Source organism: Chryseobacterium sp. FR048 (genome assembly GCF_056844665.1).
Window position 1 is genome coordinate 346,030 of sequence record NZ_JBXDSE010000007.1, and the last position, 43,413, is coordinate 389,442.

Annotated in this window: 42 protein-coding genes and 1 pseudogene (1 of these 43 only partly in view); 19 read left to right on the plus strand and 24 right to left on the minus strand. The window is 37.6% G+C overall.

What is annotated here, in order from left to right:
• Window positions 1-282, plus strand: the 3' end of a protein-coding gene (locus tag AC106K_RS20275) for a DUF6759 domain-containing protein (RefSeq protein ID WP_482447254.1). 411 nt of this gene lie to the left of the window's left edge; the window shows 282 of its 693 coding nt (coding positions 412-693); the start codon falls outside the window, past its left edge; its stop codon occupies window positions 280-282.
• 2 nt (window positions 283-284) lie between these two features.
• Entirely contained in the window at window positions 285-719 is a 435-nt protein-coding gene (locus AC106K_RS20280) for a DUF6759 domain-containing protein (RefSeq protein ID WP_482447255.1), read from the plus strand.
• 82 nt (window positions 720-801) lie between these two features.
• Here AC106K_RS20280 and rpsB read toward each other — a convergent pair whose 3' ends face one another.
• The 3 genes from rpsB to rplM all read right to left on the minus strand — a co-directional run bounded on the left by rpsB (window position 802) and on the right by rplM (window position 2,597).
• Complete coding sequence (gene rpsB, locus AC106K_RS20285) at window positions 802-1,563, minus strand: 30S ribosomal protein S2 (protein ID WP_027375421.1); 762 nt, start codon at window positions 1,561-1,563, stop codon at window positions 802-804.
• Window positions 1,564-1,748: 185 nt separating this feature from the next.
• Window positions 1,749-2,135: a 30S ribosomal protein S9 gene (gene rpsI, locus AC106K_RS20290; RefSeq protein WP_002976218.1), complete on the minus strand. Its 387-nt coding sequence runs from the start codon at window positions 2,133-2,135 to the stop codon at window positions 1,749-1,751.
• Window positions 2,136-2,141: 6 nt separating this feature from the next.
• Window positions 2,142-2,597: a 50S ribosomal protein L13 gene (gene rplM, locus AC106K_RS20295; RefSeq protein WP_027375420.1), complete on the minus strand. Its 456-nt coding sequence runs from the start codon at window positions 2,595-2,597 to the stop codon at window positions 2,142-2,144.
• 346 nt (window positions 2,598-2,943) lie between these two features.
• Between rplM and AC106K_RS20300 the strand changes: the two genes are divergently transcribed.
• Window positions 2,944-4,050: a DUF3667 domain-containing protein gene (locus AC106K_RS20300; protein ID WP_482447256.1), complete on the plus strand. Its 1,107-nt coding sequence runs from the start codon at window positions 2,944-2,946 to the stop codon at window positions 4,048-4,050.
• Window positions 4,051-4,163: 113 nt separating this feature from the next.
• Here the strand turns inward: AC106K_RS20300 and AC106K_RS20305 are convergent, their stop codons facing one another.
• Window positions 4,164-4,496 carry a hypothetical protein gene (locus AC106K_RS20305; RefSeq protein WP_482447257.1) on the minus strand — a complete coding sequence of 111 codons (333 nt, stop codon included), beginning with the start codon at window positions 4,494-4,496 and terminating at the stop codon, window positions 4,164-4,166.
• A 256-nt stretch (window positions 4,497-4,752) separates the two neighbouring features.
• Between AC106K_RS20305 and AC106K_RS20310 the strand changes: the two genes are divergently transcribed.
• Complete coding sequence (locus tag AC106K_RS20310; RefSeq protein ID WP_482447258.1) at window positions 4,753-8,100, plus strand: methylmalonyl-CoA mutase family protein; 3,348 nt, start codon at window positions 4,753-4,755, stop codon at window positions 8,098-8,100.
• An 85-nt stretch (window positions 8,101-8,185) separates the two neighbouring features.
• Window positions 8,186-8,896, plus strand: coding sequence for a Dph6-related ATP pyrophosphatase (locus AC106K_RS20315; RefSeq protein ID WP_482447259.1), 711 nt, complete (start codon window positions 8,186-8,188; stop codon window positions 8,894-8,896).
• Between the two features lie 35 nt (window positions 8,897-8,931).
• Here AC106K_RS20315 and AC106K_RS20320 read toward each other — a convergent pair whose 3' ends face one another.
• The gene (locus AC106K_RS20320) at window positions 8,932-10,341 is read right to left on the minus strand and encodes a pyridoxal phosphate-dependent decarboxylase family protein (protein WP_482447260.1); all 1,410 of its coding nucleotides are present in this window, start codon (window positions 10,339-10,341) and stop codon (window positions 8,932-8,934) included.
• 162 nt (window positions 10,342-10,503) lie between these two features.
• Here AC106K_RS20320 and AC106K_RS20325 point away from each other — a divergent pair, with 162 nt between their 5' ends.
• A complete protein-coding gene (locus tag AC106K_RS20325) occupies window positions 10,504-11,610 on the plus strand; it encodes a serine hydrolase domain-containing protein (protein ID WP_482447261.1) in 1,107 nt (368 codons plus the stop codon).
• Here the strand turns inward: AC106K_RS20325 and AC106K_RS20330 are convergent.
• Genes AC106K_RS20330 through AC106K_RS20340 form a run of 3 tightly spaced genes read right to left on the minus strand, consistent with a single transcriptional unit; the run spans window position 11,594 to window position 13,297 of the window.
• Complete coding sequence (locus tag AC106K_RS20330; RefSeq protein WP_482447262.1) at window positions 11,594-12,211, minus strand: hypothetical protein; 618 nt, start codon at window positions 12,209-12,211, stop codon at window positions 11,594-11,596. The two genes, AC106K_RS20325 and AC106K_RS20330, sit on opposite strands and share 17 nt — an antisense overlap.
• 40 nt (window positions 12,212-12,251) lie before the next feature.
• The gene (locus AC106K_RS20335) at window positions 12,252-12,977 is read right to left on the minus strand and encodes a hypothetical protein (RefSeq protein ID WP_482447263.1); all 726 of its coding nucleotides are present in this window, start codon (window positions 12,975-12,977) and stop codon (window positions 12,252-12,254) included.
• Window positions 12,974-13,297, minus strand: coding sequence for a PadR family transcriptional regulator (locus tag AC106K_RS20340; protein ID WP_185288474.1), 324 nt, complete (start codon window positions 13,295-13,297; stop codon window positions 12,974-12,976). Before AC106K_RS20340 ends, AC106K_RS20335 begins: the two co-directional genes overlap by 4 nt.
• A 79-nt stretch (window positions 13,298-13,376) precedes the next feature.
• Between AC106K_RS20340 and AC106K_RS20345 the strand changes: the two genes are divergently transcribed.
• Complete coding sequence (locus AC106K_RS20345; protein WP_482447264.1) at window positions 13,377-13,904, plus strand: 2'-5' RNA ligase family protein; 528 nt, start codon at window positions 13,377-13,379, stop codon at window positions 13,902-13,904.
• Between the two features lie 37 nt (window positions 13,905-13,941).
• Here AC106K_RS20345 and AC106K_RS20350 read toward each other — a convergent pair whose 3' ends face one another.
• Together AC106K_RS20350 and AC106K_RS20355 are read right to left on the minus strand one after the other, a co-directional pair.
• Window positions 13,942-15,303 (minus strand): T9SS type A sorting domain-containing protein, encoded by a 1,362-nt coding sequence (locus tag AC106K_RS20350; RefSeq protein ID WP_482447265.1) that lies wholly within the window; start codon window positions 15,301-15,303, stop codon window positions 13,942-13,944.
• Between the two features lie 2 nt (window positions 15,304-15,305).
• Window positions 15,306-15,797 carry a hypothetical protein gene (locus AC106K_RS20355; RefSeq protein WP_482447267.1) on the minus strand — a complete coding sequence of 164 codons (492 nt, stop codon included), beginning with the start codon at window positions 15,795-15,797 and terminating at the stop codon, window positions 15,306-15,308.
• A gap of 287 nt (window positions 15,798-16,084) precedes the next feature.
• Here AC106K_RS20355 and ruvC point away from each other — a divergent pair, with 287 nt between their 5' ends.
• Entirely contained in the window at window positions 16,085-16,639 is a 555-nt protein-coding gene (gene ruvC, locus AC106K_RS20360; protein ID WP_047098744.1) for a crossover junction endodeoxyribonuclease RuvC, read from the plus strand.
• A gap of 55 nt (window positions 16,640-16,694) precedes the next feature.
• Here the strand turns inward: ruvC and AC106K_RS20365 are convergent, their stop codons facing one another.
• Window positions 16,695-18,593, minus strand: a complete 1,899-nt coding sequence (locus AC106K_RS20365; protein ID WP_482447268.1) for a GEVED domain-containing protein — start codon at window positions 18,591-18,593, stop codon at window positions 16,695-16,697.
• 222 nt (window positions 18,594-18,815) lie between these two features.
• Here AC106K_RS20365 and AC106K_RS20370 point away from each other — a divergent pair, with 222 nt between their 5' ends.
• The 4 genes from AC106K_RS20370 (at window position 18,816) to AC106K_RS20385 (ending at window position 21,914) form a co-directional block, all read left to right on the plus strand.
• Entirely contained in the window at window positions 18,816-19,886 is a 1,071-nt protein-coding gene (locus tag AC106K_RS20370; protein ID WP_482447269.1) for a DUF4407 domain-containing protein, read from the plus strand.
• A gap of 224 nt (window positions 19,887-20,110) precedes the next feature.
• Window positions 20,111-20,287, plus strand: a complete 177-nt coding sequence (locus AC106K_RS20375; RefSeq protein ID WP_156173009.1) for a bacteriocin-like protein — start codon at window positions 20,111-20,113, stop codon at window positions 20,285-20,287.
• Between the two features lie 344 nt (window positions 20,288-20,631).
• Window positions 20,632-21,225 carry a phage tail protein gene (locus AC106K_RS20380; protein ID WP_482447271.1) on the plus strand — a complete coding sequence of 198 codons (594 nt, stop codon included), beginning with the start codon at window positions 20,632-20,634 and terminating at the stop codon, window positions 21,223-21,225.
• 5 nt (window positions 21,226-21,230) lie between these two features.
• Window positions 21,231-21,914, plus strand: a complete 684-nt coding sequence (locus AC106K_RS20385) for a T9SS type A sorting domain-containing protein (protein WP_482447272.1) — start codon at window positions 21,231-21,233, stop codon at window positions 21,912-21,914.
• A gap of 161 nt (window positions 21,915-22,075) precedes the next feature.
• On the opposite strand, the gene guaB is transcribed toward AC106K_RS20385, so the two are convergent.
• The 7 genes from guaB to AC106K_RS20420 all read right to left on the minus strand — a co-directional run bounded on the left by guaB (window position 22,076) and on the right by AC106K_RS20420 (window position 28,517).
• A complete protein-coding gene (gene guaB, locus AC106K_RS20390) occupies window positions 22,076-23,536 on the minus strand; it encodes an IMP dehydrogenase (protein WP_482447273.1) in 1,461 nt (486 codons plus the stop codon).
• 193 nt (window positions 23,537-23,729) lie between these two features.
• A complete protein-coding gene (locus AC106K_RS20395) occupies window positions 23,730-24,233 on the minus strand; it encodes a DUF4252 domain-containing protein (RefSeq protein WP_482447274.1) in 504 nt (167 codons plus the stop codon).
• 12 nt (window positions 24,234-24,245) lie between these two features.
• Window positions 24,246-25,535 carry a DUF4252 domain-containing protein gene (locus tag AC106K_RS20400; RefSeq protein ID WP_482447276.1) on the minus strand — a complete coding sequence of 430 codons (1,290 nt, stop codon included), beginning with the start codon at window positions 25,533-25,535 and terminating at the stop codon, window positions 24,246-24,248.
• Window positions 25,536-25,550: 15 nt separating this feature from the next.
• Complete coding sequence (locus AC106K_RS20405; RefSeq protein ID WP_482447277.1) at window positions 25,551-26,234, minus strand: hypothetical protein; 684 nt, start codon at window positions 26,232-26,234, stop codon at window positions 25,551-25,553.
• A complete protein-coding gene (locus AC106K_RS20410) occupies window positions 26,209-26,718 on the minus strand; it encodes a sigma-70 family RNA polymerase sigma factor (RefSeq protein ID WP_047098842.1) in 510 nt (169 codons plus the stop codon). The genes AC106K_RS20405 and AC106K_RS20410 overlap by 26 nt, the downstream gene beginning before the upstream one ends.
• A gap of 99 nt (window positions 26,719-26,817) precedes the next feature.
• Window positions 26,818-27,978 (minus strand): GlmU family protein, encoded by a 1,161-nt coding sequence (locus AC106K_RS20415; RefSeq protein WP_482447279.1) that lies wholly within the window; start codon window positions 27,976-27,978, stop codon window positions 26,818-26,820.
• Between the two features lie 287 nt (window positions 27,979-28,265).
• Window positions 28,266-28,517 carry a type B 50S ribosomal protein L31 gene (locus tag AC106K_RS20420; RefSeq protein WP_027375398.1) on the minus strand — a complete coding sequence of 84 codons (252 nt, stop codon included), beginning with the start codon at window positions 28,515-28,517 and terminating at the stop codon, window positions 28,266-28,268.
• Window positions 28,518-28,702: 185 nt separating this feature from the next.
• Between AC106K_RS20420 and AC106K_RS20425 the strand changes: the two genes are divergently transcribed.
• From AC106K_RS20425 to AC106K_RS20455, 7 genes are all read left to right on the plus strand, one after another.
• Window positions 28,703-30,112, plus strand: a complete 1,410-nt coding sequence (locus tag AC106K_RS20425; protein WP_482447281.1) for a hypothetical protein — start codon at window positions 28,703-28,705, stop codon at window positions 30,110-30,112.
• Window positions 30,112-30,438 (plus strand): nucleotide pyrophosphohydrolase, encoded by a 327-nt coding sequence (locus AC106K_RS20430; RefSeq protein WP_047385875.1) that lies wholly within the window; start codon window positions 30,112-30,114, stop codon window positions 30,436-30,438. Before AC106K_RS20425 ends, AC106K_RS20430 begins: the two co-directional genes overlap by 1 nt.
• A 2-nt stretch (window positions 30,439-30,440) precedes the next feature.
• Entirely contained in the window at window positions 30,441-30,725 is a 285-nt protein-coding gene (locus AC106K_RS20435; RefSeq protein ID WP_482447283.1) for a hypothetical protein, read from the plus strand.
• Window positions 30,726-30,894: 169 nt separating this feature from the next.
• The gene (locus AC106K_RS20440; RefSeq protein WP_482447285.1) at window positions 30,895-32,118 is read left to right on the plus strand and encodes a 3-phosphoshikimate 1-carboxyvinyltransferase; all 1,224 of its coding nucleotides are present in this window, start codon (window positions 30,895-30,897) and stop codon (window positions 32,116-32,118) included.
• Window positions 32,119-32,203: 85 nt separating this feature from the next.
• The gene (locus AC106K_RS20445) at window positions 32,204-32,692 is read left to right on the plus strand and encodes a hypothetical protein (protein ID WP_482447286.1); all 489 of its coding nucleotides are present in this window, start codon (window positions 32,204-32,206) and stop codon (window positions 32,690-32,692) included.
• Between the two features lie 18 nt (window positions 32,693-32,710).
• Window positions 32,711-33,391, plus strand: a complete 681-nt coding sequence (locus AC106K_RS20450; RefSeq protein ID WP_482447287.1) for a hypothetical protein — start codon at window positions 32,711-32,713, stop codon at window positions 33,389-33,391.
• Between the two features lie 108 nt (window positions 33,392-33,499).
• Window positions 33,500-34,501: a phosphatidylinositol-specific phospholipase C gene (locus tag AC106K_RS20455; RefSeq protein ID WP_482447289.1), complete on the plus strand. Its 1,002-nt coding sequence runs from the start codon at window positions 33,500-33,502 to the stop codon at window positions 34,499-34,501.
• Window positions 34,502-34,627: 126 nt separating this feature from the next.
• Here the strand turns inward: AC106K_RS20455 and AC106K_RS20460 are convergent, their stop codons facing one another.
• From AC106K_RS20460 to AC106K_RS20485, 6 genes and pseudogenes are all read right to left on the minus strand, one after another.
• Window positions 34,628-36,451: an alkaline phosphatase gene (locus tag AC106K_RS20460; RefSeq protein WP_482447291.1), complete on the minus strand. Its 1,824-nt coding sequence runs from the start codon at window positions 36,449-36,451 to the stop codon at window positions 34,628-34,630.
• A gap of 148 nt (window positions 36,452-36,599) precedes the next feature.
• Entirely contained in the window at window positions 36,600-38,111 is a 1,512-nt protein-coding gene (locus tag AC106K_RS20465) for a RagB/SusD family nutrient uptake outer membrane protein (protein WP_482447293.1), read from the minus strand.
• A gap of 22 nt (window positions 38,112-38,133) precedes the next feature.
• Window positions 38,134-41,022, minus strand: a complete 2,889-nt coding sequence (locus tag AC106K_RS20470) for a SusC/RagA family TonB-linked outer membrane protein (protein ID WP_482447295.1) — start codon at window positions 41,020-41,022, stop codon at window positions 38,134-38,136.
• Window positions 41,023-41,363: 341 nt separating this feature from the next.
• Complete coding sequence (locus AC106K_RS20475) at window positions 41,364-41,822, minus strand: hypothetical protein (RefSeq protein WP_482447297.1); 459 nt, start codon at window positions 41,820-41,822, stop codon at window positions 41,364-41,366.
• Window positions 41,819-42,226, minus strand: a complete 408-nt coding sequence (locus tag AC106K_RS20480; RefSeq protein WP_482447298.1) for a hypothetical protein — start codon at window positions 42,224-42,226, stop codon at window positions 41,819-41,821. The genes AC106K_RS20475 and AC106K_RS20480 overlap by 4 nt, the downstream gene beginning before the upstream one ends.
• A 7-nt stretch (window positions 42,227-42,233) precedes the next feature.
• A pseudogene (locus AC106K_RS20485) lies at window positions 42,234-43,413 on the minus strand (hypothetical protein); the annotation flags it as partial.

A 43,413-nucleotide genomic window follows, 5' to 3' on the forward strand; every position in this document is an offset into this window, starting at 1 on the left:
AAAAATAATTCAGACTGTAACATTGTACTCCGGATTGAAGGAAAGGATTATTATAACCTTGCAGTTCCTGCTCACGGAGAAAATTTTGTTGTGCTCAATAAAGGTCTATATTCTATCAACAGCAATGTTTGCGATATGAAATATACCTCTCAGAAGGATATAAAAAAAAGTATCTTTGTGACGATTGATAATCCTAAGCAACCGGGAACGGAGCGCAAGCCCAATCAAGAAGACGTTGCGAAGAAAAAAGTTCTAAAAAAGAAAAGTAAAAAAATAAAATAGGTATGAAAAAGCTATTAGTTTTTGCCGGGGTTTCATTAATTTTTGCCAGTTGTAATGTCAACTATGGCGGCTATCCGATAAGAAATCCCTACCCTACCAATAATTCCGGTAGTGCAGCTAATACGGCAAGAGAATATGAAGAACTGATAAAGACCTATAAACCTGAAACAGCTGAAGTTCTAAGCGATCTTTTGAATAATGATGATCCATCCAATCCTAAGACATCCATTTCTATAAGCAATAAATCTTCCTGTAACATGGTCCTTACCATAAGTGGAAACAATTTCTTTAAAAAAATCCCCATTGGGGCAGGAAAAATAGGCTATACCATGGTTCCTAAAAACCAGAACTACAGATTATCCGGCATGGTATGCAATTCTTCTTACCAGTCTACCAAATTTGTAACGACGTCTTATTCTATAAGTCTTTCACAATAAAAAACAAAAATTATAAATAAGAATAAAAAAACCACTGAATAAAATTCAGTGGTTTTCTAATATATAAAGCGTAAATCTTTACTTATTCTGCATCGAAATCAGCATCTGTATCAGCAGATACTTTTTCTCCTTCTTCTTTAGATTTTTCTTTATCAGCTTTTCTTTGAGACTGACCTTCTTTGATAGACTCAGAAACTACGCTAAGGATCATATCAATAGACTTAGAAGCATCATCGTTTCCTGGGATAACGAAGTCAACTTTTCTAGGGTCAGAGTTTGTATCAACGATACCGAAAACTGGAATACCAAGTTTCTTAGCTTCAGTTACCGCGATGTGCTCTCTTAAGATGTCAACTACAAATACAGCAGAAGGAAGTCTCACCATGTCAGCGATAGAACCTAAGTTCTTCTCAAGGTTAGCTCTTTGTCTGTCAACTTGTAATCTTTCTTTTTTAGATAAAGTTTCGAACGTACCGTCTTTTTTCATTTTGTCGATAGAGTTCATCTTCTTTACCGCCTTTCTGATAGTAACGAAGTTCGTTAACATACCTCCAGGCCATCTTTCTGTAATATAAGGCATATTAAGTTCAGAAGCGTGTTTTGCAACCACTTCTTTCGCTTGCTTCTTAGTCGCTACGAAAAGAACTTTTTTACCTGCAGAAGTTAATTTTTCTAAAGCGTTGCAAGCTTCATCCAATTTAACTGCTGTTTTATGTAAGTCTACAATGTGAATACCGTTTTTCTCCATAAAAATGTATGGAGCCATATTTGGGTTCCACTTTCTAGTCATGTGACCGAAGTGTACGCCAGCCTCTAAAAGGTCTTTTACATTTGCTTTTGCCATGTTTTCTGTTTTTGTTAGTTTACTTTCCGTCTTTTAAACAATCAACAACTTCTTTAGATGGGAGAAGCGTTTGGATGCTAAACGTAACGGGCAATTTTAAATTTAGATTAATAGATTTCAGATATAAGATACCAGACAAAAAAAGTCTGAAATCTGACATCTCCAATCTGATGTCTGAAAAAAAATTAACGTTTTGAGAATTGGAATCTCTTTCTTGCTTTTTTCTGACCTGGCTTCTTTCTTTCCACCATTCTTGCGTCTCTTGTAAGTAAACCAGCAGGCTTTAATGCTAATCTGAACTCAGCGTTGATTTCGCATAAAGCTCTTGAAATACCTAATCTGATAGCTTCTGCCTGACCTGTATTTCCACCACCGAATACGTTTACGGTAACATCGTACTGACCAACAGTCTCAGAAAGGATGAACGGTTGGTTTAATTTGTAAACCATCACGTCTGTAGAGAAATATTCTTTAGCATCTTTACCGTTTACTGTAATAACACCAGAACCTGGTTTTACATAAACTCTAGCTACAGAAGTTTTTCTTCTTCCGATTTTGTGAACTATAGACATAATTAATTATTTAAATTCGTTAACATTAATTGTTTTAGGCTGTTGAGCTTCATGTTTGTGCTCAGTTCCTTCATATAAATAAAGGTTCTTAAGGATAGCAGCTCCTAATCTGTTTTTAGGTAACATCCCTTTTACAGACTTCTCTAATACCTTTAAAGAATCTTTCTTTTGAAGTTCAGCCGCAGTCATAGACTTCTGTCCACCAGGGTATCCTGTATGCCAGATATAAGTCTTATCAGCCCACTTGTTTCCGGAAAGCGTAATTTTCCCAGCATTCAAAACGATTACGTTATCACCACAATCTACGTGAGGTGTAAAGTTCGTTTTGTGCTTACCTCTCAAAATCTTTGCAACCGTTGAAGCTAGTCTTCCTAACGGCTGTCCTTCAGCGTCTACCACAACCCATTCTTTATTAGCAGTAGCTTTGTTCGCTGAAACAGTTTTGTAACTTAATGTATTCACACGTTTTAGTTAAAGATTAAACATAATTTACCCCTAAAAGGGTGTGCAAAGGTACAAATTATTTTTGTAACCCAAAAACATATTTTATTTAATCTATATAATATCGGGTAATCAGCCCTCTAACAATAGATTTTAACACTTTTCATGCCTTTGGCATAAATCTTGTAAATTGTTGTGGCGATGAAAAAAAACGTTTAAGGATTCTAAAAACACAAATGGTAAAAGCAAAGAGTTTGTTCCCTCAACTCTTTCTTTGATTAACTTTTCTTTAAAGATTCCCTCAAAATCTTACTGACCGTATTATTTAATTCCCGAAATAATTATCTTTGTCGCAAACGTTTTACCCATGAGTCACGGAAAAATCCGAGAAGACAAGACCTGCCTGAACTGCGGGCATCAAGTAGAGGAAAGATTCTGCCCACATTGCGGCCAGGAAAATATCGAAAGGCGCCAACCATTCTATTTTCTGTTTACCCACTTCGTTGAAGACTTTACCCATTATGACGGACAATTCTGGGGAACCGTAAAAAATCTTCTGTTTAAACCCGGCAAACTTACCAATGTCTACCTTCAAGGAAAGAGACAGATATTTGTACCCCCTGTAAAACTTTATATTTTCGTCAGTTTTATTACCTTCTTTATGTTTGCTCTTTTCCCGATGAACATTCTTAACTTCGGTTCAAGAGAAAAAGTAGAAGCCAGCAAAACAGCATTTTTTGAAAAAATAAGATCCCGGGAAACTCAAAAAAAACTTGACAGTATAAAAGATAAAGAAGTATTGACGGCCGGAGACTCCCTAATGATTAAAAGTCTGAATGCTATACCGGATTCTGTTCAAATAGATGATCTCGAAGAAGCCTTGGAGATGAAAAAAAGGATAGATCCTGATGTAGGATATAAAGATTATAAAACAAGAAAATCTTACGATTCGGCAATGGCTAAAAATCCTTCGTTTTTCGGTTTTATTGAGACTCCTGTTGCCCATAAATTTTTCGAACTCAAAGAAAGCGGGGTAACAAAAGAGGAAATTATCAAAAATATGGTAGAGAAGTCATTCCATAATCTACCGAAAGCGCTATTCATTTATCTTCCTCTCTTTGCTTTCTTTTTATGGGTTTTCCACAGTAAGAAAAAATGGTGGTATTTTGATCATGGAATTTTCACACTGCATTATTTTTCGTTCCTTTTACTGACCATCTTATTTATATTCTTATTGGGCAAACTGATAGGTATGATAGGCATAAAGCCGATTAACTTTCTGTTATATTTGGCAATAATAACACTATCCATATACAGTATCGCTTATTTCTTTATTGCCCACCGACGTGTTTACCGTTCTCATGGAATTGTGAGTCTCTTTATTGGAGGTATATTATTTACCCTCAATTTCATTGCATTTATGTTCCTGGTTGTCGGCCTTGCCCTGGTAAGCTTCCTGATGATTCACTACTAATAAATAAGAGGCTGTCTCAAAAGGTAAACTAATGCTCTGAGAATCTCCTAAATGACAAAATTTGTCAGACAGGAGTCCGAGAGAGGGGGTACTTTTGAGACAGCCTCTTTTTTTTATTTCCTTAATGACTTCGTTGCCCTAAAACTTGCAATTACATAATAAGCCACAAAGACCATTGAAAACTTCAGGATAGAAGGAATAGCCTGCTCAAGTTTAAAAATTAAAGTACCCACCAGAACCAGAATTCCCATAACGACAAAAGACAGCCCCAATTTCTTAGGCAATGTAAAATCCGGAGTATCCAGATAATACGCAATACTCCAGGCAGCCCCAAAGGCCACGGCATAATAGAGTTCTAACCCTATATTCTCCGAACTTAAAAAGAAATAATTGATAAGGAAACTGACTACGGTTCCCAATACGAAATATAGTAAGGCTTTTTGCATGTCTGTAAAATATGGTGCAAAAGTAAAGATTTTAATTTGAGTAATCGCGGATATACCGATTCGCAAACAAAATCCTGCAAGTCTTTTTAATTCTGTAACTACCGAACCGTATGACTTTGAAATTCTCAAACCAAAAAAAGGAGACTATTTATTAAATAACCTATTTCAAATATCTGAAATACAGATATATAAAATCAAACACAAGGTTCTTTTTTTATTATTATATTTGAAAACTTAGAAACTTTCTAGAATTTTTATGGAAACCCAAAAATATACTCCAACCAATAAGGTAAGAATCGTAACAGCTGCATCGTTATTTGACGGGCATGATGCTGCGATCAATATTATGCGTCGTGTCATTCAGGGCACAGGATGCGAAGTCATTCACTTAGGACATGATAAATCTGCTGAAGAAGTTGTGAACACAGCCATCCAGGAAGATGCCAATGCTATTGCACTCACATCTTACCAGGGAGGTCACAATGAATATTTCAAATATATCTATGATCTATTGAGAGAGAAAAACTCTCCACAGATCAAAATTTTCGGCGGCGGCGGCGGTGTAATCCTTCCGGAAGAAATCAAAGATCTGATGTCTTACGGAATCGACAGGATCTATTCTCCGGATGACGGCCGTGAACTTGGTCTTCAGGGAATGATTGATGATCTTGTACACCGTTCAGATTTCGCCACAGGAAAAGAGGTTACGGCAAAAGACTTAGAAAACATCAGCTTTGAAAACCCATCAAGCATTGCCCAGATCATCTCTGCGGTTGAAAACTTTTCAGAAGAAAAACCTGAACTGGTAAAAGCAATTGATGAACAATCCAAAGATCTGAATATCCCTATTATTGGTATCACAGGTACCGGAGGGGCCGGGAAATCTTCATTGACCGATGAATTGGTAAGACGTTTTCTACGTTCCAATACAGATAAAAAAATTGCCATTATTTCTATTGACCCTTCCAAAAAGAAAACAGGAGGAGCCCTGTTGGGAGACAGAATCCGTATGAATGCAATCAATGACCCTAGAGTTTATATGCGTTCTATGGCCACCAGAGAGAACAATGTTTCTGTTTCTCCGTTCATTCATTCTGCATTAAACGTTTTGAAACTGGCACATCCGGACGTAATCATTCTTGAGACATCGGGAATCGGACAATCCGGTTCAGAGGTTTCTGACTTTGCTGACGTATCAATGTACGTGATGACTCCTGAATATGGAGCTTCTACCCAGCTGGAAAAAATCGACATGTTGGATTATGCCGATCTGGTAGCATTAAACAAATCAGACAAACGTGGAGCGCTTGATGCCCTTCAGGCGGTAAGAAAACAGTTCCAGAGAAACCATTTACTATGGGAAAGTCCATTAGATGATATGCCGGTGTATGCAACAAAAGCATCTCAGTTCAATGATCATGGAACAACCGAATTATACAACAGACTGGTTTCAAAAGTTAACGATAAATTCTCGGATTTAAACCTAAAAACTTTTGTTGAACAAGAAGTTACAGAAGAAGTAACCATTATCCCTCCGAAAAGAGTACGCTACCTGTCTGAAATTGTTGAAAACAACAAGCAATATGATGCCAATATTGACAAACAGGCAGAACTGGCCAGAACAATGTATCATATTGAAGGGGTAAAGAATATTATTTCCAACGAAACTTTAGACACAGAATACCAAAAAGCTGAAAAAGAGCTTCAGCAGGAAAACATCGATTTCCTGAAGACCTGGGATGATACTAAAAAAGCTTTCCACGCAGAGTTTTATTCTTATTATGTAAGAGGAAAAGAAATCAAGGTGGAAACCTCAACAGAATCATTATCTCATTTGAGAATACCCAAAATTGCATTACCAAAATACAATGACTGGGGTGATCTGATCAAATGGAAGGGCCAGGAAAATCTTCCGGGAAGCTTCCCTTACACTGCCGGAATCTATCCTTTCAAAAGAACAGGTGAAGATCCTACAAGAATGTTTGCAGGAGAAGGAGGTCCTGAAAGAACCAACAGAAGATTCCATTATGTTTCTGCAGAAATGCCTGCAAAACGTTTATCCACAGCATTTGACTCGGTAACACTGTACGGACAGGATCCAGCCCTACCACCAGATATTTATGGTAAAATCGGAAATGCCGGAGTATCTATTGCCACTTTGGATGATGCTAAAAAACTGTATTCCGGGTTTGATCTGGTTAATGCATTGACTTCCGTTTCCATGACCATCAATGGTCCTGCACCGATGCTATTGGCTTTCTTTATGAATGCTGCCATCGATCAGAATGTTGAGAAATACATTAAAGAAAACGGTTTAGAGGCAAAAATAGAAGCTAAACTTAAAGAAAAGTTTGACGATAAAGGTTTAGAAAGACCTAAGTATAATGGTGAACTTCCTCCATCCAACAATGGTTTGGGACTACAGCTTTTAGGATTAACAGGAGATGAAATTATCCCTGCAGAGGTATATGCCGAAATCAAAGCTAAAACCATTGCTACTGTTCGTGGTACTGTTCAGGCAGATATTTTAAAAGAAGATCAGGCACAGAATACCTGTATTTTCTCTACTGAATTTGCTTTACGATTAATGGGTGACGTTCAGGAATATTTCATCAGAGAAAAAGTAAGAAACTTCTACTCTGTTTCTATTTCCGGATACCATATTGCTGAAGCAGGAGCCAATCCGGTATCTCAGCTGGCATTTACTCTGGCTAACGGTTTCACGTATGTGGAATATTACTTATCAAGAGGAATGGACATCAATGATTTTGCACCAAACTTATCTTTCTTCTTCTCCAATGGTATCGACCCTGAGTATTCAGTAATCGGACGTGTAGCAAGAAGAATCTGGGCAAAAGCCATGAAACTAAAATATGGAGCCGATGAAAGAAGTCAGATGCTGAAATACCATATCCAGACTTCAGGACGTTCTTTACACGCTCAGGAAATTGATTTCAACGACATCAGAACTACCCTTCAGGCTCTTTATGCAATCTATGACAACTGTAACTCACTGCACACGAATGCTTATGATGAAGCGATTACCACGCCAACTGAGCAATCTGTAAGAAGAGCAATGGCTATTCAGCTGATCATCAATAAAGAATTAGGATTGGCTAAAAACGAGAACCCACTTCAAGGATCATTCATCATTGAAGAATTAACGGATCTTGTAGAAGAAGCTGTATATGCTGAATTCGACAGAATCACTGAAAGAGGAGGTGTTCTTGGAGCTATGGAAACCATGTACCAACGTTCTAAGATCCAGGAAGAATCTATGCATTACGAATGGTTGAAACATACAGGAGAATATCCAATCATCGGAGTGAATACTTTCCTTGGAAAAGATGGTTCTCCGACGGTACTTCCTGGTGAAGTCATCCGTTCTACTGAAGAAGAAAAACAGGCACAGATTGAATCGCTTCACAACTTCCAGAAAGCGAACGAAGACAAGTCTGAAGAAGCACTACGCACACTACAGCACGCTGCCATCAACCAGCAGAACTTATTCGAAGTGATGATGGACGCCGTGAAATACTGTTCTTTAGGACAAATCACCAATGCTTTATTTGAAGTAGGCGGTAAGTATAGAAGGAATATGTAATTTTTGTATATTCTGCAAATAGTATAAATTAAAACCTCAAAGAAGTTCTTTGAGGTTTTTTGTTTAAAATATTTATGTTTGCCAAATGAAACCTAAAGCCCTCTTCAACTGGAGCAGTGGAAAAGATTCTTCCCTTGCTCTTTACAAAGTTTTTCAGGAAGACCAATATGAAGTCTCAACCTTATTAACGAGCATCAATCAGGAATTCCAGAGAATTTCCATGCATGGTGTACATGTGTCCCTTCTGGAGCAGCAAGCCTCAGCACTTGGTATCTCCCTGGTAAAGATGGAACTTCCCCAAGCGCCTTCCATGGAGGAATATCAGGCTATCATGAATAAAACAATGACAGATATTCAGGCACAAGGAATTACCCATTCCATTTTTGGGGATATTTTTCTGGAAGACCTCAGAAAATACAGGGAAGAACAATTGAATACAATAGGCATGAAGGCTGTATTCCCTCTTTGGAAACAAAATACTTCTGACCTCATCCATGAGTTTTTAGATCTTGGATTCAAAACCATTGTAACCTGTGTCAATGGAGCTTATCTTGATAAAAGTTTTGCCGGAAGAACCATCGATCAGCAGTTTCTTGATGATCTTCCTGATCATGTAGATCCGTGTGGCGAAAATGGAGAATTCCATACATTTACTTTTGATGGCCCTATTTTTAAAAATCCGGTTCGTTTTGATATTGGAGAAACGGTAAAGAAAACTTATCCTAAGCCGAAAACTGAGGTTGGAGAAGAAGATGAGGAGTATATTTTCTGGTTCTGTGATCTTTTGCCAAAATAAGCCTGTGAATATGGATCCACAGGCTTTTCAATGCATTATTTTAATGACGTAAAAATTTCGTTCATAATTTCAAATACCAGATGAATATCCTTTTCACACGTCATCCAGTTGACAAAAGCAGCTCTTATCCCTTTATGCTGGTTATAAAAAGTAGGCGTCATAAAGACTTTTCCTGTATCATTGACCTTTTCAAGAAATAAATCCACCTTATCTTGTTTTGTTTCATCGTTTAATGTAAAACAAACCGTATTCAGCCTCACCGGAGCCAGTAATTTAAAATCATTACTGTTTTCAATCAGATTTCCGAACTGCCCTGCCCACGAGATATTATCATCTACAATCTTCTGATAACCATTTTTACCGTAAGCCATCAGGGAAAACCATGCCGGCAATGCTTTCAGCCTTCTTGAATTTTCAGGAAGGAAGTTTAAATAATTAAAATTGTCCAAAGGATCTCCGAGATAAGGAGCATTTGAATTCTGGAAAGTTTCAATCTGCAGGATTTTATGTTCCTCTTTAATCAGAAATACAGCACTTTCATAAGGTACATTCAGCCATTTGTGACAATCTACGGTGATACTGTCTGCATACTCCCAGCCGTCAATAAGATGATGATGCGTTTCTGAACAAGCTGCAAAACCTCCAAAAGCAGCATCAATATGCCACCAGAAACTGTATTTTTCTTTTAGCCTGCTGATTGCCTTAAAATCATCAAAATCCACTGTATTTACTGTTCCTCCGCTGGAAATAAGCACAAATGGGGCTCCATTAAGCTCCAGAATATTTTCTTCCAGATCTTTGATATTAATAGCTTCCCGGTTTCCTTCTTCGGTTTTAATTTTAACAATATTGGCACTTCCCAGCCCTAATAATGACAGAGATTTTATGGAAGATGAATGAGGAGTCGCCGTCAGCACTTTTACCGTTCCGGAAACCCCTTCTTTGGCAATATCCTGCCCCTGTTTTTTTCCTAACCATTGCCGGGCCACAGCCAGACAGGTAAAATTCGACATGGTGGCCCCTGATACAAAGCCTCCCAGAAAGCTTTCAGGAAGCCGAAGAAGCTCCTGTAAAAGTCTTATAGCTTCCACCTCTATGACTCCGGAAATATCGCCCTGACCTTTCATCGTCTGGGTATTCTGATCATAAACGGTGGCCAGCCAATCTCCTGCAACAGACGCAGGAGTGGCACCTCCTGTTACAAATCCCCAATATCTCGGTCCTCCGGATCCAACCATTATCGATTCAAATTTTTCATTAAAAATCCGGAGTGCCTCTTCCGTTCCATATCCGAATTCCGGTAATTCCTGTTTTTCTGATACGCTGATATTCATGACCGATGTAGGTCTTTCTTCAATAGAGTTCAGATATTCTGTTCCCTGTTCTTTGATGATGTTCAGCAGATGACCGATGTTTACTGAATCTCTTTTCAAGTGTTCTTCCATAGTTTTGTGACAAATAATATTCAAAAGTATTAAAAGAGAATCATAAAATGATATTAAGCCGATGCAAAGACCCATTCTAGCACGCAATTTGCATCCCTTATGCCTTCTTGGAGATTTTCGTATCTTTAAGTTACAAGTAGCAATCTTAAAAAATAAACACCCGTGATCAGAAATTTAGTATTCCTTTCCCTCCTTTTCATTTTGTCTTCCTGCAAAACTGAAACTCCTCAGCCTCCTGTTGATAAAAAAGCCATCGTGGATTCTACCATCACCGCTTTCCAAAAGACTTTACTGGAACAGCAGATTGATTCTGTTTTTAAGAAATACCACTTCAATGGTAGTATTGCTGTTTTTAAAGATTCTCTACCCCTTTACCGAAAAGAAAACGGATACTCTGATTTTAAAAGAAAAATAAAAATTGACAGCAATACTGTTTTTGCCATCGGATCGGTGAGCAAGCAGTTTACTTCTGTACTGATCTTACTCCAGATGGAGCAGGGAAAGCTCAACGTGACGGATAAAGCCTCTCAATATTTGAAGGAATTCCAGAACAAAGAATATGAAAACATCACGATTCATCAACTTCTCAACCATACTTCCGGATTGAACCTGATGGGTGGAAAGCTGATGTTTAAGAGCGGTTCAGATTTTTTCTATTCCAATGACGGATTTAATGCGCTTGGAAAGATTGTGGAGAAAGTGACAGGAAAATCCTATGACGAAAATGCTCTGGAGCTTTTTAAAAAGGCAGGCATGACTCATTCTTCTACGGGAGATATTTTTAAAGGAAATAACTTTGCCAGTGCCTATCTTGGGAATGCCGGAAATTTCCAGGAAGTCCCGAATATGCCCAAAAGATTAGGCGGTAAAGAAATAGGAACTCCTGCTGGTGGTATTCTTTCCACGATACAGGATCTTCATACATGGAACAATGCACTCTACGGCGGGAAGATCTTAAAACCTGAAACCCTGAAGCAGTTTATGGCCAAAAGTGCGGAAAGACGTCATGCTATTTTCGGAAAAATGGGCTATGCCTATGGAATTATGCTCAACATCGGCAAGCCCAATTCTTATTTTCACAGTGGGTATGTGAAGGGATCTCCTTCTTTAAATATCTATTATCCTGATACAAAGACCTCGGTTATTATCCTTTCTAATATTGCGGACGAAGAAAAAGGCAAAGGAATGACCTTCAAACCGCATATTGAGGTAAAAAAGATTACGGATCATCTTGAAAATACCCTGATGCAACTCAGATCAGGACATTAGTTTTTCTGGCGTTGAAATAAAGAAGCTGGATTTGGGCTGCAACAGCGTACAAAGAGAAAAACTTTGTCCATTGGGTCCCTTCTACAACAGCAACGCTGTCATAAAGAAAATAAAGCCCGGTAAAAAGAACCATCCCCGCAACCGCATTTTTCAGGATCAAAGGATGAAAGCTTAGCTGAAGATAGTTATACAGTCTCATTTTTCTGAAAATAAAGTTGTACCCCAGAAGAACAAGCGTAATTCCAAATAATGAAAGCTGGAAATACACAAACAAGTCCGGGTCTATAAAGACAAGTCCGGTAAAAAGTAATGAAAAAGCAATTGAATAAAGAGTGATATTCCTGAACCTTCTCTGAATCGTTTGCTTTTCAATTCTTGTCACTTTTCTGAATGTTAATGCATCTGCTCTTACCATTTCCAATTCACAGCTCCAGCTTATTTTTGTTTGCAAAAAAGCTTCCTGAAAATTGGATTGCTTTTCATCCATCAGCGTGGATATTTGCTGTAGAAAATGGTCTTTGATTTCAAAGAACAGATCTGAATTCAATTTTTTGGTTGACAGGTATTGCCCTATCTCTTTTTCTTGTTCAATAGTGATCATGTATAGTCAATTATTAGTTTAAAAATATATAATGGTTTTATTAGTAAGCTTTAGAGGTAAGAAATGACTGCATTTTTGACAGATTTCTTTTATGTTCATAAAAATTGAAAATCGCAAAAACGGTAAATATTTCAAATACAAAAGGAAAAGATAAAGTGGCTAAAACCATAGACAGGTCACCTTGATCCTGATTTTTGAAAAATTCATAGACATAATGCCCACTCTTCGAGATGACCTGCATCATTCCTATTATACATACTACCATTAACCCTGTATTTTTCTGATACAAAGTATAGAAGCACTTTCCTCTGTATTTAAAATCTGATCTCATGTATTTCCTGATGCTAAAATTCAACATCAAGACTCCACCAATGGCTACCAGAAACAAGCTGTTGAATATTCTGAACAGGATCGTATACATTTCTTCACTCTTTGAAAGACAGGCCAGCAATATATTGATCCCTAAAGATAATATCCCGATCAGCAGAGCATATTTCAGCATCTGGTTGTATTTTTCACTGATGACTCTTCTGGCGATCAAAGGAAGTTTTGTTGGAAAAAACAGCCAGTAATTTACCATTTTAAATTCTCCTTTCCAGGATTCTTTAGCTTTTGAAAAGGCCTCTTCAAAGCTAAGATTCTCATCCCATTCCAGATCTGCAGTCTGTTGGATCATATGATCTCTGATCTCTACCAGAATATCCAGTGAAAGGTTTTGCGAAACAAGATAGTCCGTAATCTTGTCTTCCTGTGCCTTGTTTATCATATGCTAAAGATACTTTGAAGGTTTACCAAATAGCTTTTCATTTCACTTTCCTGCTCAGCCTGTTGTCTTTTCCCTTTTTCAGTCAGCAGGTAATACTTTCGGTCCCGCCCGTTGATCTTCTGAAGCTCTGAAGTGATCATGCCTTCACTTTCCAGTTTGTGCAATAGCGGATACAGCGCTCCTTCCGTCATCTCCAATTCCCCTTGTGTAAGCTCTTTCGTTCTCTGGGTAATCTGGTAACCATACATTTTCACTTCTTTTGAAAGCAGTTTCAAAATAATGTTCTGTAGGGTACCTTTGTAAAGACTGTTCTTTTTCATAGAATCATTTTATACATTACAAACTTATGCATAATTTTCTTATGCATGTAAATTTATTTAAAAAAATTTATATTGCTCTATGAAAAAAATGTATTTCATTGCGATTTATCCTCATTCTGAGTTGATTGAGGAGATAAAAGTGTTTAAGACAGATCTTGCAGCAAACTATGGTAATTCCAAAGCGTTGAAAAATGATGCTCATATTACGCTTTTCCCTCCCTTTTCAAGAGAACTTGAATTAGAAAGTGATATTCATACGGCTTTTCAAAAGATCAATACAGAAATGGCTCCTTTTGAAATTGAGCTGAATGGTTTCGGAAGTTTTCCGAATCCGAATAACCCCGTCATCTTTGTACATCCTGAACCTAATCCTAATCTGACCGAACTTTATCATCGGGTAAAAGACCGTTTTGATTTTATAAAATATTCTTTCAGTCCTCATATGACTGTAGGTTATCGGGATCTTACCTGGGAAAACTATCTCAGAGCCTGGGAAGTATATAAAGACAAGGAATATAAAACTAAATTCTTAGTTGACAAAATTTCCTTATTACGTTTTGATGGTCAATGGATTTCTATTGCAGAGAAAGAATTAAGAACATTATAGAAAAAAACCGGCTTTAATAACCGGTTTTAATTTATTTTTAGTCTTTTATTATTTTCTGAGATACTATGAGGGTTTTCCCTTCTGTAATATTCAAAAGATAAGTCCCTGATGGAACATTTTTGATGTTAACCCATACTGTTGCCGGATCTTTTAATTCAAACTTTCCGGGAATCAGTTTTCCTGAGACATCATACACTTCCACTTTTATATTTTTAGAGAAATCTTGTTTTCCTTTTACGTAGAATTCGCCATCTGTAGGATTCGGATAGATGCTGTACCTTCTTTCTTCAGCCTTTACTTCAGCGACTTTAAGGGTTCCTTTATTCAAGGTCCAGGTAATGTTGGTAAAATGAACTGTACTATGGTTATCAACCTTCAGAAGCGGGTTATTATCCGTTACCGAAAATAGTAAGGTATTGCTTCCGTTATTCAGTTGGGAAGGAGTAATGGTAAGGGTGCTGCCTGTTTCACTAAGAGCTGTTCCGTTCAGCTTCCAGGAATTCAGCAATGTATTCGGAATGGGCAAAATCTCATTAACGGTGAAAGTAACATTGGCTGTGGCATCTACCGAAGAAGTACTGGCAGGGGTATAAGAATCTACGGGTGATACCAGTGAATGGATCTTTTCAATAATCGCCTCTTTACAAACGGAACAGAACTGCTGGTTAAGATACCTCATCTCACAGCTTTGGTGCGGTCTGAACCAGGTTGGGCTTTCAACATGAGGATATATTCCCACACCGTTTAATCCTACCCAATTTTTCCACTTTATGGTAGAAGGATTTGAATTCTGTGTTTTATTAGCAGACTCAAGGGTTCCGGCAAACCAATATTCATCAGCCAGGTTACCAAATGAGTGTCCCATTTCATGGACCACAATTTCATTGGCGGCTGTATTTAACGAAGCAAATGCATAAGTTCCGCCACAGCCTCCATATTCCGGAGAATTTCCCAACACATAGGTAATGTCATAGTCAGGAACATTTGCAGCCAGCACCTGCCCTACTTTATTGGTCGTATTGCTATAGATACATCTGTGAACATTGACATCAAAAGTGGAGCCCAGATAATTATTAGGATTGGTCACCGGAATTACAGGTTCTGTAACATCTGTAGCTGTACCCGGATGTTTTACACCGGATTCTGCTGAAATCACTTTAACAGCATAGGCATTAAAATAATTTTTATATTCTGTATATGGGCTTTTGGTAAAAAGATAATTGACGGTTGCCTGTGCAGAAGAAGTAAAAGAGTTCTGCTGAGTACTGGTAAACCCATCTCCCAAAACGGCAATAACCACCCGTTTGCTGTTGTCACCGGTCTGTAAAAGCGGAACCGTCTCAAATACCTGGGCAAAGCAGCTGCTGCTTATCAAAAGGGATAATAAAGCTTTTTTCATGATCATAGTTTTTGTGTGAATAATAACTGAACTCCTGAATCTGTAGCTTTTTCCACTTTCACCAGCTGAACATTTTCAGAATAAGAAAATCTGGTACTGAATTCTGTCGTCTGAAGTGAAACTTTATGTCTGGAGATTCCTTCTTTCTCGTAGACTTCCATTACAGGATTCAAAGGATCTTTTATCAGTTGTTTGGCTACTTCTTTACCGCCTGCCTCAGCAATGGTAATAATAAAGTCTCCCTTCTGAAGTTCACTTCTGTCAAATGAAGGTATCTGTTTCAGTTTTCCTTCGGAAATTTTACGGCTCTGAAGAACTACTTTTTCGTTCCCGGTCTGGTCTTTATCCGCTTTAAAGAAGAGATAGATAATACGTTCACTTTTTACCGGAGCTGATACTATCCGGGATTCTGCTCCCCGGAACCCTCCGTCTTCTTTCTGAAAACTGCAAAGCAGAAAGATGGGAATGGTTAAAAAACTGAGTACATTTTTCATATTTATTGTATTTAAGGTTATTGTAAGTGAGGAAGTCTGCAGCTGAAAAAGAAAGTTATGAAGCCCCAAAAAAGTCTTCTTTATTCTGATTTTTATGATTCATTTTAAATGCAATAAAAACAGCTTTTAAAAGAAATGTGAGAAATTGATCTATTCTGCAACTCCTCTTTATTCTTTTCCCAACCTCCTGCCCAAAGTTAAAGTTAATAAAGTTTAAGCTCTCACGAAAAATTTTATCATTAATTTTCCCTCATGACAAAACCCGGGAAAGTCATATCTTTGTCGTAATGATTTCAGAGAAAATAATTTTAGGGATTGACCCCGGAACAACAGTAATGGGATTTGGCATTATCTCCGTGAAAAAAGGTAAAATGGAGATGGTTTCCATCCATGAGCTGATCTTAAAGAAATACCCCAACCACGAAACCAAACTCAAATATATTTTTGAAAGAACCCTGTCGTTGATCGATGAGTTCCATCCTGATGAAGTAGCTCTGGAAGCCCCTTTCTTTGGAAAAAATGTACAGAGTATGCTGAAACTGGGGCGTGCACAAGGTGTTGCCATGGCAGCCAGCCTTTACCGAAATATTCCCATCACCGAATATTCGCCCAAAAAGATCAAAATGGCCATCACCGGAAACGGAAATGCCAGTAAAGAACAGGTAGCAGGAATGCTTCAAAATCTCCTTAATTTAAAGGAATTTCCTACAAAATATCTGGATGCCTCTGATGGTCTTGCCGTTGCAGTATGTCATCATTTTAATTCCGGAACGATAGCAGATACCAAGTCGTACTCCGGATGGGAAAGTTTTTTGAAACAGAATCCGGATCGGTTGAAGTAATGGATAAACCATATAGAAAAGGCTGCCTCAAGAGTGAGACAGCCTTTTTTCAAATTTAGTTATTTAAGAATTTCTTGGATTCTTTTTTGTTTTTATTCGAGTAATTGATAATAAATGCTCCTTTTGGAAGTATCCTGTCAATCTGAATTTCGTTCGTTCTGGCATTTCCTTTCTGAATAAGTTTACCGCTTAGATCGTAGATCTGATAATCTCCAAATACATCATCTCTGCTGCCTGCCAGTTTCAACTTATTTTCAGCCTTGAGGTATACCAATTTTGAATCTGTATTAGTCTTAGCTTCTAAAGTCCCCAGAGTACCTGTAATCTTTACAGCATAATCTTCCATCTGACCATATTGTAATTGAGAACAAGCTGTAAGGTCTGGTAAAGTAGCCCCATTAAAGGTTGCAGCATCTACAGCAACTCTCATCCTTAGGTAAGTATCTGTAACAGCATTGGCAGGAGGCGTAATATTATTGGTAAGAGTAATCCCTCCGCTTGCAGCTACAGAAGCTGATAAATTATTGACCACCAATTCTGACTCATCGAATATTCCATTATTATTATAATCTATCCAAACTTTTGTTGTAAACTTATTAGCCTGGTTAAAACCATTTTCATAACTTACTTTCAATGGTGTACTGGAATTTAGAGGAATCTCCGTATAATAAGCAGGTCTGATACAACTTGCCGTCGTATAATCTTCGTAAAACTTCGGTGCCGGTTCATCTGAATCATATCCATTAGTCATACTGCTTAACGAACCAAACTGAACTCTTGTAGGGCCTATCGCAAAATTATTATTGGCAGGGTTTACAATTCCAGGAGGAGTACACTGTGCGGCGATTACAGAAACCGGTGACGGAATTACAACGGACGGGTCCTGTGCTGCGGTTGAGCTCAATAAGTTCTTTCTGTATTCCATCATCTGCATGATTGCTCTATCTCTTTGACCTTCTGTGAATTTACGGTTAGAGTTAGTATAATTCATTACATTATATTGAGTACCATCATAATTTTGGCTGGTACAAGGGTCTATACTGGTATTCCCCGGAACAGCAACTCCATACATACTTCTCGATGGGGAAGTATCACAAACTCTGTCTCCATCCGTCGCACAATTAGTATTTGCCGGACAAGAGGTCTGGTTGGTATAGTTGATCCCCTGAAAAGTATGGTATAATCCGAAAGCATGTCCCAGTTCGTGAGTAAGGGTAGTATCATTTAAGTTCTTTAAGGTTGCGACCTTCATGAAACTTTCATAGAAATAATCATAGGAATCCGGAAATCTTGCATACCCCATTAGACCTCCGGCATTCTGCTGCTGTCCATCAAATCCGATAACGACATATATATTAAAATAAGAAGTCTCCGGCCAGTGTGGAGCCATCGCTTTAATAGCTGAAGCACTAGCTCCATTACTTCCACCATTGGAATCTACTCCTCTTGTATCGTATAAAGGAAGAGAGCTTCCATTATATCTCACAATACCATTGGTAGGAGTACAAGTTGGTGATCTTTTTGCTAAAACCAGCTTAAAAGGAATGACATTTCCTCCTGTAGCCCCTGAACCTTCCGGATAAAAACCATTTCCATAGGTAGTTGCATACATACGATTGGCCCTGTCGATCCAGTCCTGGATATTCTGATCGGTAAGACTTAAATTAGCATTCTGAGTAGCACTGGATTCAATAACGTGTACTACAACCGGAATTTCAAATACCTGTCCGGTATACAACCCATTCCAAGAAGTACTTCCTCCTACTTTATTGAGATAGGATTGTTTATCCATATTTCTCAGTTTGGTTTCTACGTCTTCTCTCCTCTTTTTCAGCTCAGGAAACTTCAGATCCATCTTCCGCATCTCTTCATCAAAACCACAATAATGGTCATTATTTTGAGAAAAGGCATTAGAAAACCATGCTACCAGCAAAACGATAGTAATTTTCTTCATATTTCAAATATTTTTTATTTATTTGAAAACAAAAATATTATTTTAAAATCGATTTATCAAAAAAATAATGTTTTTATTCTATTTCCCTATCCATTTTACCCTACATTATAACGTCCTATTTTACAGTAATTTCATCCATAAAAATAAATTACTTGGTAAAACATAATACTATCTTTTACATTGGTATGATTTTTAGTATTACATTTGTATAAATTTTCAGGGATGAAAACAAAACAACAAACTATAAATCAGGGGAATCAAAAAATAAACTGGTTCCAGCATTTTCTTATGATATGTTCCGGTGGGAATATTCATATTTTAAGAAAGACTCCAAGTGAATGGAATAAATTTTCAGGGATTGGAGGGATCGTACTATTCACTGCAGTATTTGCTACGCTGTCTGCAGGCTATGCTATGTATACCGTATTTGACAACATCTGGACTGCGGTAGGATTCGGGATTCTTTGGGGACTCATGATCTTCAATCTGGACCGTTATATTGTTTCTTCAATCAAAAAAACAGGAACATGGTGGAATCAGATACTGATGTCTATTCCGCGTTTGATTCTGGCCACGTTCTTAGGAATCATTATTTCTAAGCCTCTGGAGCTTAAAATTTTTGAAAAAGAAGTCAACAAGCAGTTGAATACGATTATTCAAAGAAATAAAAAGCAACTTCAGGGAGAGATGAATGGCAGAATTCTTCAGCAAAGCGGACCTTTTGAAACGGAGAAACAACAGATCTCCGGGAAAATTGCCCAATATCAGAAAGCTTACGACTCTGCTTCGGTAGAGCTTGAGAAAGAAATCTTAGGGAAACAATCTGGGCTAACCAGTGGTAAGGAAGGCTATGGACCTAACGCCAAGCGTAAACAGGAACTTAAGGAACAGCGCAGACAGGATCTTGAAAATTATCAGAAACAAGCTGCTCCCAGACTGGAATATCTAGACAAAGAGATTTCTAAAGTCTACACCAACCTGGAAACGGAGAGAAAGTCTACGGAAACTTTTGAAGATAAATTCAATGGTTTTGCCGCAAGGCTTCAGGCACTGGATGAACTGGGTAAAAACTCAGCGATTATTGGGCTGGCAGCAACTTTTATCATGGGACTGTTTATCTGTCTTGAGATCTCACCTGTTTTGGTAAAATTAATTTCGCATGTAGGTCCTTATGATCATCTTTTGGAGAAAACAGAAAATGACTTCAGACTCTATTCTAAGGAAAAAATTGAAAAAGGCAATGCTCTGACCGATTTCCGGATCGATGATTTTAAAGATAATTTATACAAGTAATCACATACCATCAATATATTTCACCTTCCTGTTTATTCAGGAAGGTTTTTTTATGATCTGAAGCCTGACAGGATTCTTCTATTAAAGCTGGAAAGTAGGAAGGCTAAATACGAATCAAAAAGAATTTTAAATACAAAATCATAAAATAGTATAAAAAATGGAAAGTCTTAATAAAAAAAGATACATTTGAATAGCAACAAATTAAAATCAAAAACTTCATTATTATGAAAAATTTAAAAAAAATCTCAAGAGAAAGTCTAAAAAGCATCAAAGGAGGATTTAAAATGTGCAACAGCGAGCTGCCTAACTTTGGCTGCGGTAGTGCCGATGTGTTCTGCTGTGGTCCGGGAGGATGCAGAAGAATCTCAGACCTGCCACCAGGTTCATGTTCTATTTTATAGTAAATAATACTAAAAAAATATTGATGCGAAAATCTCATTCGTATTCACATCAAAAGCCATTGCATTCGCAGTGGTTTTTTTATTTGTCTTCTTCATTGCAACGAATCTGTTCTTATCGATTGTTGTTTTCAGCAATTATTAATCCCATCTCTCATTAATAAAAGGGGCATGGTGTTAATATAAAGGGGGGCATTTTATCGAAAATAAATTAGAGAAAAAATCTATTAAATAAAATATTTTAATTAATAATATCTAACAAATATACATTTAACATAAATATTTTACTTAAATATAAAAAATCATACAAAATATTCTCTAACTTTATGTAGCTAAATTCTACTATCATGAAAAACTTTATCTTTCTATGCACACTGCTCATCTGCGGTGCATTTACACCTACATTAAAAGCTCAGGCTTCCGATCCTTTTCTGGGACAGATTGCATTTGTACCCTATACTTTTGTTCCAAAAAACTGGGCAGAATGTAATGGGCAGCTATTATCCATAGCTCAAAATACAGCACTTTTTTCACTTTTGGGAACTACTTACGGGGGAAATGGCACTACCACATTTGCTTTACCGGATATGAGAGGAAGGGTACTTGTTCATAACGGGCAGGCACCCGGAGGGCCAACCAATTACACTATGGGACAAATTGGTGGTGCTGAAAGTGTAACTTTGAATGTTACTCAAATGCCTTCTCACAACCATACTGTAAATGCTGTAACGGCTGAAGGAAATCAGAATATCCCTACCGGAAGTCTTCCGGCCAACACCAAGGTTCTGGATAAGGAATACTCTGATACTACAGCTGATACTACTATGAAAAGTACAATGCTGAATAATACAGGAGGAAATCAGCCTCATGAAAACAGACCTCCGTTTATTACTCTGAAGTGTATTATTTCATTAACAGGCATATTTCCTTCTCAAAATTAGCAACTATGAAAATCCTTTACTTAATAGGTCTTACAATTGGAAGCCTTGCTTCTGGTCAGACCATAACTTTTAATGGCTGTCATAATTTATTTGATGATCAAAACTTTGTTTTTAATAAAACCGGAGTAGATACTTTCAATAAAAATATTTATATGACAACGCCTATTGATGGACAGCCCTGTGGCGGTTTGGGAACCTGTGAGTTTAAAATTCAGTGGAACAACACTCTTACAAGGTGGGAGTTTTTGGCCGATGAAGGCAATGGAACTTTTACCAGTCCCTATCTAATTTATTATAATTCCACAGGAAATAATTCTTTAGCCATTCCTCCGGGAAACAGCATTGGAACATGGACTGAAAACACTACAACAACTACCGGGCAATGTGGAGGCAGCCTTACAGCGGCCAATTCTACCATGACCGGCGATGTACAAACGATTACATTAGGAACCACCGAGGTTACGCAAAAAAAGATACAGATTTTTCCTAATCCTGTTTCAGATTTCATCCGTATTTCAGGGATGGATAACGGTCGTACGGTTCAGATATATAATATAGACGGCCGTCTTGTAGTCTCTGAAATGTTTGATCCAAAATTAGATGTTTCGCAGCTTATCCCGGGAACTTATGTATTAAAAATTACCACGAAAGATCTTCAGCACTATGAATTTAAATTCCTGAAAAAGTAAAACTATTACAAGAAATAAACTCACTTAAAGCTTTCGGTATCCGGAAGCTTTTTATTTTAATCAAAAATATTGAATGAAAGAACTTATGCATCCGTCGCTAAAACAAAAATCGGCTGTCTACAAATGTGACAGCCGATTTTATATCTGAAAATCTTTAAATTTTATAAAGAATAGTTAGGAGCTTCCTGTGTAATAATTACATCATGCGGGTGAGATTCTTTCAATCCGCTTCCTGTAATCATCACCAGTTTGGAATCTTTTTGCAGCGCTTCAACATCTTTAGCACCACAGTATCCCATACCTGCTCTTAAACCTCCGGTTAACTGGAAGATCACATCTTCTAATTTTCCTTTATGAGGTACTCTTCCTTCAATTCCTTCCGGAACGAATTTCTTAGCTTCACTCTGGAAATATCTTTCTTTTCCTCCTCTCTTCATTGCAGAAAGACTTCCCATTCCCTGGTAAGACTTGAATTTTCTTCCCTGGAAGATAATTTCCTCACCCGGAGCTTCGTCTGTTCCTGCTAAAAGAGATCCAAGCATCACGGCTCCTGCTCCACTTGCAATAGCTTTTACAATATCTCCTGAAAGTTTGATTCCTCCATCAGCAATAACCGTTACGTTCTGAGATTTTGCATATTCGTATACGTTATAAATTGCAGACAATTGAGGAACACCTACTCCTGCCACTACTCTGGTTGTACAGATAGAACCTGGTCCTACTCCTACTTTAAGAACGTTTGCTCCGGCAGCAATAAGATCTTTTGCCGCTTCAGCAGTTACAATATTTCCACCTACAAGATCAAGATCTGGATATGCTTTTCTGATCTCTGCAATTCTGTCTAATACTCCTTTAGAATGTCCGTGAGCAGAATCGATCGCTACAATATCAACTCCAGCCTTAACCAAAGCTTCAATTCTTTCTAATGTATCTTCACCTACTCCTACTCCTGCTCCTACAATAAGACGACCGTTTTGATCTTTATTAGCATTCGGGTATTCTAATTGATTGTCAATATCCTTGATCGTGATTAAACCTACAAGCTTGTTATCTTTATCTACGATCGGCAGTTTTTCCACTCTGTTCTTAAGAAGGATTTCTTTTGCCTTTTCAAGGTTGGTATCTTTGTCTGAAGTGATCAAATTTTCTTTGGTCATGATCTCTTCTACTTTCATCCCAAGATTTTCCTGGTACTTTACATCTCTGTTGGTAATGATTCCGATCAGAACATTATCAGCATCTACTACAGGAAGTCCGGAGATCTTGTATTTTGACATCATCTCTTTAGCTTCACCTAAAGTATGATCTTTGGATAGGGTTACCGGATCAGAAATCATTCCGTTTTCGGAACGTTTCACACGGTTTACCTGTGCTGCCTGCTCAGCAATCGTCATGTTTTTGTGAATAAAGCCTAAACCTCCCACTCTTGCCAAAGCAATAGCCAGATCAGCTTCAGTAACAGTGTCCATCGCAGCGGAAACTATCGGAACATTCAGCGTGATTTTGTCGGTAAGTCTTGATTTTAATGAAACCTGGTTAGGTAAAACTTCTGAATAAGAAGGGACTAGAAGAACGTCATCGAAAGTGATGGCTGTCTCTACAATTTTGTTATGAATAGACATCTTTACTTTCTTTGCAAAATTAGGTTATTTTGACGAGATATGAAAATCCTTTTTGATAGTTTAAATAAAATTTAATAATCAATAACTTAAATCGAAAAACCGCTCTTTTTTGAAGAACGGTTTGATTACAAAATAAATTGAATAAGTCTGAAACTACTTGTAATTGTTATTTTAATTTGCTTTTAAGGCAAAATTATCTGGTGGAAACTGAGCTGATCATTTTTGAAATATCCTGGGTCGTAAAGTTCCCTTTCACATCTACGAACACGATATCTTTATTTTTAGAATCTATCGTAATCAGCATATTTTTCACTGTATCTCCATTTTGTTTTACCCGGATATTGATATGATCACCATCGTGTTTTATCGTTGCCCAGTCTTCGTAATGATTATCATTCAGGTATTGGGCATAGTCATCAAGCATTTCTTTACTTCCGTTTTCTATGGTAAGTACTTTTATCTTTGAAGCCTTCTTTACCAAATTGACGGTTTCCTCACTTTCTCCTTCCTCTCTCAACGCTTTTTTGATGTAAGATTTAGCCAGAACCATCGGCACATTAATACTCGTAAACTTAGCTCCTTTGAAATCGTACGCTGAGTTGGAGAAAAACTCCATATTCGGCTTTTCTGAAACCACACAGGACTGTAACATCCCTATCATGAGAAGAGCCAGAAAAATGTTTCTAAGGGTTTTCATTGTTTTAGCTTTTTATTTAGTTTGTCTAAGGCTTCCTCCTGAAACTTTATCTACTCTGGCATCAAGCTCCGGATTCCCTTTCAGTTTTACTGCTGCTCCTGAGGAAACACTTACTTTAAGCTTATCTGTAACAAACAGGGAAAGACTCGCTCCTGATGTAGATTCTGCTACTGCTGTAGCGATTTTAAGGTCATCTGCTTTACAAAAAGATCCGCTATTCACATCAATCACTGCGGAAGCTGCCTGACCGGATAAATTTACATTGGCTCCGCTTGAAATATCCAATGCCAGTTTTGAAGCGTTAAGCTCAGCTTTCAGAACAGATCCGGAATTAACGTTAACGGCAGCAGCCTGCTTAATATCAAATTTTCCTTTAATCACAGATCCTGCTTCAGCTTCAATGTCCAAACTGTTATCCATCACAGTATCCACGGCTGTAAAGATACTTCCCGATGATGTTTTGATTCCTTTCAGATGAGGAGAAGAAACATTGATGCTCAGATTTTTAAATCTAACGTTTCGCTGTCCTTTATTATCTATATATATTTTCAATACACCGTCTTCCACCTCGGTGATCACATACTTCAGTTTATCTGCATCAGCAATTACTTTTACACTTCTGTTATTGTCCTGCTTATAGTTAACAATAACTCCCACACTTGCATCTATTTTTGAGAATTCACCTACATTTCTGCTATCCCCGTTCAGGTAAGAAGAGGTATTATCTGAAGTGAGATCATTTCGAAGGGATGTTGTTTTGGCAGAACCTGTCTTTATTTCGCTGGAATTGACAATTTTATTCACATCAGACATTTTCATTTTCCCGTTGAGGATAAAAATAATATTCTCTTCCTTGGAGTCTACATTAAACACCAGGTTTTCGAGATAGTTATCTTTTTCGTCTTCAGCCAGAAACTTCATGGATGTGCCATCGCTGTTCATAGACATCAGTTCGTTGAAATTAAGAGCTTTCAAAGCTTTGTTTACTTTCTCTGTCTTTTCTTCGTTCAAACCTATATTAGCCAGATTTTCATTCTTCAGATCATCCGGAAACGTAGCTTTCGGAATAATCAGAATCTTAAGCCCATCCACCTCGTTCAGAATAGGTTTTATTTTTCCCACATAGGCATCATTGACGTCAATGGTATTCAACAATTTGAACATAGGTTTTTTGATATTGATGGACGTTACTCCGCCATTCTTTTCAAAATCCTGGAAAAGTTTATTTAATTTGTCAGTCTGTGCAGAATAAGTTACCAAACTGTTTAAAATTATGGCGATTATAAAAAATATCTTTTTCATGAGGCTGATCTGATTTTAGTATTCGTTGTCAAGGTTTTCATTTTTCTGAGAAGATGCTACTGTTTTTTTAAACTCGCTTCCTAATTTCATGAAGGAATATCGGGTAACATCTATCGCTTCTTTTTCACTGCTGATTCTTTTACCGTTTACAATGACATAAGAATCATTGTATACTGTAGAATCATTTAAATTTTTATTTTGGAAAGAAGTATTGCTGACATATCTTGGTCTTGCTTCTTTTTTAAGTCTTCCTCTTTTTGGCAGGATCTCGTCCAGAACATCTTTTTCCGCTACGTGATTATCCTGAAAGACAGAATCTTTTTTTGCTTCGGGAATAGAATCCGTATGGTTCACGGCCACTTGTTCCTGATGATCTCTGTTCTCTTCCAAAAATCCGGTTTTCTGTTTTAAGATTTCATCTTTCACCAGTTTTTCTCTGTCCTGAACACCCGCCCCGGTCTCTTTATTATTGAGAAAGAATCCGATCCCGAAAATCAGCATGACGCTGGCGGCCATCCAGAACCATTTAGGAAAAGACGGTTTTTTCTTTTCTTCCAACGGAATAATTGGAGCAGCATTCTCCTCAGGTTCTTCACCTTCTGCCTTCTGGAGAAAATCTTCAAAGCTCCAGTCCATTTTGTCTTCCTTGAGGTCGCTGAAGATTTCGTTATATTTATCTTGTAATTGATCTTTTTTCATAGCTCATCAGTTGTGAGATTTGTTCTTTTACTTTTTGTCTTGCCCGCATAAGGTTTACCCTTACCGCATTTTCTTCCATTTCCAGCATTTCAGAAATTTCAGAAATATCGTACTCCTCCACATCTTTCAGATGGATCACCATCTTTTGTTTTTCCGGGAGCTGATTGATAAATCCTACAATATGTTCCTTAAGGTTATCAACTTCCATATTATAAAGCTCCGAGCGGTGCAGCTGCATATCCGCAAAACCGATCTTTACATCGTGATGCTTCAGCCGGTTCAGGCATTCGTTCCGGACGGACTTCAGCGCATAGGACTTAAAATTTCCAAATTGCCCAAGCTCGTCTCTCTTTTGCCAAAACTTCATCATGAGATCCTGTACCACATCTTCCGCTTCATCACTGCTCATGACGAACCGTTTCGCAAAACGATACATCTCGTCTTTGAGAATAAACACCGTATTCTTGAAGGTTTCCTGGGTCATGAGTTTTGTTTCTTATAGGTAAGACAACCAGAGTTTCTAATCTATTACATCAAAAATAAAAAAACTTCAAAAAAAATTGAAGTTTTTATTTTAATTGGATTAATACGTATCAAATATATGCTTCAGAATCGCCTTATCTTCCTCTGTTAAAGCTACTTTCCTTCTGGCCATTGCTCTTTCTGCCACTTCATAGACTTTATCCAGTTTAAATCTTTCATCATCCTTCAGACCTCCCCATGAGAAGTTTTCCACAAGATTTGGTGGAAAACCCGGTTTGAAAATATTGGAGGCTACCCCGATAACGGTTCCTGTATTCAGCTGAGTATTGATTGCCGTTTTGGAATGATCTCCCATAATAAGGCCGGCAAATTGCAACCCTGTATCTTCAAAAGCTTTGGTTCTGTAGTTCCATAGCTTGACGTGGCTGTAATTGTTTTTGAGATTGGAGGAATTGGTATCCGCTCCAAAGTTACACCACTCACCGATCACAGAATTTCCAACAAAGCCTTCATGCCCTTTGCTGGTATATCCGAAGATGATGATATTATTCACTTCACCTCCTACTTTACAATGCGGACCAATCGTAGTTGCCCCGTAAATTTTAGATCCAAGATTAAATTTGGAATCATCGCCCAAAACTATAGGCCCACGAAGATGACATCCCTCCATCACCTCTGCATTTTTACCAATATAGATTTTTCCTGTTTTGGTATTCAGTGTAGAAAATTCAATCTGAGCACCTTCTTCAATAAATAAATCGTTTTTATCTCCTAAAAATCCGTTGGTAGATGACAATTCCTGTGAAGTTCGTCCTTTTGTAAGCAAATCGAAATCGAAATCAATGGCATGATGGTTATAGGTAAACAGATCTGCTGGTTTTTTAAAGAAGATAAGCTCTTCCTTAATATCTGTCATTTTCTCAATCTGATTCAAAGAAAACCCTTTCATATTGATCTTTGCCGCTACCAATTCATCTTCATACACCAAAGCTTCTCCCTGTTTAAGGTCTTTGATTTGCTGAATTACCGTTTCTGTAGGCAGGAAATTGGGAACCAGAAAAAGACTTTCTTTATCTTCCGGACTTTTAAATTTATCCTGAAGATACATTTCCGTAAAATAAGTTACCTCGGTATTTTCCAGAATTTTCTGCCATCTCTCAGAAAATGTAAGGATTCCGCATCGCATGGCAGCCACCGGGCGGGTAAATGTAAGCGGAAGAAAGTCTTCCCAATATTGTGCGTCTGAAAATACTAATTGCATTTTTTAGAAGTTAGAGATTAGAAGTTGGAAATTAGAAACCGATCGTCGGAATTGGAGATTTTTTGCTTCTCCATCAACTTTTAGTTTCTAAGTTCTGTTCAAAACAAAAATACGAAAAGATGTGGGAAGTTGGAATGGAAGACAAAAAGATAATAGAGGGATAGATAATAGACAGGAATGGAAGGTTAAATATTTACCTGCTATGTTTATTAAAAGACTCGTAAATTTCGGATACAAAAAAGCCTTCCAAAAAATTGAAAGGCTTTAATATTGTAGTGATACAAAAATTACTTAGCGAATTTTTTGTATTTGTTCATGAACTTATCAACTCTACCAGCTGTGTCAACTAACTTAACTTTACCAGTGTAGAAAGGGTGAGAAGTTGAAGAGATTTCCATTTTGATTAGTGGGTACTCTTGTCCTTCGAACTCGATAGTGTCTTTTGTTTCTGCAGTAGACTTGCAAAGAAACACCTCGTCGTTACTCATATCTTTGAAAACAACAAGTCTATAATTTTCTGGGTGAATTCCGTTTTTCATAATACTATTTTTAAAAAAATTAAAGTTTGCTTTCGAAATAGTAATGGATATTTCTCTGCTAATTTTAGGTTGCAAAAGTACGACATTTTTTCAAATATCCAAATACTGAATTCAATATTTTTTTCCATGACAAGAAATTTCAAGTATTTTCGTTACATTTGGAACTTACTTAAACTTTAATTTCGATGAAATTCAAATTATTACTGGCTTTTTCTTTCTGGATGCTCCTTGTAGCGGTATCATGTAATAAGGATGATATTACTTTTGACGCGCCTTCACAGCAGTTGGCTTTTTCAAGAGACACGGTATTCTGTGATACGGTTTATCACCAGGTACGTTCGGAAACCTATGTTGTAAAAGTATATAATCAGGAAGATAAGGACATTCTGATTCCAAGGGTGAATCTTGAAAAGGGAGCCGCTTCATTATACAGAATCAATGTAGATGGAAAACCTGGCTATGATTTTAAGAATGTTCCTTTAAGAAAGAAAGACAGTCTTTATATTTTTGTTGAAATTTCCCCTGAAGCTTCGGGACCTGAGGCTATTGCGGAAGATAAAGTTGTTTTCACAGGTCCTGCCGGACAACAGCATGTGACTTTATTTTCTGTAGTACAGGATGCTGAATTTTTTATTCAGACTCCTTCGAATCCGAATCTGATTACCAGCTCTACAACATGGAGCAACAATAAAGCTAAGATTATTTATGGAGATCTTACCATCAATCCTAGTGTCACTCTGGATATTGACCCGGGAACTAAGGTCTATTTCCATAAAAACAGTGGAATGAAGGTTTCTTCCGGAGCGGTTTTAAATATTAACGGAACAATGGATAAGCAGGTGATCATCCGTGGAGACCGAAATGATCCTTATTATGATACGATTTCTAAAAACTGGAACTCGATCAGAATGGAAGCCAACTCTATCCTTAATATGAATCATGCAAGACTTTTCGGAGGAACGAGAGGGCTTGAAATGAGACAGAACACAGCTACTATCAACAATTCATTTATCCACACGTTCTTTGAATACGGAATTTATGCCGTAGGTTCTACAGTGAATGCCACCAATCTTGTCATGAACAATTGCGGCTTATCGTGCATCGGAATTTTCAGAGGTGGAAAACATAGCTATACGCACGCTACGATTGCTAACTATTCTAAGACTATGGGAAGCTTCGAAAGAAACGGAATTTTTGCAACGAATGAGTGGAAAAATGATGCAGGACAAACCGAACAGGGCGCTTTGCAGCAACTTAATATAAGAAACAGTATTGTTTACTCAGACAGAGACAATTCTGTACATTTTGAACAGACCCCGGGACAGCAGTTTGAATTTTTTATCCAGAACTGTTTATTAAAATATTCCGGAACATCGGAAGCTGGTTTCCCTTTTGACAATAATGTAAATGTGGTACAGAGCATTAAAAATGAAGATCCTCAGTTTGTCAATTATTTCATGGCCAAAATGAATTTAAGGGTAAAAACAACTTCTCCGGCAAGAGGCAAAGGAAACACAGCCGTAGCAGGAAGTGTACCTTTTGACATTGTGAATGTATCCAGAACTACTAATCCTACTTTAGGAGCTTATCAATAATGGAAATTACCCAATTACAACAGCAGGTCGATGAGTGGATCAAAACCATTGGCGTAAGATATTTTAATGAGCTGACCAATATGGCCATGCTGACGGAAGAAGTAGGCGAAGTCGCCAGAATCATTGCCAGAAGGTATGGTGAGCAGAGTGAAAAGGAAAGTGACAAAACTAAAGATCTGGGAGAGGAACTGGCAGATGTTCTTTTTGTAACATTGTGCCTGGCCAATCAAACGGGAGTGAATCTTCAGGATGCTTTTGACAGGAAAATGAAGATCAAAACCGACCGTGATAAGGATCGGCATCAGAATAATGAAAAATTAAAATAGCCATGAAATTCGGTCTGTTATTCGTTACTGTTATTTCTTTAAGCTGTTGCACTTCTGAACGTCCTGAATATGAATTCGTGAAAGAAGGGTTTATTACAACCAATGGAATTTATGCCTGGGGAACGGAAAAGAAAATCATGGTAAAAAATCTGGAAAACGCTTCCAAAATATTTGCGATTACAGACGAAAGAGGAGAAATTCTTTATCAGCAACCCTTAAATGTAACCTTTAGCGACAATCATTACTGGTTATGTTATGCTGATGATAAAGAGAATTTATACTATTAAAATGCGGATTATAGTGAAGGCAAAGCATTGATCTGGAATCCGGAATTAAAAAAATACGAAGAAAAAAACTTCTGTTCGACTCAGATTCATCTTCCTGAAAAATTTAAGGATGAATTGAAAAATAAGGCCACTTTAACAGACTGTATGTCTTTAAAATAGAAATGAAATAATGAAGAAGCTTGAAAAATCAACATTAATTGGAAATAAAACAGTACAGATCAGCGGTTCGAAGAGTATTTCGAATCGTTTATTGATTCTGGAAAGTTTGTTTAATACAATAAAAATCGGGAATTTATCCAATTCTCAGGATACCCAGTTGCTGAAAAAAGCATTATCTGAAGATACTGAGATTGTAGACATTCACCACGCAGGAACAGCCATGCGTTTTCTTACCTCCTATTATTCTATCCAGGAAGGAAAAACGACTGTGCTTACCGGCTCTGGCAGAATGAAGGAAAGACCGATCAAAAATCTGGTAACGGCACTGAAAGATCTTGGTGCAGACATCGAATATCTTGAAAATGAAGGATTCCCTCCTTTAAAAATTACAGGAAAAAAAATCACACAGACATCAGTGAATGTTCCTGCCAATATTTCAAGCCAGTTTATTACATCTCTGCTTCTGATTGCAGGGAAACTTGAAAACGGATTGGAAATACATCTTGTAGGGGAAGTGACCTCGAGATCTTATATTGAAATGACCCTTGATATTCTGAGCAGATTTGGGATCAGAAACAGTTTTGAAGGAAATATCATAAAGGTAGAACCCTTTGTTGAAAACCATGCAGCAGCACTTAGCTATGAAGTGGAAAGTGACTGGAGCTCGGCATCTTACTTCTACTCCATCTGTGCATTGGGAAGGGAAACCATCCACCTGAAAAGTTTTTACAAAGAATCTACTCAGGGAGACTCTGCCATTGCAAAAATTTATGAAAAATTCTTCGGCATTACGACTACATTCTCTGAAGATGAGCATAAAATAACACTGCAACCTCAGCCGGACTTTTCTTTTCCTGAAAAAATCGTTCTGGATATGAACAACTGCCCGGATATTGCCCAGACATTGTGTGTCACTGCAGCGGCACTGAAGATTCCTTTTGAAATCTCAGGATTGGGAACCTTAAGAGTAAAGGAAACCGACAGGCTTCTTGCTTTATATAATGAATTGAAAAAACTAGGTACGATAACGGAAATCACAGATCTAACGATTGACTCTGTAAGTTTTGGAGAACCGGAAGACTCTATTTCGATCAAAACTTACCAGGATCACAGGATGGCTATGAGCTTTGCTCCGTTCTGCCTGATCGGGGAACTCAATATCGAAGATGAAGATGTGGTTGAAAAATCGTATCCGATGTTCTGGAATGACCTTGCCGATGTAATGGCACATTAATATGAAAATCTGAAAATGTGGTAATTTGAAAATGGGTCACCTGATCTTTTCAGATTACCACATCATTTATACACAACACCCAATCATGAAAAAATACCTTATCTTATTTGCTTTGGCTCTTCCATTGTCACTTTGGGCACAATACCTGCTTCCCAATGAAGAAATCATCTACTCTTTTGAAACAAAAAATGGAAAGAAAATGACATTGGTGAAGGATAAAAAAGATGGATATATCCAGTATCGTTTTGGAAGCAAGAATCATGTAGAAATGGAATTTCCTTCGGAAAGAACAAAAGACAGCTGGCAGAAATTCAAATACAGATCCTATTACAGAGGCGGCGGAAAACAAAACGCCGGGATGTCTCTCAATTATCTGACATTTACCAACAATGGCTACCAGTATCAGTTATTCAAAACGTATCAGGCTGAAGATGAATCTTATTCTACAGGCGTCACAGTAACGGATGCCAAAGGGAAAGAAACAGATATTGACGGAATATACAAAACGATAAAAGGCTGTCTGTGCCGCTTAGATGACTCGAATCTGATCGTAAAAGAGGATACCGGATTATAATTTTCTGACCTCATCGATATGAAAAAACTGTTTTCTTTCATCGCTCTCTCATTTATCTTTACTTCTTATGCTCAGAACCTGAAGCCACTTTCTGTGCCGAGAGGATATAAAAAAATTGCCGAAGCCAAGGGAGATCTGGATAAAGACGGTAAGGATGAGGTAATCTTGGTATTCAATACAAATACAAGGGCCTCAAAAGAAGAATATCCTGAGGAAGATTACAAAAGAGTTCTTTATATTCTTAAAAATACGGATCATGGTCTGAAGATATGGAAGGAAGTTTCAGGATTTCTTTTTTCCAGTGGAATGGGTTTCAGCCCTGAAAACAACGGTCCGCCACAGATTTCTATAAAAAATAACGCTCTGGTCATCACCCAGGGATTTGATACCAATTCAAGACATACCTTAGCTTACAAACATACATTCAGATTTCAGGATGGTGATTTTTTCCTGATCGGCTCACAGGAAAACTTTGACGACACCTGCGAATTTAATATCCTGCATGAAGCTAATTTCTCAACAGGAAAAGTGATTGTAGATGAGCAATATTATCCCTGTTTCGATGGAGATAAAGCGCCTCAGGAAAATTTTTATAAAGCCTTTACTCATCGGCTGAAAACTCTTATTAAAATGATTGATTTCAAAATCGGAGAACACAAATTTCCTATTCCCGGTTCGAAGAACCATTTTACTTTCTGAAGAACGTCCTTCTTTTAAAAGCAACTTAATCTTCTCTTAAACTTAAATTAACTCCTCTTATCTTGATATATTCTTATTTTTAGGTGACAATAAAAATAAAATAAAACTATGTTCAAGTACAACATGAGACGTCTGGCAGCCATTACTTTGGGTATTGCTACTGCAGGAGTATTCTTTTCCTGCTCCAATGACAGCATTATTGAAAGAGATTCTGATAATACAGGAGTAAGCTCCATGGAAAAAGCCAGTTCCAGAACAGCTTCTTTGGTGCCTATTGTTATGAATAACTGGATGTCCGGATTACAGGATAATATTTCCCTTTCAAAAATTTCGATTCCCGGAACTCATGATTCCGGAGCCCGTGTAGATGCCCCTGTTGTATCAGGTACGGCTAAAACTCAGGACCTCAGCATTGCGGAACAACTGAATGCAGGAGTTCGTTTTCTGGATATACGTTGCAGACATATTGACAATTCTTTCACCATTCATCACGGAGCAATTTACCAAAATCTGAATTTTGATGATGTGCTTAATGCCTGCTATGCATTCCTGGAAAGTCACCCTTCTGAAACAATCATTATGTCTGTAAAAGAAGAGTATGACGCTTCCAATACGACAAGAAGTTTTGAACAGACTTTTGATTCTTATGTTCAGAAAAAACCTTCGAGATGGGATCTTGGAACGACTATTCCCAACCTTGGAGAAGTGAGAGGGAAAATCAAATTATTAAGAAGATTCTCAGCCGGAACTGCTAAAGGGATCAATGCTACTTCATGGGCAGATAATACGACATTCGAGATCAATAATCCGGGCGCATCCCTGAAAGTTCAGGATTATTATAAGGTAACGAATAACGATGATAAATGGAATGGTATTTCAAACCTTTTGAATGAAGCGAAAAATGATACGAGTGGAAAACTCTTCGTTAATTTTACAAGTGGTTACAAACCTGGAATTTTTGGGATTCCAAGTATTCCTACGGTTTCGAACAGCATCAATCCTAAGCTTAAAACATTCTTCCAGACGAATACTAAAGGATCTTATGGAGTAATGCCGATCGATTTTGTAAATGCCGAATTGTCAGAGCTGATCGTAAAGACTAATTTCTAATTTTTTTGTTAGATATATTGAAAGGCTGCTTCGCTTATGGGAGGCAGCCTTTATTGTTTTCATTAAAATATAAAAAAGCTGCTTCAAAAATGAAACAGCCACATTAGTAAAAAAAAGTATTAAAAGTTATTTCTGGAAACCATAAGCCGCCATGATCTTATTGAAGATTTCCGTGTTTTCAAACAGTCCGGTAAACTCTTTGGAATTGGGACCATAAGCAAAAACACTTGATGGAATGGAAGTATGATCATTGGTACTGAAGTTCCCAAATACCCAGCCTTCTTTAAGACTTCCATCCAGAAGGGTCAGACCTCCGGTTTCATGATCTCCTACAACGACCACCAGGGTTTCTTTATTTTCATCAGCAAACTTCATGGCTTTTCCTACTACATGATCAAAATCCAACAGTTCAGTAACAAGCTGTTCTATATTGTTGCTATGTCCGCCACCGTCAGTCTGGGAAGCTTCCACCATCATAAAAAAGCCTTTTTTATTATTTTTCAGATCATTTAAGGTAAGATCGAATGCATCAGCCAGCCAGTTTCCTCTTTGGTTCACTCTTTGGGAAGCCAGAGGATCGATGATCAAAGTACGGTTTATGATTTTATTCACAGATTTCAGATCCTGATACAGGTCTATTTTTGCTTCTTTAAATTTTTGCAGGTTTTCCTGAGACAATCCGCTTGTAGGTCCACCAATCAGAATCTTGGTTTTAGAGGTGGCAAAATCTTTCAGGATAGGTTCAGAACTGTTTCTGTTATCAGAATGTGCATAGAAATCGGCAGGAGTAGCATCGGTCACATCTCCTGTGGAAATCAATCCTGAAACCAAACCTTTATCAGCAATAATATCAGGAATCTGAGCCAGCGCTTTTCCCATATGATCTACTCCTACAAATGTATTTTTGGTTTTCACTCCGGTTGCAAATGCGGTAGAACCCGGAGCAGAATCTGTAATATACGCATTAGAGGAATTCGTTTTAGACAGCCCTGTGGATTTCATGTTGAAAACATTCAGCTTTCCTTTGTTGGCGGTAAAAGCAGCATAATACTGCGGAAGAGAAGTTCCGTCCGGAATCAGGAGAATGACATTCTTTACTTTTTTACTGACTCCATCTGTTTTATAAGTGGGAGTATAAGTTGCATACTCCTTTGTATTTTTATAAAAGTTTTTCGGGATGGTATTCATGAATTTTTTAAGATCCGGAATATGATCGGTATTGATATAATCCACGCCCAGATCCATAAGGTTTACCCATGCATTCGGAAAGTCAGGCGCTCCATAGAAACGCATCGGCTTCTGTTGGGAATGTGCTTTCTCTACTGCTTCTTTTATCTTTTGTGTTTCTTCATCTCTTGGAATTCCTTTTCCGTTCCACTTTACAATGCCCGGAAGATCGGCACTGAACATTCCTAGTCTTTTCAACTGATCGGGGGAATAGTTTTTATCCAGATCACCATCAAAATACAGATAATTCGGATAGTTTTTAAAATCTACCGGCTGAGGTCTTCCTCCGGTAATAACGATCTTAATTCCGGAATTCCCTGTAATTTCCGGATACTTTTTCAGAGTATTGACTAAAGCACTCAGAGTCGTTTTATAGTCCTGCTTGATGTCAATCAGCAACTGCAGTTTTTTATTGGCATCAGGATAAATATTACCCTTGTTCAGCTTGATCTGCTTAGAAATATTATCCAGATAAAGATTCTCCAGGGTTCTGTCTGATGAAAGTTCCTTTTCTGTATGCGCTACCCAAAGTTTACCTTTTACCAGAAAGACATCTGCTTCAATGGAACCGAAATTTGCATAATATGCCTGCCAGAAAGGAATCTCCTGCATATAATCATTATGTGAATGGGCATTTCCTACGCTATAATTCAAATAGTTTTGTGCCTGATTCTGAGAAAAGACAGCCAAGGCCAGTACAGCCAATATTTTTGATAGTTTCATTCGTATATTTTTAATGTTTCTTATAGGCATTCTGAGACACTTTATCTTTATGCTTCCGGATACCTAGCATTTCATTCTGACTGTGAAAAAACTATATCACCACAGAAACTCCTGTGATGATATAGTGATATTATAAAAGACTAAAATTTTACCAGCCTTCATTTTGTTTAATGACTCCATGACTGTTTACGATTTCAGCCTGTGGAACTGCCCAAACATTATGGATCGCCGGATTAAAGTTTCTTGCTGCCCATACTATTTTCTGTCCATCCATATGATGCAGAGGTTTTGCATAAGTTGCCTGCGCATCTCCCCAACGTACAAGATCCCTGTGTCTGTCTGCCCACTCTCCGGCAAGCTCACAACGTCTTTCATGCTTCAGGTCTGCCATTGTGCATCCGTTTTTCGGAGCCAGCCCGGCACGTACTCTTACCAAATTAATTTCCTGATCAGCAGGTTTTCCCTGCATCAGCAAAGCTTCTGCCTTGATCAGGATCACTTCAGAATAACGCATAATCGGAACCGCAAGGTCTGTACATGGATAATCTCCGTTGGCACTTACGTGGCCGCTGTTCAGCTGATATTTGAATGCATCCATATATTTATTGAACTGAAATCCTGTCACAGAGTTGGTAGACGCATAGGTTCTCTCCTTCCCGTTGAAGGTAAACTTATCTCCGAGTTTCAGTATGGTAGCACTTCTTCTTAAATCCCCGTTTTCATATTCATCATACAATTCTTTTGTAGGCTGGAAATACCCCCATCCGTTGTATTCTCCCCATCCTTTATTTTCAAGCATTACTCCCGGAAGAATACTTCCCCATGCTGTAAATTTCGGTGTACTCGGAACGGACCAGATATATTCTGAACTGTAGTTGTTTTCAGCTTTGAAAACATCTGCAAAATTGTTCAAAAGGGCTCTGTTTCCTTTAGTCATTACTTCATTGGCCCAGAATTCTGCATTTTTCCAGTCTTTCATAAACAGGTATACTTTTGCCAAAAGCGCCCAGGCTGCAGCTTTATGAGGTCTTCCGTAATCTTTTGCCGGAAGTTCTGCCTGAGTAGGCAATAATTCGGCTGCTCTTTTCAGGTCATTCACAATATAATTGTAGTTTTCCATCACATTCGCCGCTCTTGGGATCGGATTAGGATCCGGTTCTTTGGAACGGTCAATAATAGGAACACCTGCTTTCTCATTTCCATAGTTATAAGCCAATTCAAAATACATTCTGCTGCTCATGAATAAAGCTTCTCCCAGGTATTTATTTTTAATGGACGGTGAAGTCTGGATATTATCAATATTGCGGATCACACGGTTGGCAACTCCTATTACATTATATCTTTTGTTCCACTGAGTTTCCAGATCTCCTGCTGCGATATAATTGCTGCTGAAGTTCTTGGCATTATCAGCTTCGTTTTTTCCTCTTCCTGTCACCATATCATCACTGGCATTGATAAACCAAAACAAACCTCTTCCATAGAATTCCTCGTTATACAAAGGCTTGTACATTGCATTCGCTCCGGTAATCAAATCATTTTCCGTTTTCCAGAAACTGGCTTCTGTAGGCGTTCCTTCCGGCTGAACATCCAGTTCTCCTGTACATGATAGAAGCATTACGGATATTCCTGATACTAAAAATATTTTATTGAAAATTTTCATTTTTTTACTTTTTTATTTAAGATTATAAACCGATTTCCACTCCGAAGATGAATGAACGTGCCTGAGGGTATCTTCCGGTATCCACTCCATAAGAATTCATTCCTACTTCAGGGTCAAAGCCTGTGTATTTGGTTATTGTGAACAGGTTGTTGGTTGTTACATAAATTCTTACTTTATTCACATCCAGTTTTTTGTAAAGCTCTCTTGGCAATGAATACCCGATGGTAAGGTTTTTCAGTCTGAGATAAGATCCGTCTTCTACGTAGAAATCAGAGACTTTGGAATAGTTTCCGCTTGGGTCTCCATATACTAGTCTTGGAATATCTGTATTGGTATTCTGAGGGGTCCATGCATTCAGAATATCTCTTTCCATATTGTAATTCTGGCCGGTTCCTCCTGGATTCAGGGAAATAAACTTCAGACCGTTGAAGATCTTATTGCCGTATACTCCCTGGAAGAAGACGTTCAGATCAAAGTTTTTCCAGGTCATATTATATGAAAACCCGTAAGAGAACTTAGGATATGGACTTCCAAGGTTAACAAAGTCATTGTTATTAAGAGTTCCGGTATTTCCTTCTTTCTTCAGGAATTTGATGTCGCCCGGTCTTGCATTCGGCTGGATAAGATTTCCGTTGGCATCTTTATAATTATTGATCTCCTCCTGAGTCTGGAAAATTCCTCCTGTCTTGTAACCATAATAGGAATAAAGGGCATCTCCTACTTTCACACGGGTAGGTTTCAATACTCCTCTTACTCCGTTGTCGTTGATAAAGATCTCATTAACATCCGCCAACTGCTTCACCGTATTTTTTAGTTGACTAAAAGTCGCTCCTATCGAATAGGTAAAATCTCCTGATCCTCTGCTGTTATAATTGATCCCTACTTCGTATCCTTTGTCCTGGAATAACCCCGCATTCACATATTGATTATTATAAGTGGAGGTACTTGGTAAGCTTACATTGAAGATCTGGTCTTTGGAGTTCTTCACGAAATAATCAAACTGTAAGGAAAGGCTGTTGTGAAGGAAAGAAGCATCTACCCCAAAGTTGGTCTGCTCAGACTTTCCCCATTTCAGATCCGGATTCGGACGCGTAACTGCATAGTAAGCAATATTCTGAGTAGGATCCTGACCGAAGATAATATTGTTATCTCTGATCATCAAAGGATTCACAGCCTGTGGTGAAATTCCTCCAAGGTTCCCCAGAACACCGTAACTTCCTCTTAACTTCAGACTTGAAAGCCATGAAATATCCTGCATAAAGTTTTCCTTAGACACTACCCATGCTCCTGAAACGGCATAGTAATTGGCAAATCTGTTTTTCTTTGCAACCAGTGATGAACCGTCTCTTCTTCCCAGTAAACTCACAATATACTTGCCTGCATAATCATAATTTACCCTTGCCAGGTAAGAAACCAAAGCCTGCTTATATCGGTAACTGGAAACTTCTTTATTGGTATCCGCGGCATTCTGAAGATGTTGGAAAACCTCTGCCTCACTTCTGAAGTCATATGCTTTGGCAGAAAATCCTTCATCAATTGTTTTCTGGAAAGTGAAACCGCCAAGGAAATCAAAATTATGTTTGCCTGCTGTAATTTTATAGGTAAGAAGCTGCTCTGCAAGCGCTGTAGAAGAATTGTTAGACTGGTATTCTAAATTATTGGTATCGAAAATTTTTCCGACTTCAAGTACTCTGTAAGTAAAGTTTTTAACATTCCCCAACCTGAAGGTCTGTGAAAAGTTGGACCGGAATTTTAAATCTTTTGCTAAAGTAATCTCCGCATAAGGATTGATTAAAATTTCGTGAGTAGGATTCCTGATATTGATCCTTTTAAGATACGCTACAGGATTGATCATATCTCCATATCCTCCTGCCACATCAATCGGCAATCCTGAAAAAGCTCCTGATGGCGTATATACCGGAACATTTGGCGGATAATACATGGCAGCTACTACAGCTCCTGTATACCCACTCTTCGTATCTGCTGTATTCCCGTCAGAGTAATTGTAATACATATTTTCTCCAACCGTTAACCAGTCTTTTATTTTATGTTCAGAATTTACTCTGAAATTGTATCGTTTCGCCTGAGTATTCAATAAGATCCCTTCCAGCATTCTATGGTTCATCCCCACAAAATATTTGGACTTGTCACTTCCTCCGCTCAGGTTGACGTTATATTCCTGAATCGTTCCTGTACGGAAAATCTCTTTCATCCAGTCGGTTCTGGTAATTCTTCCGTCAGGATACAGCTTAGGATTGAAAGCGATTGGTAAACTTTCTAGTTTCCCGGCATTTTCAAAAGCTTTGTACATGACATCCTGGAATTCTGCTGCATTCAGAGATTCTTTTAATCTCCATGCCTGGTTAATTCCGTATTTAACATCAAAATCCAATGTAAGGTTTCCTTTTTTACCTTTTTTCGTGGTAATGAGGATCACCCCTCCGGAAGATCTTGCCCCATAAATGGCTGCAGAGGCATCCTTCAGAACCGATATATCCTGAATATCATTTGGGTTGATAGACGGTGTACCATTAAAGACGACTCCATCTACAACATACAACGGAGTCTCCCCGTTAATTCCTCCCAAACCACGGATATTCACTTTGGGTGAACCGTTCGGATCTCCACCTTCGTTCACAACAGTTACTCCGGGTGCTTTTCCCTGAAGTACTTCTCCTACTCCGGATAAAGATCTCGAAGTAAGCTTATCCAATGAAGCCTCGGAAACGGCTCCGGATACTTTACTCTTTTTCTGTGTTCCGTACCCTACAACGACAATCTCGTCAATGGATTTTTCTTTTAAACTGTCTTTTTTCTGAGCGAGGAACATCGGTGAAGCTGATATTGCACCAATAAGTAATACCCTACCCGTGAAATAAGTTACTGAGACAGGGATTTTAAATACATTCATGACATCCTTTTTGATTGATGCAAAATTAGAACAGCTCTTTCCCTCGTAGCATTAAGAGTTTCTTATGTTTTTATTAAGAAATTTTAGCTTTTTACAAATACCTCCTACCATAATAAAAAACTAATCTATTGTTTATCAATACAATGAGCAAATAAAGTAATCATTCAGATTTTATCCAACCTCTTATTTTATGTTAAGTTTGTTTTAAGTTTATGATCAATGAGAGACAATAATTTTGTGTTCAAACTTATGGTTTGCATTTAACAACAAAACCTCTGACATTTCAGAGGTTTATTTATAAGCATAGTGATATTAACTAAGAAATACCAGAAAAAGCAATCTTACCTGTACACAATTATATCTTTTATAATCTTACTTCCATAGAAAGACCGTTCATCGTTGGTAAAATAAAAATTATTTTTCTGTTCGTAATATTTCGTTTCATTTCTTGGAATAGGATCTACCCATTTGATTAATAATGTAATTGCATTATTAAATCCCATTTCTTTGTTTGCAAATTTAAACCTTGAATCAGCTGATATTGTTTTAACCCTCCCTATTGAAAATGACCAAGCAGTTTTAGGTTGTATCATTGTCATATCATTTAAAAGTACTGAAAAAGGTTTTCCTATATATTTATTTTTAGAGGATTCAAATTCTTTGAGATAAGATAATGTATCTCTGACATACTTTACTCTGCAATGTGTTATAATAGTAACGTAACCATCTTTATCCCGGATTACTTCCTGAGCATTCAAAAAAGAACCAATCACTAATAGCAATACGATTAATAACCTCATCTGTAAACAATTATATCTTTTATAATCTTACTCCCATAGAAAGACCGTTCATCATTAGTAAAATAAAAATTATTTTTCTGTTCATAATATTTTGTTTCATTTCTTGGAATAGGATCTACCCATTTGATTAATAATGTAATAGAATTATGAAAGCTTTGTTCAATATTAGCAAAATTAAATCTTGTATCTGCAGATACTGTTTTCACTCTTCCCATTGAAAATGACCAGACTGTTCTAGGTTGTATCATTGTCATATCATTTAAAAGTACTGAAAAGGGTTTATTAATATAGTTTACTTTATTCGCTTCAAACTGTTTTAAATAGTTCAAGGTATCTAATTGAGCATTTATTAAAATACATCCAAACAGGAGTATAAATGCTATTATTTTTTTATTATTTTTCATATCTCAGTTATTTTAGGTTACAATCCGGTGTTTGTTTATAAGTACTTACAGATACTGTAACTCCGTTTATATTTATATTGTGTATATCCTCCTCTACAAATATAGAATTAAAATTTCCCGAAGAATCACTTTGACTTAAAGTAGCTCCCACATCGTACTTACTTAGAACAAATGCAGTAGCATTAGCCATAGCATTATCATCTGATAGACCTTGATATATAAACTGCTTAATTGCACTAACAAAACTTACATATATAGGGGAAGTAGTTTGCCAATTTGAAGTCGACATATCCAGGTTACTACCTGCAGAATGATTCGCCACAAAATTGGCATATTTTACAGGATCAATAATTGTTAAAGCATAACTTATCCCTCCATCAGCAAAAACGAAAAAGTTTGTAAATTTTGGATTAATAACATTTGCTCCCTGTAGTGAATATATGTCTCCGGCAGAAAAACAATTGTACAGATCTGGTGTATGGGTATGGGCCCCTCCTTCTATTGATAAATTAGGATTATTTGCCTGCAGCCCTACCTGATTACCAGCTGTAGCCGTTTTAATTGGTGTTGTATCATAATTTCCACTAGAATCCTTTCCATAGGAAAAAGATTTTTCATTAGTATCTGTACTTAAAGTACTTGTAATCTGGCTTTTTGCCGCGACTATTTTAGCTTTATTTAATAATTCTTTGGCTTTGGTATTGCCTTTAAATGCTTTTTGGCAAGGGTCATCAATTCCGGGAAGTGTTCCCCCTCCACCACATCCCGGAGCAGGTCTGTAAAAAACCGAAGCAAGCCCGCAGGGATCTTTTGGTGGTGCTGTAGTTCCTCCACTACTGCCATCGCCGCCACCTTCGCTACCGCTTCCGTCCCAGGTAGGAAAATCGCTGTTCCCGTCAATAAATATAGTAGTGATGGTAGTACCGCATGTTGTACTTTTACATTTGCTGCATCCGTCACAATAACCAATCGGCTTATCATTTTTGCAATGCCACGATGTAGTGCAGGTTGTGTTGTAAATTACTAATATCTTATCTTCAGCATTATGCTCCACGTTATGGGTAAAGTCTCCGTGATCACCTTTGTAGATCAACCTGTTGTTTTCTCCTTCTTTATGGCCTGCAAACAGATCAGTCGGGATATTGGTAAAAACTTCATTCCCAAAGGTATGATGATCCATCATAATG

Coding starts and splice junctions, on each gene's coding strand:
- AC106K_RS20280 (WP_482447255.1), top strand. CDS start 285: ATGAAAAAGCTATTAGTTTTTGCCGGGGTTTCATTAATTTTTGCCAGT.
- rpsB (WP_027375421.1), bottom strand. CDS start 1,563: ATGGCAAAAGCAAATGTAAAAGACCTTTTAGAGGCTGGCGTACACTTC.
- rpsI (WP_002976218.1), bottom strand. CDS start 2,135: ATGTCTATAGTTCACAAAATCGGAAGAAGAAAAACTTCTGTAGCTAGA.
- AC106K_RS20300 (WP_482447256.1), top strand. CDS start 2,944: ATGAGTCACGGAAAAATCCGAGAAGACAAGACCTGCCTGAACTGCGGG.
- AC106K_RS20305 (WP_482447257.1), bottom strand. CDS start 4,496: ATGCAAAAAGCCTTACTATATTTCGTATTGGGAACCGTAGTCAGTTTC.
- AC106K_RS20310 (WP_482447258.1), top strand. CDS start 4,753: ATGGAAACCCAAAAATATACTCCAACCAATAAGGTAAGAATCGTAACA.
- AC106K_RS20315 (WP_482447259.1), top strand. CDS start 8,186: ATGAAACCTAAAGCCCTCTTCAACTGGAGCAGTGGAAAAGATTCTTCC.
- AC106K_RS20320 (WP_482447260.1), bottom strand. CDS start 10,341: ATGGAAGAACACTTGAAAAGAGATTCAGTAAACATCGGTCATCTGCTG.
- AC106K_RS20330 (WP_482447262.1), bottom strand. CDS start 12,211: ATGATCACTATTGAACAAGAAAAAGAGATAGGGCAATACCTGTCAACC.
- AC106K_RS20335 (WP_482447263.1), bottom strand. CDS start 12,977: ATGATAAACAAGGCACAGGAAGACAAGATTACGGACTATCTTGTTTCG.
- AC106K_RS20340 (WP_185288474.1), bottom strand. CDS start 13,297: ATGAAAAAGAACAGTCTTTACAAAGGTACCCTACAGAACATTATTTTG.
- AC106K_RS20345 (WP_482447264.1), top strand. CDS start 13,377: ATGAAAAAAATGTATTTCATTGCGATTTATCCTCATTCTGAGTTGATT.
- AC106K_RS20350 (WP_482447265.1), bottom strand. CDS start 15,303: ATGAAAAAAGCTTTATTATCCCTTTTGATAAGCAGCAGCTGCTTTGCC.
- AC106K_RS20355 (WP_482447267.1), bottom strand. CDS start 15,797: ATGAAAAATGTACTCAGTTTTTTAACCATTCCCATCTTTCTGCTTTGC.
- ruvC (WP_047098744.1), top strand. CDS start 16,085: ATGATTTCAGAGAAAATAATTTTAGGGATTGACCCCGGAACAACAGTA.
- AC106K_RS20365 (WP_482447268.1), bottom strand. CDS start 18,593: ATGAAGAAAATTACTATCGTTTTGCTGGTAGCATGGTTTTCTAATGCC.
- AC106K_RS20370 (WP_482447269.1), top strand. CDS start 18,816: ATGAAAACAAAACAACAAACTATAAATCAGGGGAATCAAAAAATAAAC.
- AC106K_RS20375 (WP_156173009.1), top strand. CDS start 20,111: ATGAAAAATTTAAAAAAAATCTCAAGAGAAAGTCTAAAAAGCATCAAA.
- AC106K_RS20380 (WP_482447271.1), top strand. CDS start 20,632: ATGAAAAACTTTATCTTTCTATGCACACTGCTCATCTGCGGTGCATTT.
- AC106K_RS20385 (WP_482447272.1), top strand. CDS start 21,231: ATGAAAATCCTTTACTTAATAGGTCTTACAATTGGAAGCCTTGCTTCT.
- guaB (WP_482447273.1), bottom strand. CDS start 23,536: ATGTCTATTCATAACAAAATTGTAGAGACAGCCATCACTTTCGATGAC.
- AC106K_RS20395 (WP_482447274.1), bottom strand. CDS start 24,233: ATGAAAACCCTTAGAAACATTTTTCTGGCTCTTCTCATGATAGGGATG.
- AC106K_RS20400 (WP_482447276.1), bottom strand. CDS start 25,535: ATGAAAAAGATATTTTTTATAATCGCCATAATTTTAAACAGTTTGGTA.
- AC106K_RS20405 (WP_482447277.1), bottom strand. CDS start 26,234: ATGAAAAAAGATCAATTACAAGATAAATATAACGAAATCTTCAGCGAC.
- AC106K_RS20410 (WP_047098842.1), bottom strand. CDS start 26,718: ATGACCCAGGAAACCTTCAAGAATACGGTGTTTATTCTCAAAGACGAG.
- AC106K_RS20415 (WP_482447279.1), bottom strand. CDS start 27,978: ATGCAATTAGTATTTTCAGACGCACAATATTGGGAAGACTTTCTTCCG.
- AC106K_RS20420 (WP_027375398.1), bottom strand. CDS start 28,517: ATGAAAAACGGAATTCACCCAGAAAATTATAGACTTGTTGTTTTCAAA.
- AC106K_RS20425 (WP_482447281.1), top strand. CDS start 28,703: ATGAAATTCAAATTATTACTGGCTTTTTCTTTCTGGATGCTCCTTGTA.
- AC106K_RS20430 (WP_047385875.1), top strand. CDS start 30,112: ATGGAAATTACCCAATTACAACAGCAGGTCGATGAGTGGATCAAAACC.
- AC106K_RS20435 (WP_482447283.1), top strand. CDS start 30,441: ATGAAATTCGGTCTGTTATTCGTTACTGTTATTTCTTTAAGCTGTTGC.
- AC106K_RS20440 (WP_482447285.1), top strand. CDS start 30,895: ATGAAGAAGCTTGAAAAATCAACATTAATTGGAAATAAAACAGTACAG.
- AC106K_RS20445 (WP_482447286.1), top strand. CDS start 32,204: ATGAAAAAATACCTTATCTTATTTGCTTTGGCTCTTCCATTGTCACTT.
- AC106K_RS20450 (WP_482447287.1), top strand. CDS start 32,711: ATGAAAAAACTGTTTTCTTTCATCGCTCTCTCATTTATCTTTACTTCT.
- AC106K_RS20455 (WP_482447289.1), top strand. CDS start 33,500: ATGTTCAAGTACAACATGAGACGTCTGGCAGCCATTACTTTGGGTATT.
- AC106K_RS20460 (WP_482447291.1), bottom strand. CDS start 36,451: ATGAAACTATCAAAAATATTGGCTGTACTGGCCTTGGCTGTCTTTTCT.
- AC106K_RS20465 (WP_482447293.1), bottom strand. CDS start 38,111: ATGAAAATTTTCAATAAAATATTTTTAGTATCAGGAATATCCGTAATG.
- AC106K_RS20470 (WP_482447295.1), bottom strand. CDS start 41,022: ATGAATGTATTTAAAATCCCTGTCTCAGTAACTTATTTCACGGGTAGG.
- AC106K_RS20475 (WP_482447297.1), bottom strand. CDS start 41,822: ATGAGGTTATTAATCGTATTGCTATTAGTGATTGGTTCTTTTTTGAAT.
- AC106K_RS20480 (WP_482447298.1), bottom strand. CDS start 42,226: ATGAAAAATAATAAAAAAATAATAGCATTTATACTCCTGTTTGGATGT.